General features: G+C 49.1%; 56 protein-coding genes (1 of these 56 only partly in view). 26 read left to right on the forward strand and 30 right to left on the reverse strand.

The genetic code is table 11. The annotated features are described in order from the left end of the window. The coding region (locus tag ACJ2PR_RS08400) for a DUF4347 domain-containing protein (RefSeq protein WP_446876695.1) at nt 1-2,092 on the reverse strand (2,092 nt) is incomplete at its 3' end. Between the two features lie 229 nt (nt 2,093-2,321). Between ACJ2PR_RS08400 and ACJ2PR_RS08405 the strand changes: the two genes are divergently transcribed. From ACJ2PR_RS08405 to ACJ2PR_RS08415, 3 genes are all read left to right on the forward strand, one after another. Next, nucleotides 2,322-3,200 carry an alpha/beta fold hydrolase gene (locus ACJ2PR_RS08405; RefSeq protein WP_446876696.1) on the forward strand — a complete coding sequence of 293 codons (879 nt, stop codon included), beginning with the start codon at nt 2,322-2,324 and terminating at the stop codon, nt 3,198-3,200. 495 nt (nt 3,201-3,695) lie between these two features. Beyond that, entirely contained in the window at nt 3,696-4,772 is a 1,077-nt protein-coding gene (locus tag ACJ2PR_RS08410) for a tetratricopeptide repeat protein (protein WP_446876697.1), read from the forward strand. A 247-nt stretch (nt 4,773-5,019) separates the two neighbouring features. Beyond that, nucleotides 5,020-7,440 (forward strand): sucrose synthase, encoded by a 2,421-nt coding sequence (locus tag ACJ2PR_RS08415; RefSeq protein ID WP_446876698.1) that lies wholly within the window; start codon nt 5,020-5,022, stop codon nt 7,438-7,440. A 552-nt stretch (nt 7,441-7,992) separates the two neighbouring features. Here the strand turns inward: ACJ2PR_RS08415 and ACJ2PR_RS08420 are convergent. From ACJ2PR_RS08420 to ACJ2PR_RS08430, 3 genes are all read right to left on the reverse strand, one after another. Further along, nucleotides 7,993-8,211 carry a chlorophyll a/b-binding protein gene (locus tag ACJ2PR_RS08420; protein WP_446859172.1) on the reverse strand — a complete coding sequence of 73 codons (219 nt, stop codon included), beginning with the start codon at nt 8,209-8,211 and terminating at the stop codon, nt 7,993-7,995. Nucleotides 8,212-8,299: 88 nt separating this feature from the next. Continuing rightward, nucleotides 8,300-9,124 carry an Npun_R2479 family HD domain-containing metalloprotein gene (locus ACJ2PR_RS08425; RefSeq protein ID WP_446876699.1) on the reverse strand — a complete coding sequence of 275 codons (825 nt, stop codon included), beginning with the start codon at nt 9,122-9,124 and terminating at the stop codon, nt 8,300-8,302. Between the two features lie 466 nt (nt 9,125-9,590). Then, nucleotides 9,591-10,484: an aldo/keto reductase gene (locus ACJ2PR_RS08430; protein WP_446876700.1), complete on the reverse strand. Its 894-nt coding sequence runs from the start codon at nt 10,482-10,484 to the stop codon at nt 9,591-9,593. A gap of 104 nt (nt 10,485-10,588) precedes the next feature. Between ACJ2PR_RS08430 and ACJ2PR_RS08435 the strand changes: the two genes are divergently transcribed. The 3 genes from ACJ2PR_RS08435 (at nt 10,589) to ACJ2PR_RS08445 (ending at nt 13,356) form a co-directional block, all read left to right on the forward strand. Further along, entirely contained in the window at nt 10,589-11,872 is a 1,284-nt protein-coding gene (locus ACJ2PR_RS08435; RefSeq protein WP_446876701.1) for an FGGY-family carbohydrate kinase, read from the forward strand. Nucleotides 11,873-12,460: 588 nt separating this feature from the next. Further along, on the forward strand, nt 12,461-12,853 hold the full coding sequence (locus tag ACJ2PR_RS08440; protein WP_446876702.1) for a hypothetical protein: 393 nt from the start codon (nt 12,461-12,463) through the stop codon (nt 12,851-12,853). A gap of 26 nt (nt 12,854-12,879) precedes the next feature. After that, nucleotides 12,880-13,356, forward strand: coding sequence for a hypothetical protein (locus ACJ2PR_RS08445; RefSeq protein WP_446859177.1), 477 nt, complete (start codon nt 12,880-12,882; stop codon nt 13,354-13,356). Between the two features lie 87 nt (nt 13,357-13,443). Here the strand turns inward: ACJ2PR_RS08445 and ACJ2PR_RS08450 are convergent, their stop codons facing one another. From ACJ2PR_RS08450 to ACJ2PR_RS08470, 5 genes are all read right to left on the reverse strand, one after another. Then, complete coding sequence (locus tag ACJ2PR_RS08450; protein ID WP_446876703.1) at nt 13,444-13,896, reverse strand: surface-adhesin E family protein; 453 nt, start codon at nt 13,894-13,896, stop codon at nt 13,444-13,446. A gap of 26 nt (nt 13,897-13,922) precedes the next feature. Continuing rightward, nucleotides 13,923-14,633, reverse strand: a complete 711-nt coding sequence (locus tag ACJ2PR_RS08455; RefSeq protein WP_446871633.1) for a hypothetical protein — start codon at nt 14,631-14,633, stop codon at nt 13,923-13,925. Between the two features lie 331 nt (nt 14,634-14,964). After that, nucleotides 14,965-15,582, reverse strand: coding sequence for a superoxide dismutase (locus ACJ2PR_RS08460; protein WP_446876704.1), 618 nt, complete (start codon nt 15,580-15,582; stop codon nt 14,965-14,967). A 432-nt stretch (nt 15,583-16,014) separates the two neighbouring features. After that, on the reverse strand, nt 16,015-16,932 hold the full coding sequence (locus tag ACJ2PR_RS08465) for a 50S ribosomal protein L11 methyltransferase (RefSeq protein ID WP_446876705.1): 918 nt from the start codon (nt 16,930-16,932) through the stop codon (nt 16,015-16,017). Nucleotides 16,933-17,189: 257 nt separating this feature from the next. After that, the gene (locus ACJ2PR_RS08470; protein WP_446876706.1) at nt 17,190-18,152 is read right to left on the reverse strand and encodes a hypothetical protein; all 963 of its coding nucleotides are present in this window, start codon (nt 18,150-18,152) and stop codon (nt 17,190-17,192) included. A 277-nt stretch (nt 18,153-18,429) separates the two neighbouring features. Between ACJ2PR_RS08470 and ACJ2PR_RS08475 the strand changes: the two genes are divergently transcribed. The 5 genes from ACJ2PR_RS08475 to ACJ2PR_RS08495 all read left to right on the forward strand — a co-directional run bounded on the left by ACJ2PR_RS08475 (nt 18,430) and on the right by ACJ2PR_RS08495 (nt 25,139). After that, entirely contained in the window at nt 18,430-19,224 is a 795-nt protein-coding gene (locus tag ACJ2PR_RS08475) for a glutathione S-transferase family protein (protein WP_446876707.1), read from the forward strand. A 53-nt stretch (nt 19,225-19,277) separates the two neighbouring features. Beyond that, the gene (locus tag ACJ2PR_RS08480; RefSeq protein WP_446876708.1) at nt 19,278-20,663 is read left to right on the forward strand and encodes an AAA family ATPase; all 1,386 of its coding nucleotides are present in this window, start codon (nt 19,278-19,280) and stop codon (nt 20,661-20,663) included. After that, the gene (locus tag ACJ2PR_RS08485; protein ID WP_446876709.1) at nt 20,660-21,328 is read left to right on the forward strand and encodes a retron system putative HNH endonuclease; all 669 of its coding nucleotides are present in this window, start codon (nt 20,660-20,662) and stop codon (nt 21,326-21,328) included. Before ACJ2PR_RS08480 ends, ACJ2PR_RS08485 begins: the two co-directional genes overlap by 4 nt. A gap of 70 nt (nt 21,329-21,398) precedes the next feature. Then, nucleotides 21,399-23,114 carry a helicase HerA domain-containing protein gene (locus ACJ2PR_RS08490; protein ID WP_446859186.1) on the forward strand — a complete coding sequence of 572 codons (1,716 nt, stop codon included), beginning with the start codon at nt 21,399-21,401 and terminating at the stop codon, nt 23,112-23,114. 1,041 nt (nt 23,115-24,155) lie between these two features. Continuing rightward, nucleotides 24,156-25,139 carry an RNA polymerase sigma factor, RpoD/SigA family gene (locus tag ACJ2PR_RS08495; RefSeq protein ID WP_446859187.1) on the forward strand — a complete coding sequence of 328 codons (984 nt, stop codon included), beginning with the start codon at nt 24,156-24,158 and terminating at the stop codon, nt 25,137-25,139. A 222-nt stretch (nt 25,140-25,361) separates the two neighbouring features. On the opposite strand, the gene ACJ2PR_RS08500 is transcribed toward ACJ2PR_RS08495, so the two are convergent. From ACJ2PR_RS08500 to ACJ2PR_RS08520, 5 genes are all read right to left on the reverse strand, one after another. Next, nucleotides 25,362-25,772, reverse strand: a complete 411-nt coding sequence (locus tag ACJ2PR_RS08500) for a DUF1257 domain-containing protein (RefSeq protein ID WP_446876710.1) — start codon at nt 25,770-25,772, stop codon at nt 25,362-25,364. A gap of 37 nt (nt 25,773-25,809) precedes the next feature. Next, complete coding sequence (locus tag ACJ2PR_RS08505; protein WP_446876711.1) at nt 25,810-27,339, reverse strand: AAA family ATPase; 1,530 nt, start codon at nt 27,337-27,339, stop codon at nt 25,810-25,812. A 47-nt stretch (nt 27,340-27,386) separates the two neighbouring features. Further along, nucleotides 27,387-28,235: an S-formylglutathione hydrolase gene (gene fghA / locus ACJ2PR_RS08510; protein ID WP_446876712.1), complete on the reverse strand. Its 849-nt coding sequence runs from the start codon at nt 28,233-28,235 to the stop codon at nt 27,387-27,389. 114 nt (nt 28,236-28,349) lie between these two features. Then, nucleotides 28,350-28,883: an FKBP-type peptidyl-prolyl cis-trans isomerase gene (locus ACJ2PR_RS08515; protein WP_446871388.1), complete on the reverse strand. Its 534-nt coding sequence runs from the start codon at nt 28,881-28,883 to the stop codon at nt 28,350-28,352. Between the two features lie 43 nt (nt 28,884-28,926). Then, nucleotides 28,927-29,241, reverse strand: coding sequence for a phasin family protein (locus tag ACJ2PR_RS08520; RefSeq protein ID WP_446871387.1), 315 nt, complete (start codon nt 29,239-29,241; stop codon nt 28,927-28,929). 209 nt (nt 29,242-29,450) lie between these two features. On the opposite strand from ACJ2PR_RS08520, the gene ACJ2PR_RS08525 reads away from it, so the two are divergent. Further along, entirely contained in the window at nt 29,451-29,780 is a 330-nt protein-coding gene (locus ACJ2PR_RS08525; protein ID WP_446871386.1) for a TIGR03792 family protein, read from the forward strand. A gap of 62 nt (nt 29,781-29,842) precedes the next feature. Here the strand turns inward: ACJ2PR_RS08525 and ACJ2PR_RS08530 are convergent, their stop codons facing one another. Beyond that, nucleotides 29,843-30,367, reverse strand: coding sequence for a GrpB family protein (locus ACJ2PR_RS08530; RefSeq protein WP_446859194.1), 525 nt, complete (start codon nt 30,365-30,367; stop codon nt 29,843-29,845). Between the two features lie 149 nt (nt 30,368-30,516). Here ACJ2PR_RS08530 and ACJ2PR_RS08535 point away from each other — a divergent pair, with 149 nt between their 5' ends. Further along, nucleotides 30,517-30,867, forward strand: a complete 351-nt coding sequence (locus ACJ2PR_RS08535) for a zinc ribbon domain-containing protein (RefSeq protein ID WP_446859195.1) — start codon at nt 30,517-30,519, stop codon at nt 30,865-30,867. A 1-nt stretch (nt 30,868) separates the two neighbouring features. Here the strand turns inward: ACJ2PR_RS08535 and ACJ2PR_RS08540 are convergent, their stop codons facing one another. Together ACJ2PR_RS08540 and ACJ2PR_RS08545 are read right to left on the reverse strand one after the other, a co-directional pair. Then, on the reverse strand, nt 30,869-31,537 hold the full coding sequence (locus ACJ2PR_RS08540; protein ID WP_446871384.1) for a GvpL/GvpF family gas vesicle protein: 669 nt from the start codon (nt 31,535-31,537) through the stop codon (nt 30,869-30,871). A 47-nt stretch (nt 31,538-31,584) separates the two neighbouring features. Then, nucleotides 31,585-31,794, reverse strand: a complete 210-nt coding sequence (locus tag ACJ2PR_RS08545) for a hypothetical protein (RefSeq protein WP_446859197.1) — start codon at nt 31,792-31,794, stop codon at nt 31,585-31,587. 155 nt (nt 31,795-31,949) lie between these two features. On the opposite strand from ACJ2PR_RS08545, the gene ACJ2PR_RS08550 reads away from it, so the two are divergent. Beyond that, nucleotides 31,950-33,350: a hypothetical protein gene (locus ACJ2PR_RS08550; RefSeq protein WP_446876713.1), complete on the forward strand. Its 1,401-nt coding sequence runs from the start codon at nt 31,950-31,952 to the stop codon at nt 33,348-33,350. A 354-nt stretch (nt 33,351-33,704) separates the two neighbouring features. On the opposite strand, the gene lpxB is transcribed toward ACJ2PR_RS08550, so the two are convergent. From lpxB to ACJ2PR_RS08585, 7 genes are all read right to left on the reverse strand, one after another. Continuing rightward, complete coding sequence (gene lpxB / locus ACJ2PR_RS08555; protein ID WP_446876714.1) at nt 33,705-34,964, reverse strand: lipid-A-disaccharide synthase; 1,260 nt, start codon at nt 34,962-34,964, stop codon at nt 33,705-33,707. Next, the gene (gene lpxA, locus ACJ2PR_RS08560) at nt 34,954-35,769 is read right to left on the reverse strand and encodes an acyl-ACP--UDP-N-acetylglucosamine O-acyltransferase (RefSeq protein ID WP_446876715.1); all 816 of its coding nucleotides are present in this window, start codon (nt 35,767-35,769) and stop codon (nt 34,954-34,956) included. The genes lpxB and lpxA overlap by 11 nt, the downstream gene beginning before the upstream one ends. 132 nt (nt 35,770-35,901) lie before the next feature. Then, nucleotides 35,902-36,414: a 3-hydroxyacyl-ACP dehydratase FabZ gene (gene fabZ, locus ACJ2PR_RS08565; protein ID WP_446859201.1), complete on the reverse strand. Its 513-nt coding sequence runs from the start codon at nt 36,412-36,414 to the stop codon at nt 35,902-35,904. A 24-nt stretch (nt 36,415-36,438) separates the two neighbouring features. Beyond that, entirely contained in the window at nt 36,439-37,302 is an 864-nt protein-coding gene (lpxC, locus tag ACJ2PR_RS08570; protein ID WP_446871127.1) for a UDP-3-O-acyl-N-acetylglucosamine deacetylase, read from the reverse strand. Then, on the reverse strand, nt 37,302-39,779 hold the full coding sequence (locus ACJ2PR_RS08575) for a BamA/TamA family outer membrane protein (RefSeq protein WP_446876716.1): 2,478 nt from the start codon (nt 39,777-39,779) through the stop codon (nt 37,302-37,304). The genes lpxC and ACJ2PR_RS08575 overlap by 1 nt, the downstream gene beginning before the upstream one ends. 239 nt (nt 39,780-40,018) lie before the next feature. Beyond that, on the reverse strand, nt 40,019-40,750 hold the full coding sequence (gene purC, locus ACJ2PR_RS08580; RefSeq protein ID WP_446859204.1) for a phosphoribosylaminoimidazolesuccinocarboxamide synthase: 732 nt from the start codon (nt 40,748-40,750) through the stop codon (nt 40,019-40,021). Nucleotides 40,751-40,877: 127 nt separating this feature from the next. Continuing rightward, nucleotides 40,878-41,498, reverse strand: coding sequence for a hypothetical protein (locus ACJ2PR_RS08585; protein ID WP_446876717.1), 621 nt, complete (start codon nt 41,496-41,498; stop codon nt 40,878-40,880). A 381-nt stretch (nt 41,499-41,879) separates the two neighbouring features. Here ACJ2PR_RS08585 and ACJ2PR_RS08590 point away from each other — a divergent pair, with 381 nt between their 5' ends. From ACJ2PR_RS08590 to ACJ2PR_RS08610, 5 genes are all read left to right on the forward strand, one after another. Beyond that, nucleotides 41,880-42,602: a substrate-binding periplasmic protein gene (locus ACJ2PR_RS08590; protein ID WP_446876718.1), complete on the forward strand. Its 723-nt coding sequence runs from the start codon at nt 41,880-41,882 to the stop codon at nt 42,600-42,602. Nucleotides 42,603-43,121: 519 nt separating this feature from the next. Then, nucleotides 43,122-43,475, forward strand: coding sequence for a hypothetical protein (locus tag ACJ2PR_RS08595; protein WP_446876719.1), 354 nt, complete (start codon nt 43,122-43,124; stop codon nt 43,473-43,475). Between the two features lie 291 nt (nt 43,476-43,766). Next, a complete protein-coding gene (groL, locus tag ACJ2PR_RS08600; protein WP_446876720.1) occupies nt 43,767-45,455 on the forward strand; it encodes a chaperonin GroEL in 1,689 nt (562 codons plus the stop codon). A gap of 725 nt (nt 45,456-46,180) precedes the next feature. Then, entirely contained in the window at nt 46,181-47,527 is a 1,347-nt protein-coding gene (locus ACJ2PR_RS08605) for an AAA-like domain-containing protein (protein WP_446871122.1), read from the forward strand. Nucleotides 47,528-47,576: 49 nt separating this feature from the next. Further along, nucleotides 47,577-48,800, forward strand: coding sequence for an EAL domain-containing protein (locus ACJ2PR_RS08610; RefSeq protein WP_446876721.1), 1,224 nt, complete (start codon nt 47,577-47,579; stop codon nt 48,798-48,800). A 427-nt stretch (nt 48,801-49,227) separates the two neighbouring features. Here ACJ2PR_RS08610 and ACJ2PR_RS08615 read toward each other — a convergent pair whose 3' ends face one another. Further along, the gene (locus ACJ2PR_RS08615; RefSeq protein WP_446876722.1) at nt 49,228-49,845 is read right to left on the reverse strand and encodes a hypothetical protein; all 618 of its coding nucleotides are present in this window, start codon (nt 49,843-49,845) and stop codon (nt 49,228-49,230) included. 247 nt (nt 49,846-50,092) lie between these two features. Between ACJ2PR_RS08615 and ACJ2PR_RS08620 the strand changes: the two genes are divergently transcribed. The 5 genes from ACJ2PR_RS08620 (at nt 50,093) to ACJ2PR_RS08640 (ending at nt 54,506) form a co-directional block, all read left to right on the forward strand. Further along, nucleotides 50,093-51,622 carry an efflux RND transporter periplasmic adaptor subunit gene (locus tag ACJ2PR_RS08620; protein WP_446876723.1) on the forward strand — a complete coding sequence of 510 codons (1,530 nt, stop codon included), beginning with the start codon at nt 50,093-50,095 and terminating at the stop codon, nt 51,620-51,622. Beyond that, a complete protein-coding gene (locus tag ACJ2PR_RS08625; protein ID WP_446876724.1) occupies nt 51,622-52,899 on the forward strand; it encodes an ABC transporter permease in 1,278 nt (425 codons plus the stop codon). The genes ACJ2PR_RS08620 and ACJ2PR_RS08625 overlap by 1 nt, the downstream gene beginning before the upstream one ends. Before the next feature lie 43 nt (nt 52,900-52,942). After that, a complete protein-coding gene (locus tag ACJ2PR_RS08630; protein ID WP_446876725.1) occupies nt 52,943-53,611 on the forward strand; it encodes an ABC transporter ATP-binding protein in 669 nt (222 codons plus the stop codon). Between the two features lie 224 nt (nt 53,612-53,835). After that, nucleotides 53,836-54,225 (forward strand): VOC family protein, encoded by a 390-nt coding sequence (locus ACJ2PR_RS08635; RefSeq protein ID WP_446876726.1) that lies wholly within the window; start codon nt 53,836-53,838, stop codon nt 54,223-54,225. A gap of 5 nt (nt 54,226-54,230) precedes the next feature. Beyond that, nucleotides 54,231-54,506 carry a helix-hairpin-helix domain-containing protein gene (locus ACJ2PR_RS08640; protein WP_446859217.1) on the forward strand — a complete coding sequence of 92 codons (276 nt, stop codon included), beginning with the start codon at nt 54,231-54,233 and terminating at the stop codon, nt 54,504-54,506. Here ACJ2PR_RS08640 and ACJ2PR_RS08645 read toward each other — a convergent pair. Further along, the gene (locus tag ACJ2PR_RS08645; RefSeq protein ID WP_446875330.1) at nt 54,495-54,620 is read right to left on the reverse strand and encodes a hypothetical protein; all 126 of its coding nucleotides are present in this window, start codon (nt 54,618-54,620) and stop codon (nt 54,495-54,497) included. The genes ACJ2PR_RS08640 and ACJ2PR_RS08645 overlap by 12 nt on opposite strands. A 99-nt stretch (nt 54,621-54,719) precedes the next feature. On the opposite strand from ACJ2PR_RS08645, the gene ACJ2PR_RS08650 reads away from it, so the two are divergent. Beyond that, a complete protein-coding gene (locus ACJ2PR_RS08650; RefSeq protein WP_446859219.1) occupies nt 54,720-54,953 on the forward strand; it encodes a hypothetical protein in 234 nt (77 codons plus the stop codon). A gap of 2 nt (nt 54,954-54,955) precedes the next feature. Beyond that, nucleotides 54,956-55,309: a type II toxin-antitoxin system PemK/MazF family toxin gene (locus ACJ2PR_RS08655; RefSeq protein WP_446876727.1), complete on the forward strand. Its 354-nt coding sequence runs from the start codon at nt 54,956-54,958 to the stop codon at nt 55,307-55,309. 5 nt (nt 55,310-55,314) lie between these two features. Here ACJ2PR_RS08655 and ACJ2PR_RS08660 read toward each other — a convergent pair whose 3' ends face one another. From ACJ2PR_RS08660 to ACJ2PR_RS08675, 4 genes are all read right to left on the reverse strand, one after another. Then, complete coding sequence (locus ACJ2PR_RS08660) at nt 55,315-55,482, reverse strand: hypothetical protein (RefSeq protein WP_446876728.1); 168 nt, start codon at nt 55,480-55,482, stop codon at nt 55,315-55,317. Continuing rightward, nucleotides 55,469-55,804, reverse strand: a complete 336-nt coding sequence (locus ACJ2PR_RS08665; RefSeq protein WP_446876729.1) for an element excision factor XisI family protein — start codon at nt 55,802-55,804, stop codon at nt 55,469-55,471. The genes ACJ2PR_RS08660 and ACJ2PR_RS08665 overlap by 14 nt, the downstream gene beginning before the upstream one ends. Beyond that, nucleotides 55,792-56,208 carry an element excision factor XisH family protein gene (locus ACJ2PR_RS08670; protein ID WP_446876730.1) on the reverse strand — a complete coding sequence of 139 codons (417 nt, stop codon included), beginning with the start codon at nt 56,206-56,208 and terminating at the stop codon, nt 55,792-55,794. The genes ACJ2PR_RS08665 and ACJ2PR_RS08670 overlap by 13 nt, the downstream gene beginning before the upstream one ends. Nucleotides 56,209-56,334: 126 nt before the next feature. Then, a protein-coding gene (locus tag ACJ2PR_RS08675; protein ID WP_446876731.1) for a tetratricopeptide repeat protein crosses the window boundary here: on the reverse strand, nt 56,335-56,442 show its 3' portion. 579 nt of this gene lie beyond the right edge of the window; only the last 108 of its 687 coding nucleotides appear in the window; the start codon falls outside the window, past its right edge; the stop codon is at nt 56,335-56,337.

Below are 56,442 nucleotides of genomic sequence, written 5' to 3' on the forward strand. Positions count from 1 at the left end.
AAACGATCGTCGTCGTCCCCGTCTGCACCTCATTGATGAAGCTATCTTCTGCCCCGTTGCCATCATTGTTAATCAAATTGGAGGCGCGACTAGAGAAAACAACAAATTTGCCATCTCTGCTGACGATCGGCGTCGTCGAGTCGCCTGTTCCCGAAGTCGCGGATTCATCGTTTCCGGCTGCTCCAGCAGTGTCACGACTGACCAAGATCGTTGTCGGAGCCGACAGGTTACTGAGATCCCGCACAAACCCATCTCGTTTTGCATTGGTGTCGTTGGCCACGAGATTGCTCGATAGGCTGGTAAAGGCAATTTGCTTCCCATCGGCGCTGATGCTGACATTAGAAGATGACCCATTGCCGATCGCCCCTGCTTGACTTTGACTCACCAAAAACGTCTGCCGCGTCGGATTGCTCAAATCGCGCACAAACACATCTGTCACGGCATTGTCATCGGTAACCCCTGCCACCAGATCACTCGAAAGGCTGACAAACGCTACAAAATTGCCATCACTGCTAATCACAGGCGCAGAAGATCCTGACCCGACACCCGCTCCGTTGCCGCTGGTCGTTCCGGTGGCGTTAAAGCTAACCAGTTCTATCCCTGTTGTGCGATCCCACAGGTAGACATCATCAACCCCATTGGTGTCTTCTGCCACGAGGGACGCAGTTGTACTAAAGGCGATGCGGCTACCCGTTTGGTTGATCACAGGATTCGTTAGTCCTGTCCCAGCGGCCACAACCGTCATTTCATCCGTTGCCCGATTCCAGACAAAGGTTCCTTGACTCGCAGTGGGTTCTAGATCGATCGCGTTACTGGCAAATGCCACATAGTTACCATCGCCGCTAATCGCCGGAGTCAATGAGCCTAAACGCCCTCCGGCAGTGTTGTCGATATTGCTGCTGACCAAGCTGACGGTTTGAGCGGTGCGATCGTACAAAAAGACATCCGGGAGGGTTCGTCCATTATTTCTGCTAGGAATCGTACTTAAGTTGTTGGCGCGACTGACAAATGCAATATAGTCCCCGTTGTCGCTGATTACAGGAGTGACCGAATCAAAGTCACCTGCCGTCGGCGTGAGATCAGTTGTCCGGCTCACGAGATTGATCTTTCCGGTTGATCGCTCCCACACAAACACATCATTGTTCGGTCGGGTATCTGTGTAGGAAACTTCAGCGTCCAGGGTGACAGAATTGCTGACAAAAGCCACATAGCTTCCATCCGCGCTGATCACTGCATTGAATGAAGTGCTGGTCGCTGGATTGGTCGTATTGCGGCTGATCAAGGTGACGGTCGGGGCGAGCGGATTGGAGCGATCGAGCAAAAATACATCCTGACCAGGGTTGCGATCATCGGCCGTCAAATCATTGGCGAGGCTGCTAAACACCACATATTTTCCGTCGCCGCTGGTCGAAGCACTTCCGATCGAACCACCCGCATTATTGACCGACGTAACATTCGCCGACGAAAGCAACTCGACAGGCAGTAAATGCTGATAAGTTGCCAGCGTTGTTGCCTTAAAGACCAGACCCGCCGCAATCTCTCCCGTGTTGACTTCTAGTGTCCAATCGCCCCCTAAGTCAGCCGCTCCTGTGCGATCGTTAGACGCGGCAACATCCGCCCCCGTTAGTTGACTAAACTGTTGAAGAAACTTCAATCCGCGATCGCCCGCTGCCACATCGCAGCCATAGAGCAAGATATCTGCATCTTCTGTTAACGCACCGCCCCAGGACTTTAAGCGATCGACAGTGCGGTTCAACGTTTCTAAACTGAGCGAGGTGCTGCCCAAATTCAGGCTTCCTGATGTCCCGTGAGCCAAAATATGTAGACTGGCGATACCTGAGCGACCCATCAGCGTCTGAGTAATCTGCGCCACCGCATCCTGAAGCGGATCGAGAACATGCACCTCCGTCCCGGCGTTGACTCCTGTGATCAGACTTTGATAATCCTTCACACGGGTATCAATAAAAGCCACTGCCGTCCCAGATCTCCAGGAAGACGACGGATTTGTAGTCAACAGATCAGACGCGAGCAGAACAGACTGCTCCACAGACAACGGGTGACGATTCCAGGTAGATGACTGGGCAGATTCCATGCTCATACTTCTCAAGGGGACTAGGGTCAGGACAGAAACGAGCCTATTCTTCCCTGGAGATCTGGTGGATTCTACATACGGTTCTCAGGGGAAGCACGGATGTTTGTAGAGCAAGTAGCACAAGCCTTCATAAAGCTCTAGTCAGAATTTAGCCAAAATCACAGTCACCACCGTTTTATAAAGAACGCTAAACAGGGGCGGCGAGGCGTTTTACAGTAGACTAGGTTCTATGTTTGCCAACTTTTTACCCCCCGAAGTTGCTCAACTCACCGAAGTGACTTCTATCGCGCTTGCTCAACAAATCACCGCTCAAGCGATCGCCACACCGCTGAGGGCTGACCCGATCCAAACGACCTATGTGCATCAAGGGTCGGGAGGGGTTCCCATTTTGCTACTGCACGGTTTCGATAGCTCAGTTTTAGAATTTCGTCGTCTGCTGCCTCTGTTGGCTCAAGCTCGATCCGTCTGGGCGATCGATTTACTAGGGTTTGGCTTTACCGATCGTCCGGTGGGCGTTGCTTTTACACCCGATGCGATCAAGACGCACCTTTATCAGGTTTGGCAAACGCTGATTGGTCAGCCCGTGATTTTAGTGGGGGCCTCAATGGGCGGGGCGGCTGCGATCGATTTTGCGCTCACCTATCCCGAAGCGGTTTCTCAGTTAGTTTTGATCGACAGTGCGGGGTTTGCGGCCGGCCCGGCGATCGGGCGATTTCTCATTCCGCCGCTGGGCTATCTGGCGACCGAATTTTTGCGTCAGCCCAAAGTCCGTCAGCAGGTCAGCCTCAACGCCTACTACGATCGCAGCTTTGTCACCCTAGATGCAGAATGCTGTGCTGCTCTACATCTCAAACAGCCCCGATGGAGTCAAGCGCTGATCGCCTTTACCCAAAGCGGTGGCTACAATTTTTTGAGCGACCGGATTGCGAACCTCAAACAGCCCACGCTGATTCTCTGGGGCGACCAGGACAAAATTTTAGGAACAGCGGATGCTCAACGGTTTGAGCGAGCGATCGTCCACAGTCAACTAATCTGGATTCAAAACTGCGGTCACGTTCCCCATCTAGAACAACCCCAATTAACCGCCCAACACATTCTGACGGGTTGAATTTTGGCCTTGCCAACTCTAAATCGCTGATGGAAGGCCGGAAGTTCCCCAAAATTGGCAGCTTGGGGGCGAGTTCTTGTCATCGTGCAGCCTACCGTGTACACACAAGTTGATCGATCCGTCATTGCCGAGATCCTTCGCCCCCTAAATCCCCCAAAATTGGGGGACTTTGATAAAGAGAGACTGCGAGCGTTCAAAGTCCCCCAGACTGGGGGATTTAGGGGGCTGAAGGCGACTGAAACGAAGCGACTCCGAAATTGTGTGTACATGGTAGATCTGTGCAGCAGCGCCAACCCGAAACAGGCAGCGAAACGTTACTAAACTTCAAGAATTCTCTCCGGAGATCAATTCAGGCCCTGGGAAATACGGATCATTGCAACGGATCTTCATGCGGTTTTTATGGAAATCCAGCAATCTCCGCAAAGACGGATTTCATCGGGGTTTGTTCCTGTGCTAGGCTCGAAAAGAACAGGCTAGGGAAAGTAGTATCCATCTATGCTTGACACCGGTCGTCTTCCCCTCACTGGCAATGCGCTCTCTTGGTTTAGACAAGGGTTAGGTCACGCTGCCGCCGAAGATCACGAAAAGGCAGTTGCTTCTTACAATCAAGTGCTGAGGACTCGACCGGACTTTTGGGAAGCTTGGTACGAACGGGGACTCTCTTTAGAAAGTTTGGGATTTTTTACAGAAGCGATCGCCAGCTACGATCGGGCCCTGCAATCGCGTCCTAGCCGAGAAGCCGAAGGTGAAATCTGGCACGATCGCGGCAACGCCATGCAGTACGGGTTGGGGGACTATGAGGCGGCTCTTATTTGCTATAACCACACGTTGCAGATTAATGAGGCCTACCCACTCGCCTGGTTTAATCGCGGCAATGCCTTGCTGTATGGGTTAAACCAGTACGACGGTGCGATCGAGAGCTACAATCACGCGATAGAACTGGACGCTAACAATCATTTGACTTGGCGAAATCGCGGCAATGCGCTGGTCGAGTTAAAACGCTATTCAGAAGCGATCGCCAGCTACGATCGAGCTTTGTCTCTCCAGCCCGACGATCAGGTTTCCTGGCAGGCTCGACTCCTCGCTTCTCAGCAGTGTGGGCTATCTGGACTCAAGCAACCGACGACAAAGCCTGTCTGGTATGAGGATGGTTGTGACGCAACCCTGGTCGAGCATGAGGCGGCTCCTCACAAGGCGGTTGAGGGTAAGGAGGTTCGACCGTTTGCAGGGCATCCTTTTCCCCGGCTGGTGGTTGAAGATGATGCAGGGCAGCGTGAGATTTCTTTGGAGAAGGCGCAGTATACGATCGGCAGAGATCCCAAAAATGATATTTGTCTGCGATCGCAGTTTGCCTCTCGATATCATGCGGTTTTGCGCCGAGTCGATCGCGAAGATGGAATGCTGGTTTATACGATCGACGACGGCAATGTAGATGGCAAACCTAGCACCAATGGACTCCTGATCAATGGTCAGCGTCTATTATTTTCACCGTTAAAAACGGGTGATCTGGTTGTATTTGGCCCGCAAGTTCGGGCGACTTATCACTACGATGGACTTCAGCAATCTGAATAAGATTTGGTAAAGATCAAAAAATTTTGAACAAGTCTTTTAAGAATTTTCTAGACTTGCGGAAGATACGCCCTGTGTGACGTTGGCTTAGTATCAAGTCTGCTATATTTTCTCACTTTGTCCAATTATCAAGACAAGTGAGGGGTTCGTTGTGTTCCAAACTGTGGAAAAGATTGCCCACAGAAAGATTAATTTGCAATCAAAAATTGAGATCTGTATCTTTGTCTAACCGCTACAAGAGGAAGTTGCAATGTCTGACTTAATTCAAGCTGTTTTGAATAGTGATGAGAAAACCAATTTACGACAGTTTGCCAGTCTTTTACGATCGTCTGAGCAGAAGTATTTACTGAGAAATGAGATTTTACATTTGTTTGGAGAGTACTGCCGAAACTATGAGAAATCTGAGCAGTTTCACACCTCATCTCGTCTGAGCAAGCTAGTTTATTACATTCAAGAAATCATTCTGGACGAGGAAAGTCTGTGCATGATTATTCGCCCTAAAATTGCGCGACAGGAGGCGTATCGAGTCCTAGAAAATCTGACAGTCGAACCAATCTCCGTAGAGGAACTGTTGGATCTGCGCGATCGCTTTGTCAATCGATTTTACCCTCAAGAAGGTGAGACGTTTGAGATTGATTTTCAGCCATTTTATGACTATTCTCCGACAATTCGAGACCCTAAAAACATTGGCAAAGGGGTAGAATTTCTCAATCGCTATTTGTCGAGTAAACTATTTCAAGATCCGCAAGAGTGGCAAGATTCGCTATTCAATTTCATGCGACTGCATAAATGTAGTGGATCTCAACTGTTAATTAATGAGCGAATTCAAACTCAAAAAGAGTTGAGCGATCGAGTCAAACAGGCAATTACATTTGTTAGCGATTTACCCTCTGATACTGCTTACCAAAACTTTCGATTTGATCTGCAAAATTTGGGTTTTGAGCCAGGTTGGGGCAACACTGCCCATCGAGTTCAAGAGACGTTAGAAATCCTGGATCAACTGCTCGATTCACCCGATCACCAATCATTAGAGGCCTTCATTTCGCGTATTCCCATGATTTTCAAGATTGTGCTGGTATCGCCTCATGGGTGGTTTGGGCAAGAAGGCGTATTGGGCAGACCCGATACAGGGGGGCAGGTTGTCTACATTCTCGATCAGGTCAAAAGTCTCGAACAACAGCTTCAAGAAGACATCAATCTGGCAGGCTTAGAAGTTCTGGATGTGCATCCAAAAGTGATTGTTTTGACGCGCTTGATTCCTCAAAGTGATGGGACGCTTTGTAACCAGCGATTAGAAAAAATTCATGAGACAGTTGATGCCTGGATTCTACGAGTTCCCTTTCGAGAATTTAATCCCAACCTGACGCAAAACTGGATTTCTCGCTTTGAAATCTGGCCTTATCTAGAAACTTTTGCGATCGATGCTGAGAAAGAACTAAGAGCAGAGTTGCAGGGTGTTCCTGATTTGATTGTGGGCAACTATTCAGACGGAAATCTGGTCGCGTTTCTATTAGCAAGACGGCTCAAAGTCACTCAGTGTAATGTTGCTCATGCGCTCGAAAAATCTAAGTATTTATTCAGCAATCTTTATTGGCAAGATCTGGAGGATAAGTATCACTTTTCGCTTCAGTTTACGGCCGATTTGATTGCGATGAATGCCGCCAACTTTATCATCAGCAGCACTTATCAAGAAATTGTTGGCACGCCTGATAGTGTGGGACAGTATGAGTCTTACAAATCGTTCACGATGCCGGAGCTATATCATGTAGTCAGCGGGATTGAGTTATTTAGTCCCAAGTTTAATGTGGTGCCGCCGGGAGTCAATGAGCAAGCGTTCTTTCCCTATACTCGCACCAAAGAGCGGTTGTCGAGAGATCGCGACTGCCTCGAAGAACTCATGTTCAATTTAGAAGATCCGACTCAAGTCTTTGGCAAATTAGAAGACCCCAAAAAGCGCCCAATCTTCTCAATGGCACGGTTAGATCGGATTAAAAATCTCACGGGCTTGGTCGAAATTTTCGGCAAGAATAAAGAGCTACAAGAGCGCTGCAATCTAATTTTGGTCGCTGGAAAACTGCGAATCGAAAACTCGACCGATCACGAAGAAATCAGCGAAATCCAGAAGATGTATCAAACGATCGATGAATACGATCTACATGGAAAAATTCGCTGGCTAGGCGTGAGGCTTTCTAAAGGAGATACGGGTGAAATCTATCGCGTGATTGCCGATCGCCAAGGCATTTTTGTGCAGCCCGCTTTATTTGAAGCGTTTGGCTTAACCATTTTGGAATCCATGATCACAGGATTGCCTACCTTTGCGACTCGATTTGGCGGCCCATTAGAGATTATTCAAGACCGAGTGAATGGGTTTTATATCAATCCAACCGAGCAAGAACAAGTGGCCGCGATCATTCTAGAATTCCTTTCTAAGTGTGACCAAAACCCGAACTATTGGGACGAGATTTCTGAGAAAAGTATCGATCGAGTCTACAGCACTTACACCTGGAAAATTCACACGACTCGACTGATTTCTCTCGCTAAAATCTACGGTTTTTGGAACTACACCTCCCAAGAAAATCGAGAAGATATGCTGCGATATATTGAGTCGTTGTTTCACTTGCTCTACAAACCCAGAGCGCAACAATTATTAGAGGAACATCAACACCGATAACTCCTTTAGAAACGGCTGAATAAAACAATCCCCCTGTCTATTCTTCAAGCTCAGGGGGATCGATTTATTGACACTCCCACCTCTAAAGAGAGTGGGATTCTTGGCTCTACGAATGACCTTAAAATTCACTATCCTTGCGGCAATGCTTAAACCTTTCAACCGCGCCATCGCGCCAATTGACGAGCTTAACTTAGTCAATCCCAGAGAGTCTATCTCCCCAAGCGTACTTAGGATACGAACCTAGCGTTTAGGCGTGCCCCGCCTTACGTTTTCGGACTCTCAAACAATATTCGGTGCTCTGGTGGTGGGAAGACGTGGCTATCCCTGACTGTTTTAAGAGTTTTCGCCGCTCTTTGCCCTACTCATTGATGCCTGAAAGTGTGTCTTAACGGTTTCACGATGGCAAAGGAGTTTCACCTTGACAAGTGTTATTGTACCAAACATTGACTCTGTGGCTTGCCAGCCACGCGCGAACCCTAACTACATCCCACGGGTGAACCACATGGGTTTTGTGGGTTTCCGAACCCTCCCACTTCTATAAACTCATTCAAGCTACAGTTCAGACAAGGTTTGGAAGAAACCCAGCAGTCCGTGACCTGTCAAAATTTCGAGGGCCAGCAGAGAAACGAATCCAATCATAGCGAGGCGACCGTTGAGCAGTTCTGCGTAAGGAGTAAAGCCTGTTTGAGGCTCCTCGGTGACATACATTTGAGGCTCGATCGCAAAGTTGTTTAGCTTGCCCTGATCGTCTGTGATAGATCCGCTTCTCATGATTTTTTGCTCGTGTAAAGTGTTTCAGTTTCTTTACAAAGCTTAACGTGTTTGAGGGAGATTGTAAAGAATTTGTTACAAATTCAGTTTATTCATGCTCCACGACAAAGACATTTGCGTAAAGGTTGGCGACGATCTGCTGTCCTTGTTGGGTCAGATTCAAATAGCGTAAAGCGTCTTGAATAAAGGGATGTACTCCATTCCAGAAAAATTTTGGATAGTTTTTTCGCAGGTCTCCTGGATGTTCGTAACCGAGCGCTTTGTTAACGCCTGTTTCCTCAAATTCGTAATACAGCGCATTGATTTTTCTCAGATAGCGCGGATCGCTGAGTTGTCCGATCAAGTCCGCCGCCCGAATTAATCCAGGATAATTAATGGTGTCTTGATGGTCTTCAGCATTGGGAACGGGAAAGCGAGTTAGCTCAATATTGCGCTTGATGATTTCGGCATCGATTAGTTTATGTCCGCCAAAGCGTTCTTCGATAAATAGCTTGCCGCGATCGACATGATAAGGAGTCAGACTCGCATCACTCGCCCCCAACGCCAACTCAATCATCGTATTGTCCAGACCCGTCGCGTAAGAACCGATGCGATCGTCGCGGCAAACCCCTTTGACATAGCCAATATCGTGACAGGTGAGCGAAATAACGCAGTGTAGCCAGTCTTCACAAGACACTCCACCATCCCGAATATGACGACCTCGCAGCATTTCCTGTCCGACGAGGGTCACGAGAATCGTGTGTTCGACATCGTGGTAAAGCGCGTCACTGTTGGCAATATTCTCTAAAGCCATGCTGCCCGCCCACCCTAAAATGTCCGCATAATTGGACTTCATGTTGCCGTAGGTGCGGTGATAGCCTTGCTGAAGCTGATCCACAAACGCATCAATAAAAATTTCGGTGGCGTTAAACATTGCTATTCTTGAGAGTGCTTTTTGGAGGTTGTTAGTTAGACTTCTGTTCGTTGCGTTCCTCACAGCCTGGTTTGAAGTATTATCCGCTCGATCGCCTTCGTTTGGGTGTAGCAGTTGAGACAGGGATGAGGGAGGAGGGAAGAGGGAAGAGGGAGGAGGGAAGAGGGAAGAGGGAGGAGGGAGGAGGGAAGAGGGAGGAGGGTAGAATGCAGTTTCTGTGGTTTGACTTTGAGCTTTGAGAAGTGGAGTAGATGAGACCTGATACGACCTTACGTTAGGGATTGGTGTGGATTGAATGAACGTTTTTTGCTTCAGTGTTCAGCGCTTTTGCTCCCCAATCCCCTAATTCTGATTCATCTACGATCGCAAAGTTGCACACTTTCTACTATGAGGTAATCTTCCAACAATTTGGGTGACGAAATCTAGAGGAATCGGTGATAAATACGGCCTGTTTGAGTGATAGAAATCATGGTGACGCTGTGGTTGCCTCGTCGATCGTACTGAATTCTGCGTCGGTTAGCTTGATTTGAGTTGCTCGTACCGAGTCTTCAATGCTATCAGGCTTGCTGGCTCCTGGAATGGGCAAAATGCATTGCGACTTGGCTAACATCCAGGCGAGAACTAGCGTATAAACAGAAACGCCTTTTTGGTGGGCAAGGTCAGCGATCGCTTTCACAGTCTTTAGTTCACTCACTCGACGACTTCCACCGAGCGGACTCCAGGGCAAAAAGGTCAATCCTTCAGCTTCGCAGTATTCCAACACGCCATCGGTTTCGGGCTGACGGTGCCAGAGGTTGTATTGATTTTGGACTGAGACGATTTCGACGACTTCGCGGGCTTGTTTGATCTGCTCAACCGAAAAATTTGATACGCCCACAAAGCGGATGAGTCCGGCTTGAACGGCTTCTTTGGCAGGCGTTAGCGAGTCAGCGATCGTATACTCTGGGTCAGGTGAATGGTATTGCCACAGGTCAATCGGCTGGTGGCCTCCCAGCGCTTCATAGCTGGCTCGAATGGTTTCGCGTAAATGCTGCGGATTGCCGTTGCGAGTCCAGGAGCCATTAGGACGCATCAACCCGCCTTTGGTCGCGACTAAAACCTGGCTGGTGTCACCTGCATATTGCTCAAGTGCTTTGTGGATTAGCGTTTCGTTGTGGTGCTTATCGGATTCGTCTTGACAATAAGCGTCGGCGGTATCGATCAAATTTACGCCCAGATCTAGCGCTTTGTGAATGGTGGCGATCGCCTGCGATTCGGGTGGTCTGCTGCTCAGAGACATTGGCATTCCACCCAGGGCGATCGCAAAAAGTTGAATGTCTGTGTTGCCGAGGGGTCGCAGTTCTCTAACCGTGGTTTCCATGAGGCTTGCTTAGAATGGATTGCTTGAATCTTAGTTGAATGTGTCGTGCGTCAATCTTCACACTCAAGTTAGATTTCAAAAACAGCCGTTCAAACCTAACCGTTATGGATTTGTATCTGGGTATCGATTTTGGCACATCGGGCGCAAGAGCGATCTCTTTGAGTTACCCGCACGGGGTCGCCGTCTCGCCTTTAGAAAACGATCTTGCAGAAATTCAGTTTCAAGCCAGTCGCTCGTTTACTCAATCTGACAATTTGCCTGCCCTTTGGCAAAACACCCTGTTTCATCTCATCGACCAGATTCCCAAAGCGTTACGATCGCAGATTCGCGCCATTGCTATCAATGGAACTTCTTCAACGGTGTTGCTGTGTGACCAAACAGGCGATCCGATCGCAGAACCGCTGCTCTACAACGACGATCGCGCCGCGACGGTATTGGATGATGTGAAGGCGATCGCTCCTCTCAATCACACGGTCGTTAGCGCAACTTCTAGCTTTGCCAAACTCCTGTGGTGGAGCCAACAGCCTGACTTTTCTAACGCGCGTTATTTTTTGCATCAAGCAGACTGGCTGGCATTTTTGCTACACCGACAGTTAGGAATCAGCGACTATCACAACAGTTTGAAGTTGGGCTATGACGTTGAGCATCTCTGTTATCCCGATTGGTTAGAAGCTTTACCGTTCAGAAAACGATTGCCCAACGTCGTCGCTCCCGGAACTGTAGTTTCAGCGATTCATCCCACCGTCGCGGCTGAATGGAACCTGCGATCGGACTGCCTGATTTGTGCCGGAACCACAGACAGCATCGCCGCTTTTTTGGCCAGTGGAGTCAGCACACCCGGAGAAGCGGTCACTTCGTTAGGATCAACACTGGTACTCAAACTTCTCAGCGAAACCCGGATCGAAGCCGGACAATACGGAATTTATAGCCATCGATTGGGCGATCTGTGGCTGGTTGGAGGCGCTTCTAACACCGGAGGAGCCGTATTAAAGCATTTCTTTAGCGATCGACAACTCGCCCAACTCAGCGATCGCATTCCTACCGATCAAGAGAGCTTGCTGGACTATTACCCATTGCTGAAACCGGGCGATCGCTTTCCCATTAACGATCCTCATCTGCCTCCACAATTAGACCCTCGACCCGATGATCCTGTCATTTTTCTACACGGGTTGCTCGAAAGTATCGCTCGCATTGAAGCCAAGGGCTACAGACTGCTACAATCCTTGGGAACAAATGCCTTGACAAGCGTTTATTCGGCTGGAGGTGGAGCAAACAATCAAGCGTGGCAAGCCATTCGGATGCGTCAGTTAGGCGTTCCGGTGGTGCGATCGTCTCAAACAGAAGCCGCCTACGGAACCGCAACCCTCGCCCTCAAAAGTAGAGGTTAACAACAAAATAAGGAACGTTAACCGATGAATTGAATGAACACGACTACGAACATCAATTCGATTAGAGTCTGCCGCTTCGTTACTGAGTGCTTTTGCCCCCAAGCTGCCAACCTGCCGTGTACACACAAGTCGATCAATCTGTCATTGCTGAGATCCTTCGCCCCCTAAATCCCCCAAAAATGGGGGACTTTGAGCCGTCGTCATGGCTTTGAACTTTGGAGGAAATCCTTCCTTTGTCAAAGTCCACCAGACTGGGGGATTTAGGGGGCTGAAGCCGCTTGAAACGAAGCGACAACGACTTGTGTGACACCGTAGAAGCTGCCAACTCTGGGGACTTTTAGACAAAACTTCCCGTTCAAAGCCTTCTATCTAACGGAAGTTAGAACACAACCAGATCTGTAACCGAAGCAAAACCTTCATCCCTCATCTCTCCTCGCGCAGCGGAACAAAGTTCTCCCTTATCCCTAAATTCCAAGCAACCGAAAGATCAATACATTAGTGGGAACACTGAAAAAAGTTGAGGAAACTCACCCCTACAGAATTTAACAGTAGAGCATGTGGCGAAGGCTAAAAAACCTCTTTGACAGTTTGAATACATACGCTGACATGAGTCCCGATTTGGCACTGAGAAAGCGTATCAATCAAACTTTGCGCGATCGCCCCTCCCGGACAGCGGATGAGTGGTACGAATTGTTTTGGCAGCCTTTAGGCATTTCTCAAGAAGTCTCAGATTTTGTCTACCAGCAGTTAGAAGACTATTCAGGGCTGCATTTTGCCAATGTCTTACCAAGCGATCGCCTCACCGAAGATTTGCACCTGCCGCTAGTCTGCTGGTTTGACTGGGAAATCTCATTTTGCGAAGCCTTTGGCTGTCAATTTGGAATTGATGTGAGCGAAGGATTTGACCTTGACCGCTTTTCAACGCTTCAGGCACTCGTCGTTTTTCTTAATCAACAATTGCTCTCTGTGAACTACTCTTAAATGGAGGGTAAGAACAGACGACCAGCATGGATAAACCGTTAGATGTAGAGCGATCGCTAGAGGTCGCCCAAACTGTCAAAAGCAAAGCAAAATCAATTTTTGAAAACGCCCACAAAGCCGCCCTTGTCATCGAAGGAGCCACCTATGTGCAGGGGTTTGTTGTCTTTGCGGGGTCGCCCTTTAAGCCAGTCGAACATGCGTGGCTAGAGTTAGACGATCGCCTCATCGATCCCAATTTTCAGCATCTAAGCCGCAAAGCAGACGAGCTTTTTTACTTCCCAGCCCAGCGCTTGACGGTGAAACAGTTAAAAAAAGCGATCGAGGAAGCTGAAGAAGACTACCCCGATGATGATGCGCTGCCAGTCTATGGCAAAATGCCCTACGAATATTACGGCGACCTGATGCTAGGAGGCAAAGACTACCTCACCGCTCACCAAGCTGCCGAAGCCAAAAGCAAAGAACTCAACAAACCCAAATCAAGAGACGCAAACGAGTTAAATTAGCGCAAATTCGACGAAATCTTTCGCGGCGGTTGTTAATTCAGGCACTCAACAACGAAGCGACGAATTCATATTTCTTCAAGCACTTACTCACTGAGGCTTTTGGTCTTCGTTTGGAGACTGACTATCCTTTGAGTTACAGGCTCGATCGACGACTAAATAAGCGCTACTTCCTGGTCTTGGTTGTGTTAACGCTCCCGTGTCGCCGTATTCAAATTTTTGAATCAATTTTCTATTTTTAGTGTAGGCATTTAATTTTCTCAAGCGTTGTGATTTATTGGTGCAATCGACTGACCAGCGAATCACCGCACCATGTACAGGCTGAGTCACTTTCTCATCGACAAAAGCATTGTTGGCTTGAGGAAATTCACGATATTCCCAATACCAAACGACCGACCCATTGCGCTGGATCGAACTGGTGTCAATAAAAAACTTATCGTTAACTGAGTTCTCAGTGACTTTTGTCCATTCAGCCGCCAACCCGATCGGAGCATACGCAAAAAAAGCTCCCGCAATCATCATCAAGGACACTAACTTTTTCATGACAGTCTCAAAATTTACTACAACATCTAACGGATCGGTTTTTCTGCGGCTGGCTTGGGCTTGTTGGGTCGGTTGGCTTCGACATTGCGGATCGCCTGCGTTGCAAAGGTGTCGTTGGGTCGCTCATCCAGTGCCCGTCTAAAGTAGAGCAATGCAGTTTGGTTGTCTTTTTGCTGAGTCGCGGTGTAGGCTGCCTGCATGTAGCGATCGTAGAGCGTTCCTTTAGAATTCGTTGAAGAATTTGTAGCAGGAAGCGGCGCTCTGCCCGCAGGTTGTTGATAAAAACTCACCACCTTTTCAATGTAGGGCGAAATGTCAGCGCTCCGATAGCGCCCAGCATCTCCCGTCATCCACCAGGCCGCAACCCGCCGCACTGCCACCAATTCATTGTTGCCCACCACTCGATATTCGTCTCTCAAAACATCCCGAATGATACAGGTGACGACCGATCGAGCCGCCGTTGGGTTGGCTTCAAACTCTGTGGGTGACAGTTCTCGCCCGGTGCAGTTTTTTGACCAGCGAGGAATATTGTCAGGTTTGACTTGCCAATCGCTATACAACCCGTCGTTCTTTTTCCCGGTATCGGGTGCAGCCTGACGCAGCGCTTCGACGACCTTACCGACCTGAATATCTGAAAGCTGGGCCCGAACGGGCAAAACGCCTGGCCCCACGCTCAACAAGCTGCCGATAATTGCGATCGAGTGCAAGTTGCCCCGCAAAAATCTGAAAGATTTCATAACATGCCTTGTGATGCTAAAAGCGATTAATTATCCGACGTAGACCATAAATCAAGGTTTCGATCTTGACCTTCTAGAATCTGTTCTAGTTTAAACGCTAAGGATCGTGGATCAAATAACATCTGGACTTGATCAGAATCAGGAGAGATTCGTTTAAACGCAAAAAAAGCCCGATCGCAAGACCAGGCCAGTTGATAAAGTCATCGATAAAATTTTTTGCTTCGCGCTTCAGAATACCCGCAAGGGGTTTCCACATAGTCCCCTAGAATTGGCAGCTTGGGAGGCAGAAGAAAGTAGCAAAGCACAAAGGCTTCATCGAACTCATGGAGTTTTAAGCGACCGATCTAGCTGCAAATCGACGATTGATCTCATCCCAGTTGAGTACGTTCCACCAGGCGTTGAGGTAGTCGGGACGGCGGTTTTGATATTTGAGATAGTAAGCGTGTTCCCAAACGTCGTTACCAAAAATGGGGTAGTGACCTTCAGTTAGCGGACTGTCCTGGTTAGGCGTTGAGGTGATTTGCAGATTGCCTTGAGGGTTTGAGACGAGCCACACCCAGCCACTCCCAAATCGCTTGACCCCCGCATCGTTGAACTGTTGCCGAAAATTGTCGAAATTGCCAAAAGTCTGGTCGATCGCGCCCGCCAAATCTCCGGTCGGTTCGCCGCCGCCGTTGGGCTTCATGATTTGCCAAAACATGGTGTGGTTGACGTGCCCACCTGCATTGTTACGCACAGCACCTCGCACCTCTTCAGGAATGGTGTCTAGCATTTTGACCAACTCTTCGACACTTTTGCTTTGCAGATCAGAATGGTTTTGCAGAGCAGCGTTGAGGTTGTTGACATAGGCAGCATGGTGCTTGTCGTGGTGAATCTGCATGGTCTGAGCGTCAATGTAAGGCTCTAAAGCAGCGTAGTCATAAGGAAGTGGAGCTAATTCGTAAGCCACGTTGGAGTCTCCTAAACAGGACAAGTTGAGTTGAGAGGAGGGTGAGAAAGTTTTGAGATGAAGCAAGCCGTTCTGCTATCCAATCAGTCGCACGTTTGAGCGGCAGAAATCGAGCGGCAGAAATTTGAGGAGCAGAAACCAAATCTTCGATGCTTGTTCTCTCTTCTTAAATCATAGTCGTTATGATTTTGAATTGCATCAATACCTCCTAAGTTTTTGCCCATAAATCAAAAATTAATTTAAGCAAGTAGTTCTCAAACTCCCAGAAATCAGAACTTTCAGAGTTTTCGCGAAAATTTCTCGCCTGGCTCTAATAAGATTAAATCTCACTAAAGGATTAGAAGCACTCAAATATCAAGCAAGAAATGAGAAGTCACATTAACCCGTCGATCGCAGCCATCCCTCCTCGCGAATGCGGGGCAAAGCCCTCCCTCACCCCTTCAATCGATAAGCCAACGCAACCCATTCATCCAGCCGTTGAGTCTCGATCGCCTCAAACCCTACTTTCTCCAAAGCCTGAGAAACGTCTGTTGTGCGATCGTCTGTAAAGCCCGCCGCAATCAACAAGCCCGCTGGACGCAATGCCTTCTGAAAGTCTGAAGCGAGAGCGATGTGTACCCGTGCAAAAATGTTGGCGGCAATCAGATCAAACCTAGCTTCAGGCGTGAAAGTAGCTGTTGTCTCGTCAGTTTCTCCACCCATCCAGTGACCTAGCCCACTTCCCATACCCAGGCTGCCTGCTTTGACGGTGACTTGCTCGGTAACCTGGTTGAGATTGACGGTCGATTGAGTGGATTCGACGGCGATCGCATCATTGTCCAGTGCTAAAACCTTGGCTCCTAGCTTGGCCATTGCCACACTCAAAATTCCTGATCCCGATCCCAAATCGAGAGCGTTTAGGTTGGGCGAAACAAACTGCTCAAGTAGCTGCAAACTTAGTCTTGTCGCAGGATGAAACCCACTGCCAAAGCTCAAACTGGTCTCGATTTGAAGGGAGATGTCTCCTGTCCGCAAAAGCACAGGTTGAGCAGAGTTGACCATCACAAACCGTTGTCCAATTCGATAGACAAACGGGTTACATGGAGCGGGTTTCTCCTCAACGATGGCGATTTCGAGGGCAGTAGTCATGTGAGTGCGATGCAGGGAAGAAAGCAGATTGGCGATCGCATCCGCTCGACCTCCGGCGGGGCGATCGTTGGGCAGATACAAGCAAAGTGTAAAAGCCCAATCTTCTCCCGTGGTGTAGTTTGTGATCTGAATGTCCCCTGTAAAGTCAGCCGTAGATAGCAGAGTACACACCCAATCAACTGCTTCATAAGTTGCATGGAGGCTCAATTCTATCCAGGACATAACTTTTTTCTCAACGTGAAGATGAAGGAAAAGGCAGAGCCAACTAGGGCGTTGCTGATTGGAGGGATAAATCTGTGGGAAGTGTCCATCTTTTCGCCCCCTAAATCCCCCAAAAATGGGGGACTTTGAACCTTGGGTTTCCCGCCGCTTTGGGGCAATTTATCCCCTGATTCAGCAACGCCCCAACTAGAAAGCAAATTGTCGGTTCCCTACCTTTTCTCAAGCATCTTACGCTAGATCAGAGTCTCGGTTTAGGGCTATCTCGAAGGGGCAGATTGGTTGTTAACCCCGCTACTGGGAACACATTCAACGGGGACAGGCGTTGCACTTTGGTTGGTTTGTGTGCTGCTGGAATTGTAAGAACCGCCCATTCCAGAAGTCTGCATCATTGACTGTTCGCCACCCCGGTTAAACGCATCCAAGGACATGCTGGCTTCTTTTCCGGCTGTACCCGCAGGCCCATTGGCGCGGAAGGCTAAGGCTGCACTGGGGTTTCTTCCTGAAAACTGCCCGTCTAGAATCGAGCGGCTCGATCGCTGGTTGTCGATCGAGGTTGAGTTGTTCATTGCTCCAGAATTCGTCACTCTAGAATTCATCACTCTAGAAGAGTTGGCGGCATCTAAGTTAGAACTGGCTTCTCTTCCAGCCGTACCCGCAGGCCCATTAGTGCGATAAGGAATCGCTGGTCTGGGATTGTTAACTGAAAATTGATCAGACGTGCTGGAGGAGCGATCGCTGGTTGAATTCATCGTCGAATTCGTTGGGCTAGAGTTGGCACTGCTTGCGGTCTGCTCATTGATGCTCCCATTGATGGTGCCTGCATTTGCACTGTTGGGGAACTGGTTTGCGTTAGAGTTTGCAGGAGAATTAATGCCTTGAGAAGCCACGTCGTCGCTTGATAGGCTCGAATTGCTGTTAGAAGGTGCGCTACCCCTTGTTTGAGTCTGGTTGGAAGTGGAGTCGATCGGGCCACCAACGCCACCTGACGTATAGCCTGGAGGACATTGAACTGCACTAATTCCAGTTTGATTTGTCCCAGTTTGATTTGTCCCGGTTTGCCTTAGCCCAGACTGACTGCGATTGTAAGGCGGTTCATTAAAAATGCTGGGGTTTGGGTTGACCTGTGCCAGAGCGGGCAAGCCTAACAAAGCGGCTGTTCCTACAGCTCCCACCAAAGCAGACAAGCGTTTTGCTAAACCGTTGTGATTCAGTAAGTTCATAAAAATCTCCAGGCAAGATGTAATTCTGTATACTGAAAAGGTTAAAAAATCAGTAGCTTTCGCTTCTCTATCAATAGGGATTAGTCAATGTCTATCTCTGGTGGGATCTAATGTTGCTAGAAAAATTAGCAGAGCTAGTTAAAAAATTCGCTCTTAGGCTCAATGTAATCTTCTGATCCGTAGCGTTAAGGTATATTCTTCTTGCAGACGGATCACATTGTCTTCTGCACATATAGATAAACGGTGATACTCTCAACCCAAAATTTGGAGGCTGACTATGCTGGAGTTATACCAATTTGAGATGTCCCACTATGCCGAAAAAGTGCGGCTAATCTTGGACTACAAGGGCTTAGAGTACCGCAAGATCGAAGTGACCCCAGGAGTTGGACAAATTGAGCTTTTCCAACTGTCGGGGCAGCGTCAAGTTCCGGTTTTGAAAGACGGTAGCGAAGTCATTGCAGACTCAACGGCGATCGCTGACTATCTCGACAAAAAATATCCCGAAAAGCCAATTATTCCGGCTGATCCCAAACAAAAAGGCTTGTGCTTGCTGATGGAGCAGTGGGCAGATGAGTCGATCGGTCTCAATGCTCGTAAAGCGCTCGTGGGGTCTCTCAGCACCAATCAGACCTTTCGGACGGCGTTGTTGCCCAATTCTGTCCCGGATGTGGTCAAGAATGTAGTGGGGGCGATTCCGGGTGAGTTTTTGAGTGTGTTGGGGTTGGGTGTGGGCATGGGCCCCGATGCGGTTAAGTCAGCTAAAGAAGCGCTCAAGCGGGATCTAACGGCTCTGTGCTTTATCTTGATGGAACAGCCTTATCTACAAGGAGACACGCCGACGCTGGCTGATTTTGCGGTGGCTGGGTTGTCGATGTATCTCAAGTTTCCGACTGGCCCGTATTTGACGATTCCGGAGTCGCTCAAGGGTCAGGGTGTTTCGGGGATTGCGGATATTGGGACGTTTGAGCCGTTTTTTGCGTGGCGTGACAAGCTCTATGCTGATTTCCGCAAGGCTTCTCCGTTTGCGGCGGCTCCTGCGGGTGCGGCTCCGACTTCGATCAACATCGATTAAGTGATCTGGTAAGTTTGTGGGATGGGCAAGTTGTCTGTCCCACTTGGAGAAGTATGAAAGTCAAAAGTTTGACCCTGCGATCGTTCCGTGGCATCGACAATCTAACCCTAAATTTTGACTCCCAAATTAATGTATTAATTGGCAACAACGGCGTTGGGAAATCCAGCATTCTTGAATGCCTAGCTACTTTGTTGGCCCAACCAATTGAGAGAGTTCAGTCTCTGGTGAATTCTCAAAATCTTCAGCGTTCTTCACAACGTTCACTTAAACGTGAAGACATTATGAGTGGTCAAGAAGAAACTCACGTTGACATCACTGTTTCACTCAATGCAAAGATAACAAAATGGTCACTTGATAGCAATCATAATGAAGAGCAACTATTAGAACTTAGCCGTAACATATTAGAAGAAATAGGTGAGCAACTAAAAGTCCAAAGCGCTGATACCACTCAAAATTTTAATTTTATAATCGCTCCAGATGATGTGAAAGCTAAACTGCGCGAGTTGGCAATAAACAGGGAATTAGCTTCACAAGCAATTGTAGATGAATTGCACAACCAAGTAAAAGCAGGTGGGAGGGCTAGATTACCTTTGGTTGTCTATTATCCTGTAAACCGAACCGTCCTTGACGTACCGTTATCTTTATCAGAAAATTATTCGTCAGATCCAATTGCTGCCCACAGTGATGCACTGGGTAGAGGAATCGATTTCAAAGCTTTCTTCCAGTGGTTTAGACATCAAGAAGACCTGGAAAACGAATTAAGAACACAAGAGTCGAGCTACCGAGATAACCAGTTGACGACAGTAAGAAGAAGTATTGTTGCATTCCAGCCTGCATTATCTAACTTAAGAATCAAAAGGTCTCCCCTCAGAATGACCGTTCAAAAACAGGGTCAAGAATTGATTATTAATCAGCTTTCAGATGGTGAGAAATGTTTGTTAGCGATGTTGGGAGATCTGGCGCGGAGACTGGCGATCGCCAACCCTGGCTTACCCGATCCGCTTCAAGGTGAAGGCGTTGTCCTAATCGACGAAATCGAACTTCATCTTCATCCAAAGTGGCAGCGTGAGATCATTCCTGCGCTCACTAGAACCTTTCCAAACTGCCAATTCATCGTCACGACTCATTCGCCTCAAGTATTAGGAGAAGTCAAAGGTAAGGTTTATCAACTCAAATCAACTCCTGAAGGAATCATTGCTGAATCTCTACAAACCTACGGAAGAGATAGCAACCAAATCCTTGAGGATGTGATGGATGTGTCGGAGCGATCGCCAGAATTTCAAGACAAACTTCGCAAACTATTTCGACTGATTGAAGATAGTAATTTAGAGGAAGCAAAAAAACTCCAGCAAGAGCTTGAGGATTTAGTCAAATACGACGAGCCAGAGTTTGCAAAAGCAGAAGTTTTGATTCGACGGAAAGAAGTTTTGGGACGATGAAGTACATCAAAAAAAATCAGGAGCCGCAAAACTTCACAAATTGGAAAAAACAAGCAAACGAAAATTGGAAACCTGACTGGGAGGCTAACTTTCAAGCTCCAGAAAAACCAGAAACTCATGAGGCATTGCTGATCGAACAAGGCTACATTTGCTGTTATTGCGGCAGACGCATCGATCGCCAAAGCAGCCACATTGAGCATTTTCAACCTCGAACACACTATCCAGAGCTTGCCCTGGAATACACCAATTTTCTAGCCTCTTGTCCTGGATACCCTGAAGACGAAGCTTCTCAGTCAGGCAGTCAACCAGCCCAAGAACACTGTGGACAAAAGAAAGGAGCCTGGTACGACCAAAATCTCACCATTTCACCACTCATCGAAAATTGTGCTGACTACTTCAGATACACCAAAGATGGACAGATTTTGACATCCGACATTGCTTCGATGCAGCCTGCTGCTCAAGAAACTATTCAACAGTTGGGTCTTGATTACAGCAGTTTGAGAAGAGCCAGAGCCAGAGTTATCGAGGCGATCGAACCTCCCGACGGACTGACCCCCGACGAAGCCCAAAAGTTAATTCAGTCCTACGAAGAATTGGACGAAAAAGGAAAATACGGTCGCTTTTGCGCGACGATCGTTTACCGCCTACAGCAATACATCCTCTAAACTATAGAACGCTTGTATTGACTCACACGAATCGCGGTACGATCAGGCAGAAGGTCGATCGGTGACTCGCATGATTCCAGAAAAACCATTAGGCTCCGTGATTCAGGGTTCTTTGAGTCAGGGGCTAGAAGTGCGCCTCCATGCTGACGTGTCGGTTGAAGAGATGCGCGTGGGCAAATTTTTGGTGGTGCAAGGGGTGCGATCGCGCTTTTTCTGTATGCTCACCGACGTTTCGTTAGGCACTTCTAGCCCTCGCATTGTCGCCAATCCCCCCGATCCGAGCAACACATTTTTGCAAGAAGTTCTCGCTGGAAGTGGCACGTATGGAACGATCGACCTCACCCCCATGTTGATGTTTACTCCAACTGAAGGAGAGCCGAAGAAAGCAACCTCAAAGCGCAAAACTCAAGACTCAAAACTTGCCTCTTATGAAGCGAATTCCAGCGCAGATATCGAATTGCTTCCGGTGAAGACGATTCCCAGTCACTTTAGTCAGGTGTTTGATGCCAGTGAGCGAGATTTTCGGGCGGTGTTTGGGTGGGAAGACGACCCGACGCGGCGAAATTTTGCCATCGGAATGCCGATCGATATGGATGTGCCGATTTGTCTGGATCTCGATCGCTTTGTCGAACGCAGCAACGGCGTTTTTGGCAAGTCTGGCACCGGGAAATCGTTTCTAACTCGGCTGCTTTTGTCGGGAATCATTCGTAAACAGGCAGCGGTGAATCTGATTTTTGACATGCACTCAGAATACGGCTGGGAGGCGACTCGCGAAGGCAAACAGTTCAGTACGGTCAAAGGACTGCGACAACTCTTTCCGGGACAGGTGAAAATGTTTACCCTTGATCCCGATTCGACCAAGCGGCGCGGGGTCAAAGATGCTCAAGAACTCTACATCGGCTATGACCAGCTAGAAGTCGAAGATCTGATGCTGGTGCGGGGAGAACTGAACCTTTCAGAAGCCAGTCTAGAAAATGCTGTGATTCTGAGAAACGAGTTTGGCAAAGCCTGGATCAATCGCCTTTTGACCATGAGCAACGGTGAGATTCAAGAATTTTGTGAAACCAAGATGGGCAGCAAATCGTCGATCATGGCACTCCAGCGCAAACTGACGCGATTGGATGACCTGAAATATATTCGCAATAGCTGCCCCCATAACTACGTCGATCAAGTGCTGGAATGTCTCGAAAGCGGTCAGCATGTCGTTGTGGAATTTGGTTCCCAGTCCAATTTGCTCTCTTATATGCTGGCGACCAACATTATTGCTCGACGGATTCACCAGGCTTACGTTCGCAAAGCTGAGAAATTTTTGCAAACCAAGAACGTCAGCGATCGCCCTCGTCAACTCGTCGTCACCATCGAAGAAGCGCACCGATTTCTCGACCCCGCTACGGTGGGACAGACGATTTTTGGCACGATCGCCCGTGAAATGCGGAAATATTTCGTCACGCTTTTGGTCGTCGATCAGCGGCCCTCTGGCATCGATAACGAAGTCATGTCTCAAATCGGCACCCGCATCACCGCCCTACTGAATGACGAAAAAGACATCGACGCAATTTTTACCGGAGTTTCGGGTGGGCAAAGTCTGCGATCGGTTTTAGCCAAACTCGACTCCAAACAGCAAGCGCTGATTCTCGGTCATGCCGTCCCGATGCCTGTCGTGATTCGTACCCGTCCCTATGACGATGCCTTCTACGCCGCCGTAGGCGACACTGCATGGGAAGAAATGCCCGATGTCCCCCTGTTTAAAGCGGCCGAAGCGGCTAAAGCTGATCTGGGATTCTAAATCACGTGAATTCGATGGAGTTTTCTCACTTCGTTATTCAGCACTTCTGCCCCCCAACCCCCCAATTTTGGGGGACTTTGAGACAATATTTCTCGTTCAAAGTCCCTCACTTGTGGGGGATTTAGGGGGCTGAAGCCGATTGAAACGAAGCGAGTCACTCTCATCGAACTGACGTTAAATCTTGTAGTACGTTTTGGTTACAACTTTGAGATTCATGACGATCGTCACTAGCCGCGGTGGGTTGCTCTGAAGTACGATCGCCCGTTGATTGTTCGTCAGGTCAAAATCAGTCTGATCCGTTGAAAGTACAGGATTCTACAGCTTTTTTAGCTTAAAACTTCTCAACCAAACTGACCAAATCGGTTGGTGACATACTCATGTCATATTGTTGCTGTATTAGTAGAAAATAGCAGAATTATTTAACCAATTTACTCAACCCCTCAATGATACCTTTCGCATCCTAACAAAATCGCTCAAAGCTAGAGATCACAAGGACTCAGGCTCATTTCATTATCTTTTCATATTTGTTCGGCTACCCCTCCAAGTTATCAAAGAAAAGGTTCGGTTTTCCTCATGTGGCGAGACTATTCAAGAATGGATTGCTACGGCATTATAGAGAGAGTCACCAATGTCCAGTTCCTCCCCTCCAATTTCTCACTCGTTCAGCGCCAAGTCCAGTTTGTTGACTGCAAATTCGTCTAGTTTCATCGCTAGAAAATTGTTTCCAGGTTCATCCTGTCGGGTGAATTCATTCCCCTTTACTCCAGCTAAAATTTGTAATACTATATAAAAGATGAACTCATACTGACTTCGACATATAGCTTTACCTGCGATCGTTACATTTTTTAGGTCAGTTGAATCCAGAGTTTGAGCTTTCTCCACATCCTCATTCACCCTTGTAGCTTTTAAGTTCCGTCTCTCGACCTCTTTACATGGAGAGATGACCTCTACCTTTCTCCTCGCTAACCTGCATGGTTAAGCTTGTCCGCCACAGATTTCAGATCGCCCCACAGATTTTCGTTTACGGAGTTCACTGCAACCATGGCCACTGCCAATTCCAAATCAAAGACTACTAAGTCCACCTTTTCGGCAGATATGGTTCGGACTTACTTGCACGAGATTGGTCGCGTACCGATGCTGACCCACGAGCAAGAAATTGTTTATGGCAAGCAGGTGCAGCAGATGATGGCGCTGCAAGAAAAGAAAGAAGCCCTTGCCAAGACGTTGGATCACGAACCGACCTCAGAAGAGTTTGCCGAGCATGTTTCGATTAGCGAACCAGAACTCAATGGCATTTTCCAGCGCGGTCGTCGTGCCAAGCAAAAGATGATCGAAGCCAACCTGCGCCTCGTGGTGTCGATCGCCAAAAAGTACCAAAAGCGCAACCTTGAGTTTCTAGATCTAATTCAGGAAGGTTCTCTCGGTTTAGAGCGCGGCGTTGAGAAGTTTGATCCGACTCGCGGCTACAAGTTCTCGACCTACGCTTACTGGTGGATTCGTCAGGCGATTACGAGAGCGATCGCTCAACAAGCCCGCACGATTCGTCTACCGATTCACATCACTGAGAAGCTCAACAAGATCAAGAAAGTCCAGCGCGAACTGGCTCAAGAACTGGGTCGGAGTGCGACGGCAGGTGAGATTGCCAAAAAGCTTGAGCTAGAGCCAGAGCAGATTCGTGAGTTTTTGTTGATGTCTCGTCAGCCTGTCTCACTCGATCTGCGCGTGGGCGACAATCAAGACACCGAGCTACAAGATCTGCTCGAAGACGACGGCCCTTCTCCGGAGACGTATCTGGCGCAAGAATTTCTGCGTCACGATCTAGAGAATCTAATGACAGAGTTGACTCCTCAGCAGCGAGAAGTTCTCAATCTGCGGTATGGGTTGGCGGATGGTCACGAGCTTTCTCTAGCCAAGGTCGGTGAGCGGTTGAATCTAAGCCGTGAGCGCGTTCGGCAGCTTGAGCGCCAAGCGTTAGATAATCTGCGTCGTCGCAAGGCCAGTGTGCGCGAGTACGTGGCCAGCTAGGACTGAGGGAAGTGAGTTTTACAGGAGTCCGCTTCCTTTAAAAAATAAGCTTCCAAAAACATAAGCCTGCGAGATCCCTGACTTTGATGAGAGGTTGGGGATCTCACTTTGAGTTTGAGGAGATTTTTCGCTGTGGTATTGAGCGCTTCTACCCCAAACCTCCATTCTGGGGGACTTTGAAGTATAAGTAAACTAATTGTTTTCATCCCTCATCCCTCCTACTCAGCCATTCCATTTAGCAACGACGACGCGGATCGTACCGTCTTCCAGGGTTTCCTGTTCTTCGATCGCAAATCCCTGTTCCGATGCACTACTGATCAAGGTGTGATAACCGTAGCGTTGCATTAAGTGATTGAGCCATTGTTGAGAATAGTGTTTGCGATCGTATTCAGAAATCACCGCTTCATAGGTTCCGTCAGCCTGCTGTTTGAAGCCAATATCGTTACTCAGCGCTCCAATAAACTGACGACGAATGATTACTTCTGCGGTTTGCGATCGCACGTCTCCCTGATAGCCATACAGATTTCTAGCCGTGTTGTGAATCTCAACCTGTTTGAATCCCAGATCAGACAGCGCTTTTTTTAAGGCATCCAGATTTTTGATTTGCGTTCTAATCGATGTGAAGTGTGACATAAATCTCCTGGTATCTAATCTGATTAAACTTTAGACCTCAAACTGATGCACTTCTTGCGCCTGCCTGTTCTGCCCAGCGTTGTAGCGATTCTATCTGTTCGTTGGAGATTGAGGCTAACGGAACGGTTTCTTGAATTGCGTCTAGAATGTCGATCGTCGTGAAATCTTGGCGTTCTCCCGTGCAACTTTTTCCGAAGGCCCGGTGCATTCCATCAATGATCACCTGTTCGATTTCGGCACCGCTAAAATTTCGAGATGTCCAGGCTAATTTTTCTAAGTCAAATTCTCTCAAGCGATTGGGGCGCAACCGTTGTAGATGTACTTTGAAGATTTCTTGACGTTCTGCTTGAGTTGGCAAATTTAAGAAAAACACTTCGTCAAATCGCCCTTTTCGCATCAGTTCGGCAGGCAAAATCTGGACATTATTCGCCGTTGCCACAATGAAGACCGGACTCGTTTTTTCCTGCATCCACGTAATCAGACTGCCAAACACGCGCCGACTTGTCCCCGAATCGCCATCTCGGCCACTGGTGATATTGCCAAACGCCTTATCGATTTCGTCAATCCACAACACGCAGGGAGCGATCGCTTCCACTAACTGAATCATCTGCCTGACTCGACTTTCACTTTCACCAACCATTCCGCCAAACAGTCGGCCGCTGTCCAACCGCACCAAAGGAAGCCGCCATTCGTGGGCGATCGTTTTTGCCGAGAGTGATTTTCCCGTGCCCTGAATGCCCACCAGCAGGACACCTTTGGGATTGGGAATGCCATAGCGACGCGCTTCTTCGGTAAACACATCCTGACGCATTCTCACCCACTGTTTGAGATTGTCCAATCCGCCCACACTTTTGAGCGAGTCTTGTGGGGTAAAAAATTCCAGAATTCCCGTTTGGCGAATGGCTTGTTTTTTGGCATCTAATACGCCTGCGATGTCGGATTCATTCACCTGTTGTTTGGCGGCGATCGCTTTGGCCAAAACTTGCTGAATTCGCGATCGGCTCAATCCCTGACAAGCTTTGACTAGTTGTTCTCGTGCCAGTCCCGTCAGTTTGAGTTTTTCGGGGGCCACCAACTTGGCAATTAGATGATCGATCTCAGCAGCGATCGGAAAGGGAAAGTCAATCACCGTCACCTGTTCAGCAAGCTCGGCAGGCAGTTCTAACGTGGGACTGAGGAGAACGATCGTGCTTCGGCTGCGCTTGAGTTCTCGCATCAGATTCTTGAGTTCGCGCACGACGGGCGCATTTTTATCGCTGGTTGAGGCTTTGAGAATCGGATGTAAGTCGCGCAGCACGTAGATTGTGTTGTCTTCTGAGGCAGTTTTACCAATGCGACTGAGCGCTGCCATTACCGTTCCTTTGTCGGCCCCGTTGTCGCTCCAACCCCGCACGATATCCCATAAAAGAACGAGGCGATGGGGCTGAGATTGAGTCGCAACTTGCTGCAAAACGGCTTCAACGGGTTCTTCTTCGACAGCAACAATGTAGAGCAACGGATAGCGGGCCCGAATCATCAGATCAATCTGTTCGATCAGAGCTTGGTGAGGCGAGAAGTTAGCAATCATCGAGTTTATTGAATTTAGAACGCTACCGAAAGTACTTAGTTAAACGCTTAAGAGCACAAAAACTTTGCATGGTGACGAATGTGATCTTCAACAAAAGTTGCAATGAAGTAGTAACTGTGATCGTACCCAGATTGCATTCGCAGGGTGAGCGGCTGACCAACCTCAGCACAAATTTTTTCAAACGCCTGAGGGAATAGCTGCGTGTTGAGAAAAGAATCACTGGTTCCCTGGTCAATGAGAATCAAGCGATCGCGCCTTCCAACCCGAACCAACTCACTCGCATCATACGCTTGCCAATCGGCTTGATTCATTCCCAAATAACGGCTAAACGCTTTTTGTCCCCACGGAGACTGAATGGGAGTGACGATCGGAGCAAATGCCGAAACCGATTGGTAGCGATCGGGGTTTCGCAATGCTGCCACCAATGCCCCATGACCGCCCATCGAATGCCCAAAGATCCCCTGCTTATCAGGAAGAACGGGGAAATTCTGCTCGATCAACGTCGGTAATTCTTGAGTGACATAGCGATACATCTGATAGTGAGCATTCCAGGGAGCGACGATCGCATCCACATAAAATCCTGCACCCGTCCCAAAATCCCAATCGTCATCTTCCCCAGGCGTGCCCGTATTGCGCGGACTCGTATCCGGAGCGACAAGCATCAACCCAACTTGAGCCGCCAAGCGCTGTGCCCCCGATTTGACCATAAAATTTTCTTCGCTACAGGTCAGACCAGAGAGAAAATAGAGAACTGGAACGGGAGCCAACGCAGCTTGAGGAGGCTGATAGACCGAGAACTTCATGAGACTATTGCAGGTCGTCGAATGGTGAGAATAGAACGCGATCGTTCCCTCAAAACATCGACTTTCGCTGATCAGGTTGAGCGACTGAGACATAAAAAGCGATACAGAAAAACGGTGCAGACCACTGCTTGATCTTAAAGGATCTCAGAAGGTCATAAAAAATCCGCGATCGTTCCCGACCACGGACTCAGATTACTTTTCAGTTTATTAACCGACCTTCAGCAATTCCACATCAAACAATAGAGTTGAATTAGGCGGAATCGGGCCAATGCCGCGAGTGCCGTAGCCCAAATCTGGAGGAATCGTCAACTGACGACGGCCGCCCACCTTCATCGTGCCAACCCCTTCATCCCAACCCTTGATCACCTGACCCACGCCAATTTTGAACTTGAACGGTTCGCCACGATCGCGAGAACTATCAAACTTGGTGCCATCGGTCAGCGTCCCCGTATAGTGAACGGTCACCGTCTGTCCAGGTTGGGGAGCCGCCCCTGTGCCTTCCACTTCGTCCACATATTGCAGCCCTGATTCAGTCTTCACCATTTTTTTTGTCTCCGGTTGGGTTACGGGGGCCGCCATCGGCTTAGGAGTTTCAGCGACCAAAACGGGCTGTTCATCGGTGGGTTGAGTTGTGGTCGGCAAGGTGCCCGCGATCGCCGTCGTGCGATTGGTAACCTGTGCCACCACCAAAACGACGCAGCAAGCCACCATGACCCCGAAGCTGATTAAAATCTCTTTCAAAACCAGACCTCCTGAAATGTGTCTCGTTTATTTTCTCACATCCCTATTTCCAGAGCTTGTTTTCCAAATCTCGAATTTGACGTTCTAAGCGATCGAGTCGTCCGCGCAGTTCGTCCATTTCAGCCTGACGGGGGACACCCAGATCTTGCAAAACGTTTTTCATCTGACGCTGCATTTGCGCCTCAAAGTTGCCCTGCTTGAGTTGGGCCATCAAATCATCGACAAAGCCTTTGGCCTGTTCGGGGTTGAGTTTGCCGTCTCTCACCCATTCATCGCTCACTTCTTTTAGCTTTTCGGCAACCAGAGAAGTCGTGCCCACCCCAATCATCAGTATTTGTGTCAACCAATTGTTATCCATATTTGCATTCCTATGTCGGACGCTGAAGCGGTTTTGACAGTCCAGGCTTTTTGGCCTACTTTCTTATTTTGTCAAATCGGACGAAGGTCGGAGAGAGGGGTTTACCGTCCCTCGATCGACTCTGACTTTACCCTGTCTAGCCCTATTCCTAATGGAAGAAATTCCAGATTTTTGTAGATTTCTCTGCTAACGTCTAAATCGTTGTCGCTGTGAGTGATTCAATCGTGGTGATCGAGTGGCTAAAGGTAAACGTGCCCCCAGAGTTGCGAGAGCAGTACATCCAAAAAGACACTGAAATTTGGACACCTATTCTCTCAAAGTATCCTGGATTTGTCGGTAAAGAAGTCTGGATCAATCCCAACGACGCGACCGAGATTGTGATGGTGATTCATTGGGCCGACCACGATGCCTGGAAATCAATTCCAACTGAGGAACTGGTAGAAACCGATCGCCAATTTACCGCAGCGATGGGTCAATCCTTCCCCTTTACTCAAGAAAGCGAATATCAAGTGAGAAAATTCTTGGGCCGCTCAGACTAATTCCACCCAATATCTCTCCAGCGCGTTCTTAAATCCGCAACTGCCAAGTCTTTGAATCACGCTCAACTAGCTGGCTCTTGTCGCACTTTCTTCATTACGGACTGTACATACTCTGTTTTACCACTCGTGTAAGCTTCTCGGTCAGTTGGGAACTGTTCAGCAAGACAGTGCTTTAATTGGGCATACCGTAATGCTTCGTCTGGATGTTCTCGGAGATAATCTCGAAAGAGCAAGCGTTCCAGCAATATACTACCCGATTCAACAATGTGGATATGATGAGTACGTGGACTGTTGGGCGGTAAACCTTTGACAAAAAACATTCGTTGAGGATCAGGATTGTCGAACCAATAGGAGTAGCCCAACTTTTCTAATGGAGAAACCGCTGATTGCCGTGCTGCAACGAGAGACTGAACGCTCACTAACAAATCAATAATTGGCTTCGCGACCAATCCTGGTACTGCCGTGCTGCCAATATGGTCAATGCGAACGACAAGATCTCTACTCAAAACGCTGGCAACTCGCGCTGCTTCCTCTTCAAACATGAGTGACCAGCGTGGATCGTACTCGACAAGAACGACTTCATCCATTGGTTTGTTTATGAGGTGGACTCAGCTTTCAAACAAAGTACACCCTAATGCTGAACTTTTCACCGACCACCTCTAAACTACGGCCATCTGTAACCGAAGTCAGCTAACAATAAATTAGGATTTTCCTCCTCACTCCTCACTTCTATCCCATGCCAGACTGTCCTCGTTGTCACCAGCCCGTTGATGCGAAAGCGATCGCTTGCCCCTACTGCCGCACGACGCTCAAAGCTCACGGCCATCCCGGTATTCCGCTGTATCGATCGACGGGAATCGAACCATTGTGCAAAACCTGTGTTTACGACGCGGATGATTCTTGTACATTTCCCAAGCGACCCGATGCGCGAGAATGCACGTTGTATCAGGACATTGCGGCTCCTGTAAGTCAGCCTGTCAAATATGGCGGCGAGTTTCTCAGCAAAGCCTGGTTTCGTCGTAACTTAGTTTGGATTGTGCTGATTGGCTTGATTATTTTGAGTGTCGTGATCACGCTGGCGGGTTAGCCTAAACAAAATGGTACGGAGGCAGCGCTTCGCCTAGCATTAATTCCCAGTGAGAACACTCGTTTTGCCAGGTTTGTAGACGATCGTACAAAGTCGCTTCCTGCTGGCGATCGGCGAGTAGATACAGCTTCTCGACTCCAGCTTTGGCTTCGGTGAGAATGCGATCGGGATAGAACTGAGCGATTGCCGACATCAGAATTTGCAGTTCGGACATTTGCTGATTTTTTAGCGCCTGCTGAGTTGCGTACTGCTCTTTTTTGGCGAGAAAATACTGTTTGCCCTTCAAGTCCGGGGGAAGGGGATCTTCTGGTGACTCTAAAGGTGTGATTTTGAGCCGATATTCTGCTTTGCCTTCGAGTTGAGAGAGCTTGGCTAGATAAGTCGCTTGATTGGATTCTAAATGATCTAACAAGCTGTCTAGCGAGACAAAAAATGTACCAAACCGCAACGGCAAAATCGTCGTCTGCCAAAACAATTCGCAGATCATCCGATCGTGGGTCAACACCGCCTGGACTAACTGATTATCATCTCTTTGCACCGCTTCGAGATCCAAATCTGGCTCTATTAAGGCAGACAGTTCACCCCGATTCACCACTTGCACCTCTCCCTCAATCCCAGGAAGTACATTCAAGGACAGTGCAGGAGTCTTAAAGAACGCATACGTATACATGAGTCGGACTAAATCGCCTTTTTGAGGTAGAGCACTGTTAAGAGAAGTTACTGATCAGATTGATAGCGATCGCTGGATTTGATTTCTCCGATCGCGTCCTTATTTTGATTAATACAGCCGGGCTTTTGATTATATTGACAAACTCTCGCCCACAAAGTTGCTCTGGTGCCAGGGGTTCCCGCCGAAAAGATGACGCGATCGCCCCCAATGATTTGCAGGATCTTAACTCCGCACACCGGACAGGTTTGGGTACTCATAAAGTTGTGAAGAAATCAACAAGATTGTCAGGTCAACTAAACCAGCTTAACTCCAATGATTGCCTTGAATAGTAAACTTTCAGAAGTGGTTCCGCAATTTCTCTGAAGTGAGAAAATAACTGCAGCGTTTTGACTGTAGCAAGAGGGTTCCTGATATGCGTCGATTTTTTGTGCTGGTGTTAGTAGCCTCTTGCTTTAATTTGCTTTACAAACAAACTGCTGCCGCAAGTACCACTCAGACCGTTGATGACCCCTCCCGCAGCTATTGGATACAGGCTCAAAAATTGGCTCAAGATCAGGTGTTTTTGCTAAATCGCATTGAGCAAGCTTTGGTGAGTCCTGATGCCAATCGCATTCGAGCCGTCCGGGGGCAGATCTTTCTCTACACCTCAGCCGTCGATCGCTTTCTCAAAAGTAATTTTCCTGAACCGAATGTGATGTGTGCGCCGCCCGCTGGCACCAATGGTCAAATCGCTGGAACCGATGCCGCCAGCCCCGAAGAAGCTCAAGTCTACTGTGCGCTCTATGCCTCGACCCAAGCGTTGAATCCTTTGAGAGCCAGACTAGACCAGCGGGCATTCGCGCAGGGTTCGACTCGACAGGTGAGTTTGAGCGCGCCGTCTGACCCAAAGCTGCCCATTGCTGAACCTGCGATCGTCGGCAAAATTGCCAAAACTGCGATCGCGAATCAGACTCCCTCTATGATCCCGGCGGTTGTGCCTCCTGACGATATTGTGTCTGTTTTGCAGTCAAGCCGACAGCGGTTAGTTGAGGTGCAGTCCGTTTTTCCGACTGAGGCTCGATTTATGATTCCGGTGCCGCTGTCGCAGAGCGATCGCAATCCCTACGATCTCTATCCGTCTGAGTCGAAGCCTTTCGCCAGCTTTCTCGCTCAACCTGAGACTGGAATTGCTCGTTTGTTGCCAACTGAGGTCTACCGCACCGCTTCTAATACTCAAAATCGGCTGCTTCCTACTGCATTAGAGCGCTTTCCGTTGGCGACGTTGATCCAGCGAGAGGGCTTGTCGCCCCGGTTGGCGGTGCGGGTTGAGGGTGATTTGTTTCAGCTAATTCAGGCGGATTTAGATTATGGGTTTATGACCGATTTGGGAGATGTGGCGATCGAGTCTTTGACCGCAACTCCATTTGAGAAACTTAGTGCGATTCCCGAAATGCTGCGTTTTTTTTACACCTATCGTCCGCCCTCTGAGTTAGAAGCCGTTCAGGTCGATCGCCGCCGCTTTATCACCGGAAAGGTCGCCGCCTTTAACTTAAGCGAACCGCTCCTGACGCAAGCGCCTGCTGCCACCAATCGAACTTATCTGGTGCGATCGATTCAATACAAAGTCCCCGAACTCATCACTTCGGGACGCACGCTCTTACCCACTGAGCGACGGAGACTCAAGGATCTTCTGACGATGCCTAGCAGTGATGTGCTGTTTGCCTTTCGTCCGGTGAGTCGGCGATCGGATGGTAGTTACACCGTTTTGTGGCGCGTTTTGACGAAGTTTCCTGATCCTCAAGTGCGCGATCTCGATCGCTATGTGGAGGAGTGACGAAGGAGGGATGAGGGGTTGTCTTCGATGATCTGTTCCCCCTTTGGGGGTAATACGCTTCGCGAGAGGGATGAAAAATTCCGTCTCTCTTGTCTGAAAGTCCCCCAGAATTGGCAGCTTGGGGGGCAGAAAATGCAACCATCGAAGCGAAGAACTTCATCAGATTGGTGTCCTGTTAACGTGAATTCGATGAGGGTTTTTTGCTTCGTTCTTCAGCGCTTCTGCCCCCCAACCCCCCAAAATTGGGGGACTTTCAGACAAGATCTTGGGTTCAAAGTCCCTCACTCGTGGGGGATTTAGGGGGCTGCCTGGATTCACAACCGCAGCGAAAGATTTCATCGAATTCACGTCCTGTTAGACCACCAGTTTTAGAATTTCGTCTGCTGCGCGATCGCACACGCCTGCTTGACCGATCGCGGTCTGCATTTCTTGATAGGCAGTAAGCATCTTCTGGCGGTTTTCTGGCTTGAGTAAGTCGATCGAGGTTTGGACAATATTCTCAACCGTGGCGTGATGTTGCAAAAATTCGGGAACGACGGGTTTCATCTCAACGAGATTGGGCGGTGACATAAAGGGAATCGAAACTTTGAGAACGTATTGAGCAATCCAGGCAGTGATCGGATTGACGCGATAAATCACCACCTGCGGCACGTTGAGCAACGCCATTTCGAGGTTGACGGTTCCTGATTTGGTAATGGCCAGATCGGCGGCGGCGATCGCCTGCAAGGTCGTCTGTCCTTTGTTACTTTCTAACAGCGTGGCGCGAAGTCCGTATGTCTGGATGGCTTGAACGATCGCCGCTCGATATTTCTCTAGCGCTAACGGAATCCAGAAATGCACATCCGATCGCTGAGTTTGAATCTGTCTCGCCGCCTCAAACATCACAGGCATCAAATATTTCAACTCTTGTTGACGAGACGCAGGTAAGAGAACGATCGCCGTTTGATCTGACGGAATGCCCAACGCCGATCGCGCACTGTCTCGACTGGGAGCCGCCTGCACGCGATCCACTAGAGGATGACCGACGAGCGAAACCTGACCGCCTTTACGCCGATAATAGTCCGCCTCTGCGGGAAAAATTGCCAGAATTTTTTGAGTGGCTTCGATGATGCGATCTGTATTGAACGAATTGAGCGACCACACCCATTCCTGCGGCGCAATAAAAAAGACGACGGGCACCTCTGGCATATTCTTGTGCAGGTAGCTGCAAAACGCCACGTTTGGCCCCATGTAGTCAATCAAGACGACCAGATCCGGGGGATTTTGCTGAAGATATTGCTTGGCCTGACGTTGAACCCGCAGCGTCGGCAACACATAAGGCACCGATTCAAGAATGCCAACCGACCCGATCGTACTCGTATGCCCCAACAGCGTCGCTCCCGCCTCAGCCATACGATCGCCCCCCAGCGCCAAAATTTCTAACGCCAGGTCGATCGCCTCAGCCCGCTTCTGCAACGCCTCGATCAACAAGGCCCCCTGCAAATCACCAGAAACTTCCCCGGTGCTAATAAAAATTCGCAGCTTCGACCGATGAGTTTTGACACTTAAGTTTTGAATCGGCTCCGACGCTCCCCTGCTCCCCGACTTTCCCATCTCCAACCTTTCATCCCTCATCCCTCATCCCTGCTTTTCTCCCCGGTGTCAGCCCTCTTCTTCCGGGCATCAGCGAGAGGCGAATAAACTGGCGCAAATGTTGAACATGGGGGCTGTCAGACAGCAGATCCAACTGCTCCAGAGCGGCATCTAGCGTCAGTCCAGACCGATAAATAATTCTAAATGCTTTTTTGATCAGTTGCAGTTGACCAGGCTCAAAGCCCGATCGCTCCAGTCCAATCAGATTGAGCGATCGCACTCGTGAAGGGTTGCCCTCGACCGTCATAAAAGGGGGAACGTCACGATCGATGCGACTCATGCCCCCAACCATTGAGTGTCGGCCAATGTGGACAAACTGATGCACCCCCAACACCCCGCTAATTCTGGCTTTTGACTCGATGTGAACGTGCCCCGCCAGGGCGACCGCGTTTGAGATGATCACCTGATCTTCAATGAAGCAGTTGTGTCCCACATGGGTATACGCCATCAACAAATTACCGTTGCCAATCTGCGTCATTTCACCCGCACGAGTCGCCCGATGAATGGTTACAAATTCCCGAATGTGGTTGTCATTGCCAATCTTGACCAGACTTAGCGACCCATCATATTTAAGATCTTGAGGCTCAGAGCCAATCACCGCCCCCGGAAATAGATGATTTCGCTCTCCAATCTCTGTCCATCCGTCCAACACAACATGGTGACTGAGAATACTCCCCGCTCCCACCTTCACCTTTTCTCCGATGACAGCGTAGGCTCCAATTTGCACAGTGGGATGGATCTCAGCACCAGGATGTATAACCGCCGTCGGATGAATCAGAGTCGCCATATAAAAGGGATGAGGGAGAACTTTGTTCCGCTTCGCGAGGAGGGAGGAGGGATGAGCAGTGAGTTGACAAAGTTGTGTGTGAGCTTATCGCTCAAAACTTAAAACTCAAAACTCAAAACTCAAAACTCATTATTAAACTAATGCAAACATCAAATCGCCTTCGCACGCCAACTGACCATCGACCTCAGCCCGACCGCGCATCTTACCAAATCGACGACCTTTGACCGACAACAGTTCCACCGTCATCACTAACTGATCCCCCGGCACGACGGGCCGCCGAAAGCGCACACCATCAATGCCTGCAAACATAAATAGCCCCTCCTGAGTGTCAGCCATTTGAGTCAAGACAACGCCTCCCACCTGGGCCATTGCTTCGACAATCAACACCCCCGGCATGATCGGTCTGCCCGGAAAGTGTCCTTGAAAGTGCGGCTCATTAAAGGTGACATTTTTGAGACCGATCGCCCGCTTACCTGGCACATAATCGATGATGCGATCGACCAGCGCAAAGGGATAGCGATGCGGCAATAGGCTGTGAATTTCTTCTAGCGTAAATGTTTTTTTAGTCGGTTCGGGCTGGGTGTGGTCGAGGGTTTCTAGCGGAGGAGCGACACTTTCTAAATTGGAATCGGTCAGCGTTGACATATTAGCTGTGGGATAAAAGGGTGGTTATGGGTCAGTTTTGACTAATTGCTGAACCAGTTGAGCATGAAGACGATGGCTGGCTTTGTAAGCCAAAAAGTGAGCGGTGGGAAAGTGACCCAACAAGCTCAAGTCTCCTATTAAGTCTAAAAGCTTATGGCGCACTGGCTCATTAGAAAATCTCAAGGGGGGATTGATCCAGCCGTCTTCCCCGCAGACTAGAGCATTTTCTAAGCTGCCTCCTTTAATTAAGCCATTGGCGCGGAGGTGGTCGATCTGATGCGCGAGTCCAAACGTCCGGGCGGGGGCAATGTCGGTGGCAAACGATTCTTTAGCGGGGTTCCAACTGTGCCACTGGTTGCCGATCGCCGCCAACTCAAAGTCAATCCCGTAGGTAAAGCGCAGTTCGGGAGACGGAATCGCCGCCACAAACGCATCTTCCTGACGCACATAAATCGGTTCTAAAAGCGGAACTGTCACCCGTTTGGGTTGGGGAAGGAGTCCCGCTTGCACGATCGCCGCCACCCATTCTTGAGCCGACCCATCGAGCAGGGGCAATTCTGGCCCATCGACCTCAATTCGCGCATTGTTAACGCCCATTCCGGCCAGGGCTGCCAGCAGATGTTCGACCGTCCGGACGCTGACATCGCCATTCACCAGTTCGGTTGAAAGCAGCGTTTGCCGAACTGCTCCAACCTCAGCGGGAATTTTGGGCGCATGGGGCAGATCGACTCGCACAAAATAGCGTCCGGTTTCTGGGTCAGACGGCAAAATTCGCACTTGAGTCACGGTTCCGGTATGCAGACCGATGCCCGATCGAGTCACTTCCGTTGCTAAAGTTGCTGTTGCTGATCCGATCTGTGTCGATGCCCCTGACTGGCTTGCTTCCATTAGAACCGTTCTCCAAACCCAAAGCGGATGTTGTTGCCTCCCTGATCGTTTAGACCAAAGTCGATCCGAATTGCGCCCAAAAATCCGGTCTGCACCCGAACACCCACGCCATACCCAAACCCAAAGCCAGGTTTATCTCTCACACCTGCGGGGTCGCCAGGTACATTTTGGCCTGTCCCCAAGTCGCTGGCAGCATCCACAAACAAAGCGCCTGAGATGATCGAGAAAATGGGGAATCGATATTCTGCGGTGGCTTGAATGTAGCTGCGACCACTACCCACTTCGCCCTCGTCATAGCCGCGAACTGAGTTGGTGCCGCCCAGCGGAAAGGCTTCGTAGGGAGGCAAATCGCCCAAAACCGTGCCACCCTGAACATTGAAGGCCAACGCTTGAGGACAGCCCTCTGTCGGAGGTTTTTCGCCAATTCTCAGACGCTGATTGTCTCGACAGCCCGGAGTCAGGCGAGTAAACCGTACCGGAACGTAGAAGCTATAGTTGGCGCGCAGTCTATTGAAGAAGATGCTGCCCGATCCCAGGGGGGCTGACTGCTCAGTGCTAAAGCTCAAAACCGAGCCACTGGTTGGAGTCAAAAAGTTGTTGCGACGATCGCGCACAAAGCCCAGTCTTGCTGTCAGCAGATCATCTCTGCCACTGTCATCAAACGTTAACAGATTGCCCAATGCATCTCTGGGGCTGAGTTCGCCGTCTTGGTCGCGCACAGAAACCCGTTGGTATTGCAAACCGAGAGAAGCCGTCCATTCCGATCGCTTAAAGGGCGTTTTGGACAGCGGCCGTGTGAAAGTTAGCCCGCCACCCGTTCGGAGAATGCGAGGACGATCGCCATTGGGCAAATCAACTTCTGGGTCGCCCCCATCAAAGACGAGCGAAATCGTTTGGCGGCGAAACAAACTGAAGGTGTAGGAAGTCCGATAGGGATCGTTGGCAATCCACGGATCGGTGAAGCTCAAGTCAAACAGTTGATCCCGCTGACCAATCTGCACTTCTGCGTTAAATTTCTGGTTGTTGCCGCCCACGTTTTGCTGCTGATAGCTGACGCTGCCAAACAAGCCACTTGCGGAACTAAAGCCCCCTGCCAGTCCGACGTTGCCCGTATTTTTTTCGGCCACGTTGACAACGACGACGACTTGACGCGGATCTTGCCCAGGGCTAAGAGACAGTCTGATGTCGTCAAAAATGCCCAACCCAAAGGCGCGTTGTAGATCCTGTTCGGCGATTTTGCGGTTAAAGACATCGCCTGGTTTGAGTTCAAATTCGCGGGTGATGATAAAGTCACGAGTCCGTCCCCGAATCACGTTGCCCTTAGCGTCTTTGTCTTCGCCCTGCTTGTTGATAAATCGCACCTGCAAGTTTTCGACCACGCCCTCGGCAATTTGCAGCGTCACCGTTCCATCGGGATTGACTTTAGGAACGTCTACGACCTGGGCCAAAACAAATCCGTTGTCTTGATACCACTTATTGAGCGCCTGAATGCCCGTCTGAAGCTGGCGCAGATTCAACGTTGTGCCGTACTGAGGGCTAAAAATATCGTTGACCACATTTGCTGGAACTACCTTTGCCCCTTCAAGCTGCACTGACTTTAAAACCGGGTTGGGCTGCACTTCAAAGGTGACTCTTACGCCAACAGGCGTGTCTTCTGGTGTCGCTCTTACATTGGAGAAAAAGCCCGTGGCAAAGACGGCATTGATGTCTTCTTGAAGCTGCGATCGCGTCGTCGTCCGTCCTGGTGTGGTGCGAATGGCTCGATACACCTCATCCTGAAGTTCTGGTGTGATGGTCGCGCCTTCGGCTCCAGTGACTACAACTTCACCGACTAGTACTCTGGGTTCGGGTTCCGCAGATTCGGGAGGCGTGGTGGGTGGAGCGCCGGGAGTGCCGGGGGCCGCAGGTTGAGTGGGCGTGCCAAAGGGAGCGATCGGAGGCGTAGTGCCCGGAGTCACGTTCTCTGGCGTAGTGGGCTGAGTGCCGGGAGTTGCATTTTCTGGCGTGGTGGGCTGAGTGCCCGGAGTCACGTTCTCTGGCGTAGTGGGCTGAGTACCCGGAGCCGCATTCTCTGGTGTGGAAGGCTGATCTGGAACCGGAGTCGTGGGTGGAGGACTGGTCGAAGGAACCGTTGGAGTCGGAGAGGTGTTGATCTGAATCCGATTGGGGGTTCCTTGATCTTCGCCGACCCCTTGAGCAACTTTCTCAACCCCCTTCTGGAAAGGCTTAATTTTGAGCGGCTCTGGAAGCGCTGTTTCAGGCGCACTGATGGTCTTGACGACGACATCTGAGGTCGATCGAGGGGTAGGTGCGATCGAAGTGCCACTAAAAACATCGACGACGTTTGCATCTACGATTTGAGCGCGACTTGCTTCTGGTTTGCTGACAGCACCAGGAGTTTTAGCTTGCGCCGAATTTGACCAACTGACAGTAGTAACAGCCGCAAAAGCTGCCATCAAAACGGGAGATAAACGCATTTTGTTCTCGTTGTTTGGCACGTCTCACACCAGGTCTTGCACAGGGCAGACTCTATTCACAATATCAAGAAGCGGTTACAAACCTTCAAACCGTGAAATTTTACCGCAACTTGGAGCAGGGATGAAGGAGAACTTTGTTCCGCTTCGCGAGGAGGGATGAGGGATGAAAAAACAAGAGTTTAAATTCAGAGTTAAGCCTGAAATCATTCAAGATCTAAATCTGAATTCAACTGCTCCTTTCATCCTTCATCCCTTCTCAAAACTCGTTCCAACACTTGCCGATAGCCTTCCTCCACGTTGCCCAGGTCGCGACGAAAACGGTCTTTGTCCATGACGCGGCGATCGGGGTCGGTTTCGTTTTGGTTCCACAGGCGGCAGGTGTCAGGGCTGATTTCGTCTGCTAATAAGATTTGCTCGTCAGCATCAACGCCAAACTCTAGCTTAAAGTCCACCAATGTAATGTCACACTGCTGAAAAAAGTCTGAAAGCAGGTCATTGATCCGCGTTGCCATCTTGATTAGTTGATCCACCTGATCATCGGTGGCCAGATCAAGCAGTTTCAGCCGATCGTGAGTTAGTAGAGGATCACCCAGTTGATCATTTTTGTAATAAAACTCCACCAAAGGTTGTTTGAGGATTGTGCCTAGTTCTAGACCTGTTTGTAGACAGAGACTCCCGGCTGCAATGTTCCTGACGACGACTTCTAAGGGGATGATTTTGACCGATTTGACCCGCATTTCATTGGGTTTGGGGCGATCGATAAAATGTGTGGGCACGCCGTTGGATTCCATCAGATTAAAAAGATGGGCAGAAATGGCGCAGTTGATTTCTCCTTTGCCGACGATGCTGCCTTTTTTTTGGGCGTTAAATGCCGTCGCGTCGTCTTTAAAATAAGTCAAAAGAATGGCTGGATCTTCTGTGGTGTAGAGGATCTTGGCTTTGCCTTCGTAGAGTTTTTGTCCAACCGACATGGTGATAAAGCTTCATCAAAAAAGCCTCATCATTGTATCGCTCTGCGATCGCTCACTCAAATCTGATCGGGGTCTTCGCCCAATTCACGCAGGCGCTCGGCGAGTCGTTTTGCTTTTTCTTCTGGAGTCAGGTAGCGATCGCCCCAGCCGCCCATTCTAGGGAACTTTTAGATCGGTTTTTTGGTTCAAAGTCCCTCACTCGTGGGAGATTTAGCTTGCTCTCCCAAATTTGCAACCGCAGCAAAAGATTTTGTTGAATTTGGGTTAAACAATCGACTAAACCACTGAATAGGAACGCGACAACAATCCATCTTCGCAATAGTCGGCTGGGAAGGTCGATCGTCCTCCGTTTTTTGTCCATGTAGGCTCCGTCCTGATGCATGGCGATTTCTTTGGCTCCAGGCGGCTTCATCCACAGGCTGTCTTGACCGATACGTGCGCCTTCCCAGCCTGCCAGTGTGGCCGTCAAACGACCGATTTCGGCAGAGAGAACGAGGCTGGCGATCGTCAGGTCACATTTCCAACCGTTACAGATTTCTCGCGTCACATCGGGCAGGCTCAACCCCGGTCGCCAGTACCATTCATCTGGATAAATCCCCGTCTCAAACTGACCCTGCAACAAAGGCTCCATGCGATCGACCGGGCGATTTGAGAAGTCGATCGGCAAGAAATTTTCGACAATCAAAAACCCATCTTCTTGAAAATGTTGAATCTGAACGTCAGTCAGTTGAATCGGCTGATAAGTCATGATTCACCCTTGCTAAGTTAAACCTGCTAAGTTAAATAATTTGAGGTAAGTATTAACTTGTTATAGTAAGTTTGCTGGCTTGAAAAAGTGTATTTTGAGCTACGAGTTGATCAAGTTTTTAGTATTTAAGAACCGTTAACGACAGCGTGAATTCGATGAAATCTTTCGCTACGGTGACTAATCTGGGCAGCCCCCTAAATCTCCCACGAGTGAGGGACTTTGAACCAAAAAACTGATCTAAAAGTTCCCCAGAATGGGCAGCTTGGGGGGCAGAAGCGCTGAACAACGAAGCAAAAAACTTCATCGAATTCACGTTAACGACAGCGTTTCCTGAGATTTGCGTCTGAATTCAACACTCTATTCGTCAGGATGGAACCTAAGATGTTGCCAATGGTTATGTCTGGTTATCTACACATTGTTGCCAGCGATTTTGATGCGCGTCCGATGAGCTATGTTAATGGTGGCGTTCGGGCAGGCTACGAGCCAGAGTTAGCGCGGCTGATCTGCACACGATTGGGCTTAAAACCCGTCTGGCACAATCGAGCAATGAAAGATTTTTATACTAGCCTGCAAACTGGAAAATATGACGTAGTTTGGTTTAATCAAGCCATCACGTCAGAACGTCAACAATGGGTCAATTTCACCCAGCCTTACGGATTGTTTGACGAAGCGGTTTTGGTGCGATCGAACAGTTCCATTCAGTCTCAATCCGATCTAGCTGGTCTAAAAGTCGGCGGACTGGCAGACAGCACTAATATTGCTTTAGCAACGACCTTTCCGGGCGTTCAGACGATTCCTTATCCCGGTAGCGACAAAGTGTTACCAGAGATGTTGGAGGCAGTGCGATCGCGCCAAATCGATGCCCTGATCGACGATGAATTAGTGTTAGTCGTGGCCGCCGACGAAGATCCCAATTTGCGGCTTGCGTTCACCATTTCGACACAGGTTCCGTTTGGGATCGGAGTTACGAAAGGCAATGCTGAATTACTCACAGCGATTAATGAAAGCTTGAACGCGACGATCGCAGATGGCACAATGGCAAACATATGGGCCGAATGGATTCCCTGGAAACCGTTTCCATTTTCAAATTCAACAAATCGTTAAATTAGGCTAACCGTATTCTCAGATACAAACCTGTTATGACGAGTTGGATTTACTAGACACAACAAGCTTTAAACAACGCCAGCTTGATGAATTTTCACTTCGTTGTTTGGTACTTCTGCCCCCCAACCCCCCAATCTGGGGGACTTTAAAGCGAAATCTCTAGTCAAAGTCCCTCACTCGTGGGGGATTTAGGGGGCTGCCTGGATTAACAACCGTAGTGAAATTTATCGAATTCACGTTAAACAACAAACAAAACGTATCTCTGGGGGTTCGACCGTGACTGGAATTCTCACAAGAGCCGCACTAACTGACCTCGAATAGTATGTCGCAGACGACGATCGCGCAGAACGAGTCAAACAGGTCAAAGCTAAGATCAAAGATCTGGGCATTCAATACATTTATTACCGGAATGGAGGGTTCCCGAACCCTCCATTCCGGTAAATTCCTACCGTCGGCTGTGGGACACCGGATTGTGGGCACCCGTCTAGGGGCTATCAAAATCGTACCTGTGGTCTGCGGGTGTCGGCTCCCGGTCGGTTTGAATATCGGGCGGTCGATTCGATGGTCAATCCTTATCTCATGGCGGGGGCAATCCTCAAAGCCTTTGACGACGGGATCAAGCGCAACCTCGACCCCGGTGAGCCTGAGCAGCGAAATTTGTACGAAGCAATGGAAGCCGGAAAGCAAGTGAAAAAATTACCCATGTCTCTGGGTGAAGCACTCGATCGTTTAGCGGATGACGACGTGATCAAATCCTCAATGCCAGGAGAAATGTATTCTCTCTACCACTGGTATAAGCGTGATGAATGGGAAAGATTCTTAGCCACAACCAGCAATTGGGACGTAGAAACCTATATGGATTGTTTGCCTTAGAGAATTGGAAAGTTATAGAACGCGATCGCGAGTGGGAATACGAATTCTAAGATCTCGATCGCCGCTCTTGATCAACGATTACCCTGACAATTGAGAAGACTAATTTGTAGCAATGACCCCCCTTACGACTTGAGTCACAGTTTTTTGTAGGAGACGTACGCTTCACCAGAGTATAGATTCTCTATGCTTGTTGGGCGACAAATTGCCCTATTCGGTTTTCCGATCCAGATCTCGTTTAGCAGTCGATCGCTTAGAGTGCTAAATTGCTAGGTGGAGAACTGGGAGAAGAATATGGCAAAAATTATTGTCTTTGGTGAAGAATCTAGACAGTCGCTCGAACAAGGGGTCAACGCTCTGGCAGATGCCGTAAGGGTAACCCTCGGCCCCAAAGGGCGCAACGTCCTGCTAGAAAAGAAATTTGGCACGCCTCAGATTGTGAATGACGGCGTAACGATCGCCAAAGAAATCGAACTCGAAGACCCGCTCGAAAATGCAGGCGCTTCCCTGATTCGCGAAGTGGCTTCCAAAACCAAGGATTTGGCTGGAGATGGCACCACGACCGCAACCGTGCTCGCTCAAGCGATGATTCGAGAAGGTCTGAAAAACGTGGCAGCGGGGGCAAATCCGGTGAGTCTGCGCCGCGGTATCGAAAAAGCCATTGCCAAAATTGTGGTTGAAATCGAAGCCGTCGCCAAGCCCGTCGAAAACAACGAAATCGCTCAAGTCGCAACCGTCTCTTCAGGCAACGATGAAGAAGTGGGCGCGATGATTGCCGAAGCAATGGAAAAAGTGGGTCGTGATGGCGTGATCTCAGTCGAGGAATCCAAGTCACTCGCCACCGAGATGGAATTAGTCGAAGGGATGCAAATCGATCGCGGCTATCTCTCTCCCTACTTTGTCACCGATGTTGAGCGGCTGATTGCCGAACTTGAAAACGCTGTCATCCTACTCTGTGATAAAAAGATTAGCTCCATTCAAGATCTGATCCCGGTTTTAGAAAAGGTGGCTCGATCGGGTCAACCGCTCCTGATTATCGCCGAGGATGTCGAAGGAGAAGCGCTGGCAACGCTGGTGGTCAACCGTTTGCGTGGCGTATTGAATGTAACGGCGATCAAAGCGCCTGGGTTTGGCGAAAGACGCAAGTCAATGCTGCAAGACATCGCCGTTCTCACCAATGGTCAACTGATTTCTGAAGATATTGGCCTCAGTTTGGATTCCGTATCGCTCGATATGTTGGGTACTGCTCGCAAAGTAACGATTACGAAAGACAGCACCACGATCGTCACTGACGCAACCAACACAGACGACGTTAAAAAACGCATTGAGCAACTCCGTAAAGAATTAGCTGCAACTGATTCTGATTACGATACCGAGAAACTGCAAGAACGGATCGCGAAACTCTCTGGAGGCGTTGCTGTGATCAAAGTCGGTGCCGCAACCGAAACAGAACTCAAAAACCGCAAACTACGCATTGAGGATGCCTTGAATGCCACCAAAGCAGCGGTGCAAGAAGGAATTGTTCCCGGTGGTGGTACAACCCTGATTCACCTCGAACAAAAGATCGAAGAACTTAAGGAAACGCTAACAGGTGACGAAAAGATCGGAGCCGATATCGTCAAGCGATCGCTCGAAGCACCGCTCAAACAAATTGCAGACAACGCTGGCGTAGAAGGCTCTGTCGTCGTCGAAAAAGTTCGCGGATTAGACTTTAACGTTGGCTACAACGCTTTGACAAATACCTACGAAGACCTGATTGCTTCTGGTATTATTGACCCCGCTAAGGTGGTGCGGTCTGCTCTACAAGATGCGGCCTCGATCGCCAGCATGGTCTTGACCACTGAAGCGCTCGTCGTCGAGAAGCCTGAGAAAAAACCTGCGGCGGGTGCACCTGACATGGGCGGCATGGGCGGTATGGGCGGCATGGGTGGCATGGGCGGTATGGGCGGTATGGGCGGTATGGGCGGCATGGGCATGATGTAGTTTTTGCCATTATTTGCCATTACTTGATTGCAGCGGATGGGTCGATCGACTTGTCCGCTTTTTTGTGTCACATTCTGGCAAAGTTTAGAAGTCTGGCAAAGTTTAGAAGTCTGGCAAAGTTCAGAAATCAGCAGTTTGGCTTAAAGTCCCTCACGGGTGGAAAGTTGGAGAGTCGTTCCCGGAGTTGCCGTCAAGTGGAGGGATTCATTGAATTGATGTTGATAGTATTTTAATCGCTGCCTAATTTATTGTTTTAGCCATTCAATTAGCTACTTAATTAGAAGCCGCTTGGCAATGTTGTCTCATTGTCGGTTGAGATATTTTGTGTATAGATTTTAAAGTATCCCTCCGGTTCGTTTAGCGCTTATTATTCGTGACCTTTAAAGGGAAATTTAGAAAGAAAAAACTGGTTCCTTCAGGGTGCCGCAAGGGGACGCTCAACCGAGTGCATCAGTTCTAAATCAAGCTTTTGAACGATTAGTCATTTGCGTTTTTGAGAGGAATAAATTGCAGATTTTTTATTGTTGATTCTTATAAGTTCCTTATCTTTTGCCCATACTCTAAGCAGGTGAATTTAGTTCAAAATCTGCTGCAATTCCGTGCGACAAACTGCCTCTAAAGTGCCGTGAAACCGCCCCACTTGTCGCAGAGCAGCTAGAAACTGAGCTAAGTCCTAACGTGCTCTATTCACTTATTTATTCACCACATTTATAAGAGAAACCGTCATGAGTTTAAAGCGCAGAAGAGGACTGATTCTTAGTCACCGAGGTTGGGAGCGACTGCAAGAAGCAGAGCGGCAGACCCTCAAAGAGCGGCAGTATAATCCCTACACGCTTCAAGAACTCAGCGAACTGACAGGTCTGAGCCAAAATACCTTGACCAGAGTAAGAGGGCGTAAAATTGCGGTCGATCGCTACACACTAGAACAGTATCTTCAAGCCTTTGGGCTGACGCTCGACCCTACGGACTACACCCATTCTCTGTCTGGCCCAGCCAATCATCCCACGATTCCTTTGATGGGGCAGGTTCCTCTCAATTCTGACTTTTATGTTTATCGATCTCCCCTAGAAGAGCAAATTTCTGAGGCGCTCACCTATCCAGGAGCCTTTTTGCAGATCAAAGCGCCTCAGCAGTTTGGCAAAACTTCTCTGGTCGTCAAAGTGTTAGATCAGGCAAGACTTCAAGGATTGACGACAGCTATTTTAAGCTTGCGACTGGTGGATGCGACGGTCTTTTCTTCGCAGCGATTTTATCAATGGCTCTGTGCGGTGGTCACCGATCGCCTAGGTCTACCCCAGCGCGTCGAAAAAGTCTGGAATCCGCAGATGAGCGCCAGCTATAACTGCACCCACTACTTTGAAAATTACCTTCTCAGCGAAGTGGACAATGCATTGATTTTGGCGATCGACGATCTCGACGTGCTCCACCGTCACCCCGACATGGCGACTCAGTTCTTTTGTCTGCTGCGCGCCTGGTATGAACTGGCCAACTACGGCGATGAGCGCAGTCGCCTTTGGAAAAAGCTCCGAACGATCGTCTGCTCGGCAGAGAGCTACCTCCAACTTCACGATCTGCAAGCCCCCCTCGAAGCCAGTCTGACCTTTCAGCTTCCCCGCTTTACTCAAGAGCAAGTTCAAGATTTAGCTCAGCGCTACGGTCACGAAAGCCCCCCCGACGCAGCACGAGCGTTAATGGCTTTTGTGGGGGGTCATCCTCAACTGGTGCAGTGGTCGCTTCATTCGATCCAGGCGCAAGCGCTTCAGTTGCCTTCTCTGACTCAGGCAGTTGGGTCGAGCTACCCACAAGGAGTCGCCCACGACGGGATTTTTGCCAGCCATCTGCGTCGCCAATTGGCAAGCCTCCAACCTCATACAGATTTGCTCGAAGCGATGCGGCGGGTGGTGCTGTCTGAGACTCCGGTGACGCTGGATGCGATCGTTGCCCTCAAGCTAGAAGACAAAGGTCTGATCACCCTCAAAGGTCAGCAAGCGGTTCCTAGTTGTGCGCTCTACCGCCACTATTTTGCTCAAGTGCTGACGGTCAAAGCGCCCTGTCGATTTGCGATCGCTTAAAATCGCTGCACTCACCCATCTGCCCACTTATTTTTTTGCGAAGTTTCCTATGCTCCTCCTGATCGACGACGATGATCTGTTTGCTTCAGACCTGATTGACCGACTAAAGATCAATGGCTTTCAGTCAACCTGGGCTGCTGGAGCCTACGTAGGAATTGCTCAAGCGATCGCCCTGCGTCCCAGTGTGGTGCTGTGTAGTCTGTGGATGCTCGACATGAACGGCTACAACGTGCTGGAGATTTTGCGGCAAAACCCAGACACGGAGGCGATTCCAGTTATCTTTTTAGCCCCTGATTACAGTGTGACCACGCTCAATCAGAGTATGGCGCTGGGAGTCGATGCATACCTGACCAAATCGTGCGCCTTTCAGGATCTGCTCGATACGATTTTGGTGCAGGTCAAGCGATCGCTGTTGCGAATCCAAGCGCCTGTTAGAGAAAAGATTCCTTCGTCGCACCCCGGTGAGATGGTGGCTGAGATGTCTCTGTCAGAAACGGCGATCGCGCCCCTACCGATCAGACAGCCTGATGAGGTGGAGGCGTTTCAACAGGCCCTGACCAATGCCGAATTTGAGCTTGAATATCAGCCTCAGATCAATGTGGTTACTAATCGCATGGTGGGTCTCGAAGCGCTGGTACGCTGGCAGCATCCTCAACAGGGGCGACTGCTTCCCGCGCAGTTTATCCCGTTTGCTGAGGCGACTAATTTGATGGGGGCGTTAGGGGACTGGGTGTTGATGCAGGCCTGTAGCGATTTTGTGCAGTGGCAAGCGTTGCGTCCTGATTCGCTAAAACTGGCGGTGAATGTGTCGTTTCAGCAGATGGAAAGCGTCAATTTTGAGCAGACGATTACGCGAGTGTTGTTAGAAACGGGTGTAAAGCCAGAGTGTCTGGTGCTAGAGATTACCAACACGACTCCTGTGCAAAATCTCAAGGAGACGATCGCCACGATCCGCAGCCTGCAAAAGATGGGCATCAAAATTGCGCTAGATGATTTTGGCAGTGACTATGCTTCGCTCACGCTGATTCAGCAAATGGCTCCTGATCAGATCAAAATCGATCAAACCTTTGTCCAACAAATCGGTGTTCTTGAAGCGCGTGCCATCGTCAAGAGCCTGATTGACCTGTCCGAAACCCTACAAATCGAACTCGTGGCCGAAGGTGTGGAGACGATCGAGCAGCTAGAAAGCTTGTTTCAAGAAGGCTGCCATGTGATCCAGGGCGATTTGTGGAGTCCGGCTCTACCTGCGATCGACATTCCCGACTGGCTGTAAAGAGGGATGAGGCAGCCTCTCCGATCTTTTTCTCAAATCAGCATTGCTGAATCAGGGGATGAATTGTCCCAAAGCGGCGGGAAACCCAAGGTTCAAAGTCCCCCATTTTTGGGGGATTTAGGGGGCGAAAAGATGGACATTTCCCACAGATTCATCCCTCCAATCAGCAACGCCTTCTCAAATCACTTTAGGCAAATTATAGGCAAATTAGATTGAACTCTAAACGCTGAAAAGTCACTCTAGCAATCTGTTCAGCATTCGCGCTTCTACTCCCTTAAGGGAACAGAAACAAACTGTGAATACTAAAACGCTCACTGAGAAAAGGTTACGCTGCTTTTCAGTAATTTTGCTTCGCCTAGAGTGACATTAAGGGAATATCTTCTCAAACGGTCTTCAAAGCAGCGATCGTATTCAAAATCTCAGCCTATCAAGATTTCTTATTCTTCTTGCCCTTCTTCTTGGCTTTTTTGTCCTTCTTGCTTTTCTTATCCTTCTTATCCTTCTTATCTTTTTTGTCTTTTTTGTCAGACTTGAGAGGATTGATGGTGTCTACTGCCTCCTTAACAGTATCAACCACTCCTGTAAGGTTCACATCTTCAAGTTTCATGATCGGATTTTCCTCAGTCGTTGCAGATTGTTGAGTTGAGTTTTGAACCACTTCTTTGAGCGCATCTACCACAATAGGGATTGCAGAGGGGATTGCAGGCATAACGTCCTGTACCAAAGACTGAATACCATCTTTAGCAATCGTGGCAGTATTCTCAAGGCTGTCGGTTGCTATCACTGGTGCATTCTCAACAGCGTGATTGTGAGCGTGTGAATGGCTCTGATCAACGGGGACAGTAGAATTTACGTTGGTGTGACTTTTGTCATGCTTTGAAGCGCTTTTGTGTGCAATTCGCTCGATCGCCGCTTCGACTACCGTCCCAATCACCGCACCTGCGATCGCAGTTCCCACTTGCCGCATATTTGGGCCAAGAACGCCTCTCTCTGAAGTCGCTTTTGATAACTTCTGATCCTTGTCTTTTGATTTTTTCTTAGCCATCTACTTTATATTCAAAGAGTGTTTCAACTTTTGAGAAACTTGAGTTTAGCGAATCATTTTCACTTTGACATCTGCACCAAGGAGAATGTGTGATGCATTCAGGTTTCTCCCTGTTGATTGCTGACAGATTGAACCTGCGATCGCTCCTCCCCGTCTAACTAAGATCTACGTAAACGGATCAAGCAGACAGATCCTCAGACGAGTTCAAAATCCAATACCCTATAGGGAGTTAAATCGGGTGAATGGCATGAAGTTCAAGTTTAAGGTGCCAAAGTGGGTGCTGGGGCTTCTAGCGGTGGGGCTACTGTCAGGAGTCAGCTACGTCGCCTATGGGCAAATCACTCAGGCAAACAAGCAGCAAGCCAGACGCAACGTGCAAACCGCCACAGCAGAACGGCTTACGGTGCCTGTGACCATTTCTGCAAATGGAACGGTACAGCCAGAACGATCGGTGAATATGAGTCCCAAAAACTCCGGCGTACTCAAACAACTGCTCGTTAAGGAGGGCGATCGCGTCACTGCGGGTCAGGTGCTTGCTTACATGGATTCCTCCAATCTTCAAGGACAGCAGACTCAGGCTCAGGCTCAATTAGCATCGGCGCAAGCAAATTTGGACAAACTTCTAGCAGGCAATCGTCCTCAAGAAGTCGCGCAAGCTCAGGCTCAATTAGCATCGGCTCAGGCAAACTTGGACAAACTTCTGGCGGGCAATCGTCCTCAAGAAGTCGCTCAGGCGCAAGCAGAATTGACCTCGGCGCAAGCCAGTTTGCAGCAGGCCAGCCTCACCTTTAACCAAAATCAGCAGCTTTATGCAGCAGGTGCCCTTTCCCAACGCGAATTTGACACCTCTCGCACTGCCTACAACACCGCCAGAGCACAGGTTGAACAAGCCAAACAAGGATTAAACTTGCAGCAGGTAGGGTCTCGTCCCGAAGATATTGCCACCGCCCGCGCCCAAGTCGAACAGGCTAAACAGGCGCTCAGTTTACAAAAATCTGGCTCCCGCAAGGAAGATATCGCCACGGCCCGCGCTCAGGTGATGAATGCGAAAGGCGCGTTGCAAACGGTGCAGTCACAGCTAAACGATACCGTTATTCGCGCTCCTTTCAATGGGGTGATCACGCGCAAATTTGCCGATCCGGGTGCGTTTGTGACTCCGACGACTTCGGGTAGTTCGGTTTCGTCGGCGACTTCTTCTTCGATTTTGTCTCTGGCTTCGACCAATCAGATTGTGGCTAAAGTGCCCGAAAGCAGCATTTCTAAAATCAAAGTGGGAATGGACGTAACGATCGCTGCCGATGCCTTCCCCGGTCAGTCGTTTTCAGGAAAAGTCAGGCAGGTCGCGACGCAATCGACGGTCGAACAAAATGTCACCTTTTTTGAAGTCAAAATGTCGCTGGATGATCCCAAAAATCAACTGCAAGCGGGGATGAATGTCAGCGTAAATTTCAAGGTCGGCACTTTGGACAATGCGCTGGTAATTCCCACGGTGGCGATCGTGCGACAAGAACAGGGAACGGGGGTTTTGCTGGCGGGCGGGGACAATTCTACTTCGGGAGAATCGGGCGGCAATCGGCGATCGAAGTTTCAACCCATCACGACAGGTGCCTCATTTGAAGATAAAACCGTCGTCGTTTCGGGGCTAAAAGCAGGTGACAAAGTGCTACTGAGCTTTCCTCAAGGCGAGCGGCCAGCCTCGCGAACGCCTTCCGTGATTCCTGGAATGGGCGGCGGTTCTCCGGGTGGGTCGGGCGGCAGCAGACGAGGAGGCAGCTAATGGACAAGATGATTGAAAAAATTGCACCGATTCGACCGACCAAGATTTCCTTAATGGAAGTTTTGACAATGGCAGTGGAAGCGCTGTGGAGTAACCGACTACGAACCAGTTTGACCATGCTGGGTGTCGTGATTGGTATCGCTTCGGTGATTACAGTAACGTCAGTTGGGCAGGGCGTGCAGAAAGCAACCGAACAGCAGATTCAAGCTTTGGGAACGAATGTGATGCTGGTGTTGGCAGGCGTTGCGAGAACGGGCGGCATTAGTCAAGGGTCGGGCACTGCAAGTACGTTGACCTGGGAAGATGCACAAGCGATCGCCCGACAAGTTCCCGCAGCAGAGTCGGTGACGGCTTATTTGCAGCGAGGCGGCCAGGTCGTATACGGCGATCAAAACGAATCGACTTCAATTTTGGGCGTGGAGTTAAATTATCCCAACGTCAAAGAAATCTATCCTCAAGAAGGGCAGTTTTTCACACAACAAGATTTGGACAATGCAAGTTCGGTCGTCGTTTTGGGCAGCAAAGTGCGGAGTGATTTGTTTCCACCGGGTGCCCCTGCGATCGGAGAAACGGTGCGGGTGCAAAATGGTCGCTACACAGTCGTTGGCGTGATGGAGGCAAAGGGATCAGTGGGCGGACAAGATCAAGACGATCGGGTGTACGTTCCCTTAACCAATATGTCGTCTCAACTGGTGGGCAATACGTCGGTAAATGGTCAAGCGATCAGTGGGTTTTGGCTCAAAGCCAAGGATCAGGCACAGCTAGAAGCGGCGCAGTTTCAAGTGACAAACTTACTGAGAATTCGCCACAACATCTATCCCCCCAAACCAGACGACTTTCGCATCAGCAACCAAGTAGACATCATCAACACTTTTAGCAACATTGTGGGCTTGTTTACCGTGATGGTCAGTGCGATCGCCGGAATTTCTCTCGTCGTCGGCGGCATCGGAATTGCTAACATCATGCTCGTTTCGGTCGTCGAACGAACTCGTGAAATTGGCATTCGCAAAGCGATCGGAGCCACCAACAGCGCTGTTCTCAATCAGTTTCTTACCGAAGCCATTCTCGTTTCTTTACTGGGTGGAGCGGCAGGCGTGGCGATCGGAATTGGTTTAGCATTCGCCGCCTCATCGCTATTTAGCTTTCCGTTTGTGATTTCGGTGGGGTCGATCGTCGCAGGTATTGTTCTCGCACTCACCGTTGGACTGATTGCAGGCGTAATTCCGGCTCGAAATGCGGCTCGACTTGACCCGATCGCCGCCCTGAGAAGTGATTAGGATCGGGAAATAACATTATCTTGTTCTCAAAGTAATTAAACTGATGGCAACAATGATTTGGATGGAGAACATCACCAAAACTTACCGACTGGGTGAAGTCGATGTTCCTGTGTTGAAGGGCATTGATCTTGACATTCAAGAAGGTGAATATGTGGCGATTATGGGCATGTCAGGATCAGGTAAATCGACATTGATGAATATTATTGGTTGTCTCGATCGCGCCACAGACGGCCACTATATTCTTGAAGGCCGAAACTTGACGACGCTAGAAAATGATGAGTTGGCTTACATTCGCAATCAGCGCATTGGCTTTGTGTTTCAACAGTTCAATTTGCTGCCGCGTGCGACGGCTTTAGAGAATGTCATGTTGCCAATGGTGTATGCAGGCATTCCCAAATCTGAGCGGCGGCGTAAAGCACAAGAAGCGCTGTCTCGTGTCGGTTTGGCAGAACGGCTCTCCAATCGTCCCAGTCAACTATCTGGAGGACAACAGCAACGAGTCGCGATCGCCCGTGCCTTGGTCAACCGTCCCGCTCTCGTACTAGCTGATGAACCGACTGGCGCGCTCGACACCCAAACGTCTGAAGAAGTCATGTCCCTGCTCACCGATTTGAACAATCAAGGGATTACGATCGTCATTGTCACCCACGAACCTGATGTCGCCGCTCAGACTCACCGCACGATTCACGTCAAAGATGGGCTGGTGGTGTAGGGGTGAGGCAACTGCTTGAGCTTGTGGAACTTGGGAGCGATCGTTTGCTCAAAAAGTTGTTGTGCCGCTTAAGTTATCGGTTAGGAAAGTTGTTCAAACGTAATTTGTTGGTTTTAAGGTTAAGTCCTTTCAAAGTTGTCAATAGAACGATCGCCCCATTAAGGCTTGAACATTCTGTACAAGTGTACTATACTTGCTTCAGTCACCTTGGAGGAGAGACAAAAATGGTTAAGTTCTCTTACACAATTCTCTATGTTAAAGATGTCCCTCAAACCATCGCTTTTTATGAAAAGGCATTTGGCTTAAAGCAGCGTTTTGTTCATGAAAGTAAACAGTATGCTGAGATGGAGACAGGTGGAACGACGCTCTCTTTTGCCGCTAATGAACTTGCTAAGTCAAATCTTCCGCAAGGCTTTTTAGAAAACGATCGATCCAATCCACCTGCTGGCATTGAAGTTGGTTTTGTAGCAGATGACGTACCAGCAGCGTATGCATATGCTATGGAGGCTGGTGCTATTGCTGTTGTAGAACCGAAGGTTAAACCTTGGGGGCAAACAGTTGCTTATGTGCGGGATTTAGATGGTGTTTTGATTGAGATTTGTACCCCGGTGTAGTTGCTATGAAACCAAATACAATTTGTGAATTAGAAAAAATTCCGGGAGTTGGCAAGACGATCGCTCAGTATTTTGTAGATGTTGGGATTCGATCAATCCAAGACCTAAAAGGGCAAAAACCAGAAGAACTTTACAATCAACTATGTATTTATCAACGGAAGCACGTTGATCGTTGTATGCTCTATGTATTTCGATGTGCAGTTTATTATGCTTCTGCAAGTGAACCTGACCCAGAACTGTTGAAGTGGTGGAATTGGAAAGACAGGGAGTTAGAAGAGTAGATAAATGTCAACAGCGCGGCACAACAATTCAAATGCAGCGGACGGTCGAAAGTCACTGGTGCTGAGTTTGAGGTTACTTGCCGCCGCTGATTTGAGCCGTTCTGTTGCCTGCATGATTGAGCAGGAGCGCAGTCAAGAGCTTTTGAGTGAGTTGAAATCGCGACTGAGTTCATACAATAGAGAAATCTTTTATCGGTTATTTTTCCTATGGCTATGACTATTACTACTGAAGCCCTCAAACAAGATTTAGATCAACTGACTCCTGAGCAACTTCAACAAGTGGCTGATTTCATTGCTTTTCTGAAGTTTCGCGATCAGCGTCACCGTCAGGCCATCCTCGACCCAAAACAACTGGCTGCCCTATTTACAGAGTTTTCTGACGAAGACCGCGCTCTTGCCGAAGCAGGCATGAATGACTATGCAGCAATGCTCAGTCAGGAAGACTAAATATGAGCAACCTGCTTAAACGAGGTGAAATCTGGCTGGCCGATCTCAATCCGACTCAAGGTTCTGAGCAAGCAGGCATTCGCCCCGTCATCATCTTTCAAAATGACCTTGTTTCTCAATTCTCAAGCACGACTATTGCCATTCCCCTCACGACCAACCAACGTCGCGCCGCCCTGCCCATATGCTTACTGATCAAACAAGGTGATGGCGGACTCAGCCAAGATTCTGTTGCCCTGTGTTTTCAAATGCGGGTGCTGGACAAAACTCGTATGATTCGCAGGCTTGGGCAACTGAGTTTGGAAGTCATCGCTTCATTAGAAGAAGTGGTTTTGCTGACTTTAGGATATGGATCGTAAAATAGCTACGACGCTGCCAAGACTTGTCTTGATGCTGCAATTTGACTGGTACTAAACCCCGCCTCGTCTAGATATTTGAGGAAGTCGCGATCGCCATATCGTCCGTCTTGAGCGATCGCACTTGTGACAACTACGGAGGGATGATTCTCCAAAAAGTGGCTACACCACGGCATATCCAGTATGTGATCGAATCTCAGGGGAGTGAAAAGCCAGCACAATCTGGTCTTGGGGAATGCCTGCGGCAACAAGGTCTTCAGTGATGCCGCGATCGATACCATCGTGATGCATCCAGAGTTTGCCATTGCGAATTTCAGCATGGAAAATCAAGCTATGAATCCGTTTTTTACCTTCCCAGCCTTCATTGACCACCATAAAATGGTTCTGGTCTTCACTAACGATGACGGTACTGGTGACGCGCTCAGGCTTACTCATCAGCAGTGTGTGTTCTGACAATAATTTGTGCAGGATGTTGCGATAGCTGTTTAGCTTATCCATTGGGTAATAACCTCCCGAATTTCATCAAAAATTAAAACTTTAATATGACGTTTTCTCATCGGAATTTGCACAATTGGTTCAGAAAAAAAAGTAAGATACACTTCCTCTCGAACCGCGAGGTAAAGAATACGCTCTGGACATTCTTCAGCAATGATGTCTTCGTAAAGAATGTATTGCCCAAGGGCATTTTCTAAATCCCTGACGGGCGATGCACTAATAAAGCTTTTCACTTCTACAGCAATCTTTTGACTACCACGATCGGCAATCAGCAATTTCTCTGCACCCAGGTCAATATAGAGATCCCGCTCACCAATCGCTAGAGTCAAAGGGTTGTCGGTAATCGTCCAGCCGTCTTTGATCAAGGCAGTTTTCACCGTGTTGTGATAAAGGTCTTTGGCAGGCATAGAGCAGAACTGAGTTGCTCTTCTTATTGTAAATCGATTTTAAGAATAGCCGAGCGCGCAGCCATTTCTAGAAAAACCTTGCAGTGTATACAACTCTGCATTCCATCAAGTGAGAACTGAAATCCGCTACAACGCTGCTAAGACTTGTCTTGATGCTGCAATTTGACTGGCGCTAAACCCCGCTTCGTCTAGATACTGGAGGAAGTCGCGATCGCCATATCGTCCGTCTTGAGC

Source organism: Phormidesmis sp. 146-33 (assembly GCF_052939515.1).

Coding starts and splice junctions, on each gene's coding strand:
- ACJ2PR_RS08405 (WP_446876696.1), top strand. CDS start 2,322: ATGTTTGCCAACTTTTTACCCCCCGAAGTTGCTCAACTCACCGAAGTG.
- ACJ2PR_RS08410 (WP_446876697.1), top strand. CDS start 3,696: ATGCTTGACACCGGTCGTCTTCCCCTCACTGGCAATGCGCTCTCTTGG.
- ACJ2PR_RS08415 (WP_446876698.1), top strand. CDS start 5,020: ATGTCTGACTTAATTCAAGCTGTTTTGAATAGTGATGAGAAAACCAAT.
- ACJ2PR_RS08420 (WP_446859172.1), bottom strand. CDS start 8,211: ATGAGAAGCGGATCTATCACAGACGATCAGGGCAAGCTAAACAACTTT.
- ACJ2PR_RS08425 (WP_446876699.1), bottom strand. CDS start 9,124: ATGTTTAACGCCACCGAAATTTTTATTGATGCGTTTGTGGATCAGCTT.
- ACJ2PR_RS08430 (WP_446876700.1), bottom strand. CDS start 10,484: ATGGAAACCACGGTTAGAGAACTGCGACCCCTCGGCAACACAGACATT.
- ACJ2PR_RS08435 (WP_446876701.1), top strand. CDS start 10,589: ATGGATTTGTATCTGGGTATCGATTTTGGCACATCGGGCGCAAGAGCG.
- ACJ2PR_RS08445 (WP_446859177.1), top strand. CDS start 12,880: ATGGATAAACCGTTAGATGTAGAGCGATCGCTAGAGGTCGCCCAAACT.
- ACJ2PR_RS08450 (WP_446876703.1), bottom strand. CDS start 13,896: ATGAAAAAGTTAGTGTCCTTGATGATGATTGCGGGAGCTTTTTTTGCG.
- ACJ2PR_RS08455 (WP_446871633.1), bottom strand. CDS start 14,633: ATGAAATCTTTCAGATTTTTGCGGGGCAACTTGCACTCGATCGCAATT.
- ACJ2PR_RS08465 (WP_446876705.1), bottom strand. CDS start 16,932: ATGTCCTGGATAGAATTGAGCCTCCATGCAACTTATGAAGCAGTTGAT.
- ACJ2PR_RS08470 (WP_446876706.1), bottom strand. CDS start 18,152: ATGAACTTACTGAATCACAACGGTTTAGCAAAACGCTTGTCTGCTTTG.
- ACJ2PR_RS08475 (WP_446876707.1), top strand. CDS start 18,430: ATGCTGGAGTTATACCAATTTGAGATGTCCCACTATGCCGAAAAAGTG.
- ACJ2PR_RS08480 (WP_446876708.1), top strand. CDS start 19,278: ATGAAAGTCAAAAGTTTGACCCTGCGATCGTTCCGTGGCATCGACAAT.
- ACJ2PR_RS08485 (WP_446876709.1), top strand. CDS start 20,660: ATGAAGTACATCAAAAAAAATCAGGAGCCGCAAAACTTCACAAATTGG.
- ACJ2PR_RS08490 (WP_446859186.1), top strand. CDS start 21,399: ATGATTCCAGAAAAACCATTAGGCTCCGTGATTCAGGGTTCTTTGAGT.
- ACJ2PR_RS08495 (WP_446859187.1), top strand. CDS start 24,156: ATGGCCACTGCCAATTCCAAATCAAAGACTACTAAGTCCACCTTTTCG.
- ACJ2PR_RS08500 (WP_446876710.1), bottom strand. CDS start 25,772: ATGTCACACTTCACATCGATTAGAACGCAAATCAAAAATCTGGATGCC.
- ACJ2PR_RS08505 (WP_446876711.1), bottom strand. CDS start 27,339: ATGATTGCTAACTTCTCGCCTCACCAAGCTCTGATCGAACAGATTGAT.
- fghA (WP_446876712.1), bottom strand. CDS start 28,235: ATGTCTCAGTCGCTCAACCTGATCAGCGAAAGTCGATGTTTTGAGGGA.
- ACJ2PR_RS08520 (WP_446871387.1), bottom strand. CDS start 29,241: ATGGATAACAATTGGTTGACACAAATACTGATGATTGGGGTGGGCACG.
- ACJ2PR_RS08530 (WP_446859194.1), bottom strand. CDS start 30,367: ATGGATGAAGTCGTTCTTGTCGAGTACGATCCACGCTGGTCACTCATG.
- ACJ2PR_RS08535 (WP_446859195.1), top strand. CDS start 30,517: ATGCCAGACTGTCCTCGTTGTCACCAGCCCGTTGATGCGAAAGCGATC.
- ACJ2PR_RS08540 (WP_446871384.1), bottom strand. CDS start 31,537: ATGTATACGTATGCGTTCTTTAAGACTCCTGCACTGTCCTTGAATGTA.
- ACJ2PR_RS08545 (WP_446859197.1), bottom strand. CDS start 31,794: ATGAGTACCCAAACCTGTCCGGTGTGCGGAGTTAAGATCCTGCAAATC.
- ACJ2PR_RS08550 (WP_446876713.1), top strand. CDS start 31,950: ATGCGTCGATTTTTTGTGCTGGTGTTAGTAGCCTCTTGCTTTAATTTG.
- lpxB (WP_446876714.1), bottom strand. CDS start 34,964: ATGAGGGATGAAAGGTTGGAGATGGGAAAGTCGGGGAGCAGGGGAGCG.
- lpxA (WP_446876715.1), bottom strand. CDS start 35,769: ATGGCGACTCTGATTCATCCGACGGCGGTTATACATCCTGGTGCTGAG.
- fabZ (WP_446859201.1), bottom strand. CDS start 36,414: ATGTCAACGCTGACCGATTCCAATTTAGAAAGTGTCGCTCCTCCGCTA.
- lpxC (WP_446871127.1), bottom strand. CDS start 37,302: ATGGAAGCAAGCCAGTCAGGGGCATCGACACAGATCGGATCAGCAACA.
- ACJ2PR_RS08575 (WP_446876716.1), bottom strand. CDS start 39,779: ATGCGTTTATCTCCCGTTTTGATGGCAGCTTTTGCGGCTGTTACTACT.
- purC (WP_446859204.1), bottom strand. CDS start 40,750: ATGTCGGTTGGACAAAAACTCTACGAAGGCAAAGCCAAGATCCTCTAC.
- ACJ2PR_RS08585 (WP_446876717.1), bottom strand. CDS start 41,498: ATGACTTATCAGCCGATTCAACTGACTGACGTTCAGATTCAACATTTT.
- ACJ2PR_RS08590 (WP_446876718.1), top strand. CDS start 41,880: ATGTTGCCAATGGTTATGTCTGGTTATCTACACATTGTTGCCAGCGAT.
- groL (WP_446876720.1), top strand. CDS start 43,767: ATGGCAAAAATTATTGTCTTTGGTGAAGAATCTAGACAGTCGCTCGAA.
- ACJ2PR_RS08605 (WP_446871122.1), top strand. CDS start 46,181: ATGAGTTTAAAGCGCAGAAGAGGACTGATTCTTAGTCACCGAGGTTGG.
- ACJ2PR_RS08610 (WP_446876721.1), top strand. CDS start 47,577: ATGCTCCTCCTGATCGACGACGATGATCTGTTTGCTTCAGACCTGATT.
- ACJ2PR_RS08615 (WP_446876722.1), bottom strand. CDS start 49,845: ATGGCTAAGAAAAAATCAAAAGACAAGGATCAGAAGTTATCAAAAGCG.
- ACJ2PR_RS08620 (WP_446876723.1), top strand. CDS start 50,093: ATGAAGTTCAAGTTTAAGGTGCCAAAGTGGGTGCTGGGGCTTCTAGCG.
- ACJ2PR_RS08625 (WP_446876724.1), top strand. CDS start 51,622: ATGGACAAGATGATTGAAAAAATTGCACCGATTCGACCGACCAAGATT.
- ACJ2PR_RS08630 (WP_446876725.1), top strand. CDS start 52,943: ATGGCAACAATGATTTGGATGGAGAACATCACCAAAACTTACCGACTG.
- ACJ2PR_RS08635 (WP_446876726.1), top strand. CDS start 53,836: ATGGTTAAGTTCTCTTACACAATTCTCTATGTTAAAGATGTCCCTCAA.
- ACJ2PR_RS08640 (WP_446859217.1), top strand. CDS start 54,231: ATGAAACCAAATACAATTTGTGAATTAGAAAAAATTCCGGGAGTTGGC.
- ACJ2PR_RS08645 (WP_446875330.1), bottom strand. CDS start 54,620: ATGCAGGCAACAGAACGGCTCAAATCAGCGGCGGCAAGTAACCTCAAA.
- ACJ2PR_RS08650 (WP_446859219.1), top strand. CDS start 54,720: ATGACTATTACTACTGAAGCCCTCAAACAAGATTTAGATCAACTGACT.
- ACJ2PR_RS08655 (WP_446876727.1), top strand. CDS start 54,956: ATGAGCAACCTGCTTAAACGAGGTGAAATCTGGCTGGCCGATCTCAAT.
- ACJ2PR_RS08660 (WP_446876728.1), bottom strand. CDS start 55,482: ATGCCGTGGTGTAGCCACTTTTTGGAGAATCATCCCTCCGTAGTTGTC.
- ACJ2PR_RS08665 (WP_446876729.1), bottom strand. CDS start 55,804: ATGGATAAGCTAAACAGCTATCGCAACATCCTGCACAAATTATTGTCA.
- ACJ2PR_RS08670 (WP_446876730.1), bottom strand. CDS start 56,208: ATGCCTGCCAAAGACCTTTATCACAACACGGTGAAAACTGCCTTGATC.